Source organism: Pseudoalteromonas mucoides, assembly GCF_049257175.1.
Taxonomy (GTDB): domain Bacteria; phylum Pseudomonadota; class Gammaproteobacteria; order Enterobacterales; family Alteromonadaceae; genus Pseudoalteromonas.
The window spans coordinates 57,672-110,373 of record NZ_JBMMUC010000019.1 but is presented as its reverse complement, the minus strand read 5'-3'; the positions used below and the strand labels follow the sequence as shown (position 1 = coordinate 110,373).

Below are 52,702 nucleotides of genomic sequence, written 5' to 3'. Positions count from 1 at the left end.
TTGCCTATTGGTGCGAATACATTTTAGGGCGAGGTAGCTCCTCAATAAAGCCCGTATATAAGCGCGCATCTATACTTGTTTTAAAGATAGTTTTTGTTGATTTACTTAGGGAGTCCATATAAGTACCTAGCCCCTATAACCTCGTATCTATGTTAATTCCCTAATCGCTCTACTGATCCCATCTAAACTCAGTGGGTACATTCGGTTATCCATTAGCTGTTTTATAAAATCAATGGATTGATAGTAACGCCAGTGTTCAACCGGTTGTGGGTTGAGCCACGCGACTTTATCAAAGTGATTAGTGATTCGTGCAAGCCATGTGCTGCCGGGCTCTTCGTTGTAGTGCTCTACAGAGCCGCCGGGGTAGGCGATTTCATAGGGGCCCATGGTGGCGTCGCCAACAAATATCACTTTATAGTCGCTGGTGAACTTGTTGATTAACGTCATGGTGTCAATGACGTTTGCATGACGGCGTTGGTTATCTTGCCAAACATGTTCGTATAAACAGTTATGAAAGTAGTAAAACTCCAAGTGTTTAAACTCGCTATGAGCAGCGCTAAAAAGCTCTTCGCAGGTGTGAATGTAATCATCCATTGAACCGCCAATATCAAATAGCATCAACACTTTTACCGCGTTGTGGCGCTCTGGAGCCATTTTTACATCCAGCATACCGCCTTGTTTGGCTGTAGCACGGATGGTCTCGTTTAAATCTAAGGTGTCGCTTGCGCCCGTACGGGCAAATTTACGTAGCTTTTTAAGGGCAAGTTTTATGGTGCGTGAGCCGATTTCACGATCTGAATCTAAATTACGGTATTCACGCTTATCCCACACTTTTACCGCACGGCGATTACGATTACCGTCTTGGCCGATGCGCACGCCCTCTGGGTTATAGCCATACGCGCCAAAGGGTGATGTACCACCGGTGCCGACCCATTTACTCCCCCCAGCGTGGCGCTTTTGTTGCTCTTCTAAGCGCTCTTTTAGGGTTTTCATTAGTTCATCAAGGCCGCCCATGGCTTTGAGTTGGGCTTTTTCTTCATCGCTTAAATGCTTTTCAAACTCTTTGCGCAGCCAATCATTGGGTAAGTCATGTTGCTGCTTTAAGCTTTCGAGTAAGTCGAGGTCGGCAATGCCGCTAAAGTAATCAGCAAAGGCTTTATCAAAACGGTCGAAGTGAGTTTCGTCTTTAACCATAATGGTACGGGCTAAATAGTAAAAGCCGTCAACATCGGCAAATACCGCGCCTTTTTTTAGTGCGTTGATTAAATCAAGCAGCTCGCGCATGCTCACAGGTAAGCGGTATTCGCGCAGTTTGAAGAAAAACGCAATCAACATCTTAACGGCGGCTCATAAAGGCTAATTTTTCGATTAGGCTGATGTCTTGCTCATTTTTTAATAGCGCACCAAACATCGGCATCAAACCGCCCTTTTGGCTTTTGTCATGCAAGGTCTTCGCATCGATATCTTCGGCCATTAATAGTTTAAGCCAATCAAGTAGTTCACTGGTAGATGGCTTTTTCTTAATGCCGTTAACTTCACGTAGGCCAAAAAATACTTCAAGCGCTTGGCGTACTAAATCTTGTTTTACATCGGGGTGATGTACATCAACAATTTGCTGCATTTCGTCACTTGATGGAAAGTCAATGTAATGGAAAAAGCAGCGACGTAAAAATGCGTCCGGTAGCTCTTTTTCGTTATTTGAGGTGATGATCACAATAGGGCGCTGCTTTGCAATTACGCGTTCGCCAGTTTCATATACATGAAACTCCATTTTATCGAGCTCTAGCAGTAGATCGTTAGGGAACTCAATGTCGGCTTTGTCTATTTCATCAATCAATAATACCGGGCGTTTATTATTCTCTTCGCCATAGGTAAAGGCTTGCCAAAGCTTACCTTTAACAATGTAATTGCCGATGTCGTGCACTCGCTCATCACCGAGTTGGCTATCACGTAGACGTGACACCGCATCGTACTCGTATAAGCCTTGCTGTGCTTTGGTGGTCGATTTGATATGCCATTGTATAAGTGTGGTGTCTAAACTTTTCGCCAGCTCTTCGGCCAGCATGGTTTTACCTGTGCCAGGCTCGCCTTTTATTAACAGTGGCTTTTCTAGCAAAATAGCCGCATTAACCGCTTGTTTTAACGAGTTACTTGCGATGTAGTTATCAGTAGAATTAAATTGCACGTAAATACCTATCTGGTCTGAGCAGTGTTATTTTTAACATGATGCCATAACTATTCGGCATCGCCAAGATAAGCAAAGCGGGGAATTATTTGACCGTCTTTTTTCACAGTTTCTAAAAACATACTCAATGGGCGTGCCCAAATGCCATACTCGCCATAGAGGGCTTGGTAAATCACCAGTTGCTCTTCGGTTTCACTATGGGTGGCAACATGGAGCACTTTATATTGCGGGCCTTTATAGTGTTGGTATAAACCTGATTTGAGGGAAAGTGGTTTTATTGCTGTAGTCATGTTTTGATCTCTTGTATAATTTGCGCTTGCACTTTTAATGCTAACTAATTTGCCACTATTATGAACTATATACCGTTAGATGATTACAAAAAAGCGTGGGTTTTTCGCCACCAAGATGCGCCCGTATCAGAGCAAGACCTTGCTTTAATAAAACCCATGAGTCATGAACGTGCAGCTGTACTTTGGAGCACGATGGTGAGCCGAGAGCATGATCACCCAGACTTTTTTGACAAAACCGATTGGTGTGGCAAAGATGAAAACTTTACTCAAACAGTTCACTGGGAAGCTGCATGGGAAGAAGGAGCAGAGCAGCCGCCTGAAGAGATTTTAGCGCACTTAGATTGGCAAGCTAACACTACCGTGTATTTTTGTATGGCGCGAGATAACATTATTGAAACCAGTTTTGCGGTTTTTAAGCGTAACTGGCAAAACTTTATGTTTTTAGCCGATGGCAGCTTATTACTTGGTAAAAAACGTGATGCGGTTGTGCAGTTTTTAGAAAGCGGTGATGCAAAGCTGGGTAATAAGCCTGCTTAGACGCTTAAAAAGCAGTCAATACTATGCTATAAAATAGACATCTAGGAGTATTGAGTAGAAGCGTTGACTGCGAGTAACCCAGAACAACAAGTTGATATTTGGCAATCTGATGCACAACGTGTGTTATATGCTCAATTATGCAATGCGTTTTATGCTCGGGAAATAACACGGTTAGTCGCTGAGCCAAGTGAAACACGCTTACGCGCTCTACTAAAAAGCTTACCTTATTATATCGAACGTGCAGCTACCCGAGTGGTGAATGGCCAAGTGCCTTTTGTGCTTGATCCGCAAAATGGTAGTTGGCTAAACAAACAAAAAGCGAAGCAACCAAATCAAGACGATCTCGCTGACTTTTATTCTCGGTATAAAAAGTTAGGCTTAATTGTGCCGTTATTGCTAGAAAACGCCAATCAAACTAGGGTAGCAATAGACAGCATCGACCAAGTAAGCGACAATAAACTTCATTGTAATGAGCATGGTTGGTTTGATTGCCAAGGTAAGTCGCTTGAAGGGCACACCGCGCAGCTACTAAAACCAACAAAAGCAACAATGGCTGCGGCTTGTTGTGGCCACCAGTGGCGCTTTAATAAGCGATGTGCGCCGCGTGTGTTGTCGTTAAGAGAAATGCTGCTAGCCAGCAGTATTAACTGGCGTAATTTGAAGCGTCCTCATATTCAGTAAAACTTAATATCAGTTGCCTTCTAATATGTATTTTAATTTAAACTGATAAAGCAACAACCAAGGAGTGTTTAATGCGGCTGTTTCAATTCACGCTACTTTGTTTAGCGTTGTTTGTACAATACCGATTGTGGTTTGGTCACAATGGTGTGCAAGATTATAGTCGGTTAAAATCAGCGGTTACTTCCCACCAAGATACCAATGCCAATTTAATAAAGCGTAATAAAGTACTTAAAGCTGATATTGAAGACTTAAAGTTAGGTCAAGAAGGCGTTGAAGAGCGCGCTCGTAACGAATTAGGAATGATCAAACCAGGTGAGACATTTATCCGTGTATTACCTGGGCAACAACATAATGAAAAATAAACCTACAATAATAGCAATTGTCCCCGCTGCCGGTGTCGGCAGTCGAATGAAGCACAATGGTCCAAAGCAGTATATTTCACTGGCAGGTAAAACTATTTTAGAGCACACGCTAGCTAAATTGTCAGCACTCTTGCAGCTTGAAAAAATTATCGTGGTGGTTAGCGATGATGACCCTTATTATGCACAAATACCAAACATTGATAGTCGAGTTGAGCGTGCCAGTGGGGGCAAAGAACGTGCTGACTCTGTTTTAAACGGTTTGTTGGCACTTGCCGATAATCCACCTGATTGGGTACTGGTTCATGATGCGGCGAGACCATTAGTGAATATTGCAGATGTCGATAGCTTAATACAGCAGTGTCTTAGTGCTGATGAGGGGGGAATTTTAGCCGCCAAAGTAAAAGACACGATAAAGCGTGGCGATACCCACAGTGAGCAAACCGTACCACGGGATGATTTATGGCAGGCATTGACGCCACAGTTTTTTAAATACCATGATTTAACCGATGCGTTACAACAAGCTTTGGCACAAAATGTGACAATTACCGATGAAGCATCAGCAATTGAATGGGCACAAAAGCCTGTGAAGTTGGTGCCTGGACGCAGCGATAATATAAAAATAACCACGCCCGAAGATTTAGATTTAGCCCACTTTTTACTCCAAAAACAACACAGCGAGAACGCATCATGATTAGAATTGGCCATGGCTTTGATGTTCATAAATTTGGCGGCGAAGGCCCGCTAACTATCTGTGGTGAAAAAATAGCTTACCCACAAGGGTTTTTAGCTCATTCAGACGGTGATGTGGCGATTCATGCATTATGCGATGCTATTTTAGGTTCGCTTGCGATGGGTGATATCGGTAAACATTTCCCAGATACCGCCAGCGAATATGAAAATATCGACAGTCGTATTTTATTACGCCATGTAGTTGATTTAGCTAAGCAGCAAGGTTACGTACTCGGTAATGCAGATGTCACTATTGTAGCTCAAGCGCCAAAAATGTTGCCTCATATACAAGCTATGCGTGAAAACTTAGCCGCCGATTTAAAAGCCGAGCTTAGCCAAGTGAATGTTAAAGCCACCACCACAGAAAAGCTGGGTTTTGAAGGACGTAAAGAAGGCATTTCAAGCCATGCGGTTGTGATCATGAGTAAGCTCTCAGTATGAGTGAATTAAATTATTTGTATGGTAAGCCATTATCTCAAGCGGATTTTAAAACCACGGCTGAAGATTTCATGGTTGATGAAGACCTTGGTATTGAATTTACTGGTAATGGTGAACATGTATGTTTGCAAGTCGTAAAAAAAGGCGAAAACACCCAATACGTTGCTAAGTTATTGGCGCAAAAAGCGGGGATTTCGCCTCGTGATGTCAGTTACGCTGGTATGAAAGATCGCCACGGCGTGTGTAGCCAATGGTTTAGCGTGCCAGTACCAATAAAAAAAGAGATTGATTTTACCGAGCTTAATAGCGACTCGGTGTTTATTGTTTCTCAGCAGCGACATAACCGTAAACTACGTACGGGGTGCCATAGGGGTAATAAATTTACAATTACTCTGCGAAATGTCACACAGCCGTTAGATATTCTTTGTAGAATTAATGCCGTTCGTGCTGGCGTTCCTAACTATTTTGGTGAACAACGTTTTGGCCATGGCGGGCATAACCTCGATATGGCAAAGCGCATGTTTGCTGGCGAGCGTATTCGTGATAAAAAATTACGTGGCTTGGTTATTTCAGCGGCTCGCTCCTATGTGTTTAATCAAATCGTTAATTTACGTGTTGCCGAGCATGGCCTAGCTAAAACCATGCATCGTGAAGTGTTTATGCTCAGTGGCAGTAACGCCTTTTTTGAAGACGCCATCAGCGATGAAAATATTGCTCGGCTTGCCTCTGGCGATATTATGATGTCGGCACCTATGGTAGGTAAAAGCGAGAAAGGCTTAACAGAGCAAGAGAAAAAATGGCTAGAACCGTATCACGAGTGGTGTGAAGGGCTTGGTGAGCTGGGCCTTAAAAACGAACGTAGAATGTTGCGCTTAATACCACAAGATTTAGCGGTAGAAACAATTGATGAAACCACGATAAAATTAAGCTTTGGTTTGCCTAAAGGCACCTTTGCAACCGCGCTGTTACGTGAGCTGGTGGATTACACCGATGCGAGCCCAAAATTACACAAAGAGAAGGACGCGTAAATGAAAATTTTATTGAGTAATGATGATGGTGTAAACGCGAAGGGAATTGCAGTGCTTTATCAAGCACTCACCCAGATTGCAGATGTCACCCTCGTTGCTCCTGATCGTAATTGTAGTGGCGCAAGTAATTCTTTAACGCTGATGAACCCTCTGCGTGCGACCAAGCTTGAAAATGGTTTTATATCAGTAAACGGCACACCAACAGATTGCGTGCATTTAGGTGTTAATGAGTTGCTAGATGAAAAGCCAGACTTAGTTGTTGCGGGTATAAACCATGGCGCTAATTTAGGTGATGATACACTTTATTCTGGTACGGTTGCTGCTGCTACCGAAGGTCGTCATTTAGGCTTGCCTGCTGTGGCTGTATCCCTATGCTCAAAAGAAGGTAATTACTTTGAAACCGCGGCTGCGGTGGCTGTTAGTATTATCAAAGAGCTCACTTCGCATCCATTACCAAAAGATCAAATTATAAATATTAATGTACCAGATATTCCATTGAGTGAACTAAAAGGTGTTCAGGTAACCCGCTTAGGTGCTCGCCACAAAGCTGAAACTATGACCAAGCAACAAGACCCATGGGGCCGCGATATTTTTTGGTATGGTACGTTAGGTGCAGAAAGCGATGCCGGTAATGGCACAGATTTTTATGCCATCAATAATGGGTATGCATCAGTCACACCTTTAAGTGTTGATATGACCGCTAAAGAAAGCATACAAGCGGTTGGCGATTGGCTTAAAACAATGGAGATCAATGGTGCTGTCTAATTATACTCGCAGTGCTCAGGCTCTGGCTGATTTATTAGCGCGAGAAGGGGTTGAGGATAAGCAGGTTCTTAGTGCGATTGCGACTATTCCTAGGCATATCTTTATCGACGACGTACTAAAGCACAAGGCATATCAAAATACGGCGTTACCCATAGGGCAGGGGCAAACTATTTCACAGCCCTATATTGTTGCGCGTATGACTGAGCTACTGCGTTTAGCTGGAGTTCGTGATAAAGTTCTTGAAATTGGTACGGGGTCGGGTTATCAAACTGCAGTATTGGCTAAAAACTTTACAAAAGTATGTTCAGTTGAACGTATAAAGGCGCTGCAATGGCAAGCTAAACGGCGTTTACATAAGCTTGATTTATACAATGTAACAATGAAACACGGAGATGGCTGGCAAGGCTGGCAATCACAGGCTCCGTTTGAAGGGATTATTGTAACCGCAGCTGCATCACACGTTCCACAAGCATTACTCGAGCAACTTGCCGACGGAGGAGTAATGATCGCCCCAATTGGCAATGACCAACAGCAACTAATTATGGTTGTTAGAGAAGATAATAAATTTACCCAACATGTAATTGCACCAGTGAGATTTGTTCCACTCGTCCCTGGTGATATTGAATAGGAAGTCACTTTGAAATTGTTTACTAAGTTATACGATATGGCATTAGTGTGGGCAAAACATCGCCATGCAGAGCGTTATTTAGCCGGAATGAGCTTTGCGGAGTCCGTTATTTTCCCCGTACCACCCGATGTAATGTTAGCACCTATGGCACTTGCGCAACCTAGCAAAGCTTGGCGTTTTGCCAGCTTTACTACGATTGCATCTGTGATTGGTGGTGTTTTGGGTTATTTGTTGGGGTTTTGGTTATTTGAACCTGTGGTTGAACCGCTTATTAACCAAATGGGTTGGCAAGACAAGTTTGATATCGCCCTTGAGTGGTTTAAAAACTACGGTGTTTGGGTGGTGTTTTTGGCTGGTTTCTCACCCATTCCCTATAAAGTGTTCACCATAGGTGCGGGGCTTTTACATATGGCCTTTTTACCATTTTTACTGGCATCTGCAGTAGGACGTGGTGCCCGGTTCTTTTTAGTGGCGGCGCTAATGAAGTGGGGTGGTGTGAAAATGGAGCAAAAATTACGTCAATACGTTGAAGCACTTGGCTGGGGCTTAGTCATTTTAATCGTCGTTGCTTACTTTTTATTACGTTAACCGCTAAAAGTTACAACTTTTGAAATTAAGGGTAAAGCACTATGAATAAACAATATGTGTTCTATGTTACTTTATTTATGAGTGTTTTGCTCAGCGCTTGCTCTTCCCGCCAAGCCCCTGCACCTGTTAGTAGTTTGGATACAAGTGTTAAACCATACATCAGCAGAATAAATATAAATGGGGACAAGTACACCGTTAAAAAAGGAGATACGCTTTACTCTATAGCATTTAGTGCCCGCCAAGATTTTCGAACATTAGCAAAAAATAATGCTATACCAGCCCCTTACATTATTCATCCTGGTCAAGTGATCTCTTTTATTCGTGTTACAGAAAAAAATAAAAAGCAGGAAAAATATACGAATTCGAGCAAAAAGTCTACAAAATTGAAACTAAAAAATAACAAAAAATTAAAAAAAGAGCTTGATCAGCCAAAACAACGAGAGTATGTTCAAAAACAAGCCAGTAAAAAAGTTAGTAATACTAGTCAGTTAAACCCAAGAAAGGTACGTTGGTTTTGGCCTGCTAAAGGTAAAGTAACACAACGTTTTTCGACTAGAGAAAATGGCTATAAAGGGCTACAAATTACTAACAAAAAAGGGTCGTCTGTTTTAGCAGCAGCACAAGGGACCGTGGTATATGCGGGTAACGCACTTCGAGGATATGGTAATTTAATCATTTTGAAACATAATGATGATTATCTTAGTGCTTATGCACACAATTCGAAGCTGTTAGTTAAAGAGAAACAGAATGTGAAAGCAGGGCAAAAAATAGCAGAGATTGGCAGTTCAGATTCTGATGTTACGGCATTGCGTTTTGAGATCCGTTATAGAGGAAAAGCTGTTAATCCCCAAAAATACTTGCCTTAGCTATCGGGTATTGACACCAGTGATTGAATAATCACTTATTTGCTTGAGGGTACGCTAATGGGTAACACAGCAAAAGTAGAAAAAACGAAGTCCGCGGCTGATGAAAAATTTGATGATGTGGTAGTTGAAGAAGCTACAGCATTATTAGAGGAAGTCGATAAAGAAGATGATATATTCGCTAAAGAGGAGGTAACCAAAAATTTAGACGCCACTCAATTGTATTTAGGTGAAATTGGATTCTCTCCTTTATTGAGTGCTGAAGAAGAAGTGTTTTTTGCCCGCAAAGCGTTAAAAGGCTGTGAAGCATCCCGCAAACGCATGATTGAAAGTAACCTACGTTTAGTTGTAAAAATTGCCCGTCGCTATAATAATCGTGGTCTTGCATTACTTGATTTAATTGAAGAAGGTAATTTAGGACTTATTCGCGCGGTTGAAAAATTTGACCCAGAACGTGGTTTTAGATTCTCAACCTATGCTACTTGGTGGATCCGTCAAACCATTGAGCGTGCGATTATGAATCAAACGCGTACCATTCGCTTACCTATCCATGTAGTCAAAGAATTAAATGTATACCTGCGTACAGCGAGAGAGCTGACGCAAAAGCTTGACCATGAGCCAACCGCTGAAGAAATTGCAGAGTGTTTAGATAGACCCGTTGAAGATGTCACAAAAATGCTGCGTCTAAACGAAAAAATTACCTCAGTAGATACGCCAATCGGTGGCGAAAACGACAAAGCATTACTTGATATTATTGCAGATGAAAAAGGCTTTAGCCCTGAAGGCGAAGTACAAAACAATGATATTAATAAACATATTGTAGACTGGCTCGGTGAGCTTAACCCTAAGCAGCGTGAAGTATTAGCCCGTCGCTTTGGTCTACTCGGCTATGAGCCATCGACACTTGAAGATGTAGGTCGTGAAATTGGTTTGACTCGTGAACGAGTTCGCCAAATTCAAGTTGAAGCATTACGCCGACTAAAAGACATTTTGCAACACGAAGGGTTAAGTACTGACAGTTTATTTGATCAGTTTTCGTAAGTTTCTAATTATCTAAACATTAAGACATAAATTAAAAAGCCGAAGCGATTATCGCTTCGGCTTTTTAATATCTGCAATTACTACAACAGTGCTTTTAATTTATACAGTAAATCTTGCGCTTGGCGTGGGCTTAAATTATCCAAATCGATTTCAGCCAGCAGAGTCTCTACCTCACTTGGTTCGCTTTCAAATAATGATGCTTGTTGCGTGTTCATATCTGCGGTTACTGGTTGATGATTTTCGAGCATCTTTAGCTTTTGTTTAGCTTGCTTAATCACCGCTTTTGGTACACCAGCTAATGCGGCAACCTGTAAACCAAAGCTTTTACTCGCTGCGCCATCAAGTACGGTGTGCATAAACGCGATAGTGTCATTGTGTTCAATCGCATCTAAATGCACATTTACCAGCCCAGCTTGTTGCTCGGCCAGTTCGGTTAGTTCAAAGTAATGAGTGGCAAACAGTGTTTTTGCAGCAATTTTTGATGCTAAGTGATCAGCTGTTGCATACGCTAGTGAAAGACCATCGTAAGTACTGGTACCGCGGCCTATTTCATCCATCAACACCAGTGACTGTGCAGTTGCATTATTTAAAATTGTTGCGGTTTCAGTCATTTCAACCATAAAGGTTGAACGGCCAGAGGCGAGATCATCACTTGCACCTATGCGGGTGAATATACGGTCAATATTACCAATTTTCGCGCTATCTGCAGGCACAAAACTGCCAATATGAGCCATCAATACTATTAAGGCCGTTTGACGCATATAGGTTGATTTACCCCCCATATTTGGCCCCGTAATAATCAACATTTTACGTTGGTTATTTAATTCAACGGGGTTGGCAATAAATGGGTCTTTCATTACTTGCTCAACAACAGGGTGACGGCCTTGCTTAATGCTAATATCGTCGTTATCGCAAAGCTGCGGCTTTGCATAATTAAGAGCTATTGCACGCTCAGCTAAATTATTGAGTACGTCTAAATCAGCTAAGGCGCCTGCCATCGTTTGTAGCTGCTCTATGTGCGGGGCGATAAACTCGAACAATTGCTCATAGAGTTGCTTCTCCAGTGCGAGTGCCTTTGATTGGCTGCCGAGGACTTTGTCTTCATGCTCTTTTAGCTCTGGAATAATGTAGCGTTCGTTGTTTTTAAGCGTTTGACGACGAATATAATCTGCTGGCACTAAATGTGAGTTGGCACGGCTTACTTCTATAAAAAAGCCATGCACTTTGTTGTAGCCAATTTTAAGTGTACTAATACCTGTGCGTTCGCGCTCACGTAATTCTAATTGATCAAGCACATCTGTAGCACCTTGGCTAAGTGCGCGCCATTCATCTAGTTCGCTATTATAGCCAGGAGCAATAACTCCCCCGTCACGAATCAGTACAGGGGGATTATCAATAACGGCACGTTCTAATAAATCTTGCAGTTCAGGCAAGGCTGGGGAGTCGGCAATAATTTGTGCAATGCGAGGGTCACTGGCGTCATTTAATAACGCATGCAGCGGGCTTAACGCTTGTAATGCACCGCGTAGGCGAGTTAGATCACGAGGTCTTGCTGTCCATAATGCTAAGCGCGCTATAACACGCTCTATATCGCCTATTTGCTTTAGCGACTCGTGTAATTCACCACATAACTGCGCATCAATAATTGCACTAATGGCATTGAGGCGCGCGTTGAGCTCTGGTTTTGAACGAATCGGCGTATGAATTCGGCGTTTTAATAATCGTGAACCCATCGCTGTTGCAGTTTTATCAAGTACTTGTGCAAGGGTATTCTCATAGCCACCAGATAGGTTTACGGTTAACTCTAAATTTTTACGGGTTGCTGCATCAAGAATGACAGCATGCTCATTATGCTCAAGCGTGATTGCACGAATATGAGGCAGGGCAATCCGTTGCGTGTCTTTAACGTATTGCATTAGGCAACCGGCAGCAACTAGCGCAGCTTTGGCTCTATCAACCCCAAAGCCGACTAAATCTTTAGTACCAAATTGATCGCATAAAAGGTGTTGCGCTGTGTCAAGGTCAAACTCCCACTCAGGGCGACGGCGAATGCCTTTAATATGCTCTATTAAATGTACGTTAGTAAAATCTTCACTGTAGAGTAATTCGGCTGGCGCTAAACGTTGCAGTGTTGAACTAAAAGCTTCATCGGTATTTACTTCAACAACATTAAAACGCCCAGAATTTATATCTAAATAGGCAATACCATAAAGGCCTTTTTTACTCTGCCATACACTGGTAAGTAAATTATCTTGGCGCTCTTGTAACAAGGCTTCATCTGAAATAGTCCCAGGTGTGACAATACGAACAACTTTGCGCTCTACAGGCCCTTTGCTGGTTGCAGGGTCGCCCACTTGTTCACAAATAGCGACAGATTCACCCATTTGCACTAATCGAGCTAAATAGTTTTCAACTGCATGATACGGTACCCCGGCCATAGGGATAGGATCGCCACCGGCTTTTCCACGATGAGTTTGTGAGATATCTAAAAGCTGCGCGGCACGTTTTGCATCATCAAAAAAGAGTTCGTAGAAATCACCCATTCGATAAAACAATAAAATATCACGATGCTCAGATTTTATTTTTAGATACTGCTGCATCATCGGAGTTTGTTGACTTATTGTCTGTGGTGCATAAAGATCAAACGACATGTATTTACCCAAAGGCTGAATATGGAGTTACATCAAGAGATTAAAACACTTGCTGCGCAATTAGGTGGTATTTTAACGGATAAACGCTTATGGATCACTACCGCTGAGTCATGTACTGGAGGTGGTGTGAGTTATGCGCTTACTGATACACCTGGAAGTTCTGCCTATATTGACCGTGCGTTCGTTACTTATAGCAATCAAGCAAAACAAGATTTACTTAAAGTAGCGGCTGCAACGTTGGCTGAATATGGTGCTGTGAGTGAGCAAACAGTGCTAGAGATGGCAGCGGGCGCATGCAAAGTCACAAATGCAGATATTAGTATTGCAGTTTCTGGCGTTGCAGGGCCTGGTGGAGGTACAAAAGAAAAACCAGTCGGGCTTGTCTGGTTTTGCATTCAAATAGGTAATAAACAGTACCCAAGTCAGCAATTGTTTTTTGGCCACAGAGCCAGTGTTCGGGCCCAAGCTATTGTTTATGCTTTAAAAGAAGTAATAGAGAAGATAAATTTATAAAATAAGCTTGATACTGTGATTTCATACAGTATACTTGTCTGCATTAGCCGGATTTGGAGAACAAAATGAACGATAACAAACAAAAAGCATTAGATGCAGCTTTATCTCAAATTGAGCGTCAATTTGGTAAAGGCTCAATCATGAAATTGGGTGACAATAAAGCACTAGACATTGAGGCTGTTTCTACAGGTTCACTAGGTATCGATATTGCTTTAGGCATAGGTGGCTTACCTATGGGTCGTATTGTTGAAGTGTATGGTCCTGAATCATCAGGTAAAACAACTTTAACGCTACAAGTTATCGCTCAAGCACAAAAAGAAGGCAAAACCTGTGCATTCGTAGATGCTGAGCACGCACTTGATCCAGTTTACGCGCAAAAGTTAGGCGTAAATATTGATGATTTACTAGTGTCTCAACCAGATACGGGTGAGCAAGCGCTAGAGATTTGTGACATGTTAGTACGCTCAAGTGCTGTTGATGTTGTTATTGTCGATTCAGTGGCTGCTCTCACACCAAAAGCTGAAATTGAAGGCGACATGGGTGATTCACACATGGGCTTACAAGCTCGCTTAATGTCACAAGCATTACGTAAGCTAACGGGTAACATTAAACGCTCAAACACATTATGTATTTTCATTAACCAAATACGTATGAAAATTGGTGTTATGTTTGGTAACCCTGAAACGACAACCGGTGGTAATGCACTTAAGTTTTACGCATCAGTTCGTTTAGATATTCGTCGTATTGGCTCTGTGAAAGAAGGCGATGAAGTTGTTGGTAATGAAACTCGCGTAAAAGTTGTTAAAAACAAAGTTGCACCACCATTTAAACAAGCTGAATTCATCATTATGTATGGTGAAGGTATTTCTAAGCATGGCGAACTTATTGATTTGGGTGTTAAGCACAAAATTGTTGAAAAAGCCGGTGCATGGTACAGCTACAATGGCAGTAAAGTTGGCCAAGGTAAATCTAACTCAATTAAGTTCTTAAAAGAGAACCCTGAGATTTCAGATGAAATTGAAGGCAAATTGCGTGATATGCTTTTGCTTAAAGCTGAAATTAAACCGGAAGACGGTGAAGACGCGGGCTTAATAGCAGAAGACGAGTTATAAAAATTAAAGAGTAAGCGCGATTTGACCCGCACTTAACGATTAAAAAAGCCGCTAAATAATTAAATTTAGCGGCTTTTTTGTATTTATGCTTTGTTAGCAAGTTAGCAAGTTAGCAAGTTAGCAAGTTAGCAAGTTAGCAAGTTAGCAAGTTAGCAAGTTAGCAAGTTAGCAAGTTAGCAAGTTAGCAAGTTAGGGCTAAAATGCATACTTAACAGAGAACTGCAAGCGATCCATATCGCCATCATTGCCACTTTCGAGTTCACGTTCAGCGTGTTTAAATTCAGCACCAAAGGTTAGTTTTTTAACGGGTGAATAGAGAATATTAGCGCTGTAGCTTTGGCTAGATTCAGTTGGGTCACCTGTAATTGTAAGTAAATCAGTGTTATTGTCAGCTGAGAAGAACGAGTAGAGGAATGTTGAGCGCCATTGGTTATTCCAATTATGCTGATAAGCAACAAAACCTGAGGTTGAGTCAATGGCATCGAGTTCATCGCTATTTAATACGGCACCATGGGCAACATTTAAACCTACGTAACGACCTAAGCCTTTGCCTTGGGTAAGCATAAATTTAAGGTTGTTTTTACCGAGGTTCACTTTACCTGATGCACTAAGACCAAATGAGGTCTCATCAGCATCTATACCATTTTGTTTATATGTTAATTGACGTGCTAGACCTGTAACGACAAATTGGCCCCAATCAGCGTTCATTGTGTAACGAGCTGTAAAATCAGGCAATGACGCGTCATCGGTTGCAACGCGAGCACCACCTTGTGTTGTAACTGTGCTTTCAGGGTTTTCTAGCGAGAAAGACCATGCACCGGTTGTGTATTTAACTTGAGCTTGGCGCACAAACACCGTGCCTTCAGCTGGACCTACAAAATCAAGTGTTTCAGGCAGTGCACCAACATTTTGGAAGTTTGACCATGTTTGACCAAATAACCATCCATCATAAGAAATAAAAGCGTGGCGAATACGTGGCGCGTATGAGTTAGAAACGCGTTCATTACCACCAGCAGCAGACGCTAAAAAATCTATTTCGATTTTACTATTTATAGTTTTGCCATTGTCTAAGAGTGTTGATGTGCCAAAATTAAAACGAGACTGGCGTGCGTGCATATCAAATACAGCATCAGAGTCGTCGTCGGTGCCAACTGTTAATGTACTTGGTACATAAAAGTCACGCCCTACATTTGTTCCAGCAGGAGCACCAGCTGAATAATCACTCCACATTGCATCGATTTTTACGTAACCGCCATAATTAATGTCTGTGTCACCAATTGTGGCAGCTTGTGTTGTCGTGCTCAGTGCGCATAAAACAGCGGTTGCGGTGAGGGATCTTATTAGTGTTGTTTGTGTTGTCATGGTTGGTTTCCTATTCGGTGCAGTTGTTATACATTCTAATAATGTCACTTTTGATGATGTACGCTTTTTACTCAATTACCTATTGGTCTATTAGACTAATGTTTGACAACAGTAGACTTGAAAAAACAAGGTTGTTAATCTTATGTTATTAAAAGTTTTAAAATAGTAAGCGCTAATTTAGCCTTAACCGATAGTTTATAAAATAGTATTACAACTAAGGTCTAATACTTTCATCAGCCATGCTGAGTGATCCTTGAGGTAGGCCTTTGGCAAGTAATTACAAATGGAGACGACTATGTCACAAAGTATCTATCCAGTTCCTGCACATATCAAGAATGCAGCCTTAGTTGATAACGATAATTATAATACACTGTACAAGCAATCGATTGATGATCCAGAAAGTTTTTGGTCAGAGCATGGTAAACGCCTTGATTGGTCTACTCCTTACACTAAGGTAAAAAACACCTCATTTGATAAAGGGCATATTAATATTAAGTGGTATGAAGATGGCGAACTGAACGCCTCTTATAACTGTATTGACCGTCACCTTGCAACCAAAGCAGATAAAACTGCATTGATTTGGGAAGGTGATAATCCAGAACAAAGTGAACATATTAGCTATCAAAAATTACATGATGAAGTAGCTAAATTTGCAAATGGCCTTAAAAATTTAGGTGTGCAAAAAGGTGATCGTATTGCGATTTATATGCCTATGTCACCACAAGCTGTTTATGCTATGCAAGCATGTGCTCGCTTAGGGGCAATTCACTCTGTGGTATTTGGTGGTTTTTCACCATCAGCAATTGCTGATCGCATTAAGGATTCTGGCGCTAAAATTGTTATTACGTCAGATGAAGGCCGACGCGCTGGTAACACAGTACCGTTAAAAGCGAATGTTGATGAAGCGGTTGCGCAAGAATCGGTAACTACAATTGAGCATGTTGTTGTTCATCAGCTTACAGGTGGTGAAGTTGATTGGAATGAGCAGGATGTTTGGTGGCATGATTTAGTTGCTGATGTGCCAGCACAGTGCACGCCAGAGCCAATGAATGCAGAAGACCCGCTATTTATTCTGTATACATCTGGCTCAACGGGTCAACCTAAAGGTGTTGTACACACAACTGGTGGCTACCTAGTATATGCATCAATGACGCATGAATATGTATTTGACCTTAAAGAAGATGATGTATTTTGGTGTAGTGCTGATGTGGGTTGGATCACAGGTCACAGTTACATTGCTTATGGGCCGTTAGTGAACGGTTGTACACAAGTATTGTTTGAAGGCGTGCCAACATATCCTACAGCAGGACGTATGGGTGAAGTAGTTGATAAGCATGGTGTAACCATTCTTTATACCGCACCTACGGCGATTCGCGCACTTATGGCTAAAGGTGATGAGCCAACGTCTACATCTAACCGTGATAGCCTTCGTATTTTAGGCTCGGTGGGTGAACCAATTAATCCAGAAGCATGGTCGTGGTATTACGAAAATATAGGTAAGAGTAACTGTCCGATTGTGGATACTTGGTGGCAAACAGAAACTGGCGGTATAATGATCACGCCACTTCCAGGTGCTACTGATATGAAGCCAGGCTCAGCGACTCGTCCATTTTTTGGTATTGCTCCAGCACTATTTGATGCTGAAGGTAATACATTAGAGGGCGCTGTAGATGGTAACTTAGTCATTTTAGATAGCTGGCCTTCACAAGCGCGTACTGTTTATGGTGATCATGAACGTTTTGAACAAACTTATTTCTCAGCATACCCTGGTGTTTATTTTACAGGTGATGGTTGTCGTCGTGATGAAGACGGTTATTACTGGATCACCGGACGTGTTGATGACGTACTAAATGTATCAGGACATCGTTTAGGTACTGCGGAAATTGAAAGTGCGTTAGTTGCTCATGAAGCTGTAGCAGAAGCCGCTGTTGTTGGCTTCCCTCATGACATAAAAGGTCAAGGTATTTATGTTTATATTACTCCGAATGAAGGAGTAACTGTAAGTGATGAATTAACCAAAGAAGTGCGTAACTGGGTTCGTAAAGAGCTAAGCCCAATAGCTTCACCTGATATGATTCAATGGTCACCAGGTTTACCAAAAACTCGTTCAGGTAAGATTATGCGTCGTATTTTACGTAAAATCGCAGCAAATGAGCACCAACAACTAGGTGACACCTCAACGCTTGCAGATCCTAGCGTGGTTGATGAGTTAATCGAGAACCGATTAAATCGTTAAATATGCGTTAAAAACTTGATTAGAAGTTGATTCTAAACGTAGTATATCGGCTGTCAGCTATTCGATAGGTGACAGCCGAATTTATTAGGAGTGAACCATGAGTCAGTTTTTAATAGCGGATGACCACCCGTTATTTCGTGAAGCACTAAAAGGGGCGTTAAGTAGCAAATTTGCTGATTTAGAAGTTTTTGAATCAGAAGATTTTGATACCACACTTCAAGTGCTCAGCGAACAAGAAGATCTAGACATCTTACTACTAGACCTACACATGCCAGGCAATGGCGATTTATACGGCCTTATTCGTATCCGTGAAGACTACCCAAGTTTACCTATTGCGGTGGTTTCAGGTAGTGAAGATATCAATATTGTTTCCAAAGTAATGAGTTATGGTGCGATGGGATTTATTCCTAAGTCATCGTCGTCAGAAGACATTGCTGGGGCAATAAATCAAATACTTGATGGCGATGTATGGCTCCCTGTAGAGCTTAAAGACAAAGTCGAGACCATAAAAGGCGAAGATAAAGAAATCGCCGCACAAGTGGCATCTTTGACGCCACAACAATATAAAGTATTACAATACTTACATGAAGGCTTACTCAATAAGCAAATTGCTTACGAGTTACATATTTCTGAGGCAACAGTAAAAGCACACATTACAGCAATATTTAGAAAACTAGGCGTATATAATCGTACTCAAGCTGTACTCATTGCAGCAAAATTACAACTAGAACCGATTGAGTCAGCGTCTTAACCTTCAAAAATAAAGAGGCAAATAGCCTCTTCATTTCTAGATCAAACCTATTACCTAGCTAAACACGACAGTTTTATTACCGTTGATAAATAACTTATGTTCAGACGCTAATTGCAGTGCTTTGCAAAACACTGTTTTTTCAACATCTTTCCCCATCTTAGCCATCATTTCTGCGGTATTGGCATGATTAACATGAGTGACGTCTTGCATGATAATAGGCCCTTCATCGAGCTCATTATTAACAAAATGCGCTGTTGCACCAATAATTTTTACACCTCGTTCAAATGCTTGGTGGTACGGTTTTGCACCAATAAAAGCGGGTAAAAATGAGTGATGAATATTAATGATTTTACCATCAAAGCGGCCAACAAACTCAGGACTTAAAATACGCATGTATTTAGCAAGGCCAATAACATCGGGGTTGTAGCTGGCAATTAAGTCACCCACCTGCTTATCATGTTCTACACGGCTTAGTCCTTCATGGCTAACAACATGAAACGGAACATTAAAGCCTTTTGCTAAAGGCGCTAAATCTGGGTAATTAGCAATTACAGCAAGCACTTCAATGTTAAGGGCTTGCTCAAACTGTTTGAGTAAAACGCCTCCTAAGCAATGGGCTTCTTTGGTGGCAAGCAGCACAACTTTGGTTTTCTCGTTGTTGTGCAAAGTAACCTTTGCGCCAGTAGGCAGCAGGCCTTCAAGCTGGGTTAAAAATTCGCTATTTGGTTGGTCGCTAAGCTCAGTACGCATAAAAAAACGTTTTGCGTCTTTATCTACAAATTCGTTATTGCGGGTAATATTTAAATTATGTTCGTGACAAAGCCCAGTGATCTTAGCTATTAAGCCTACATCATCCGCACATTGCGTAGTTAGAATCGTGTTCATTTTTCCTCATTCAAATCCCGTGAACCCAAGCCTCCATTATTTGTTAATTGACCACTATTGCAAGCGCTTTATCAAGTAATTGATTATTACTCATGAGTCACGAGGGGTAAATGCAATCCCAGTAGGGGTAGTCGGCGAGGGTTGTCACTAATTTTGCTTTTAATGGGTTTGCAACGATATAACGGGCTTGGTTTATTAAATGTTTTATCACGAATCAAGTGGTCGTAGTAGCCTTTTTACCAGAGTTTATGGATGCCATATTGGCGGCAGGAGGTGGCTGATTGGCCATTAAATATTCGAATTATGCTTGCAAGCGTGGCAAGTTCAAGTAATTGGAATTGCCAGTGAAGATGGTCTGGCATGAGCACAAAGGCGATTGATTTTATAATTTGTTGCTGCTCGATTTGTTGCATATGTTTGATGATTTTCCGGTTTGTAGCAAAATCGGTAAAAACGGCTACCGCTGATGGGTAACGAAGGTGATGCTGTAAAAATGATTGGTTAAAGACACCCTGCCTTTTCTCAATTTATACGTATTATTCATTCATAATCCTTGTGGGTTAAATTTTAAGCGTAGCAGCGGGTTTACCCCGCGCCGAACTTAAATCGTGTAAATGTACCCCGCGTCGATTCTATCGCGTAAATAAATGCCACGTCATTTATCTTAAAGCGAGAGATAAACTCTTTAAAAGGGCACGGGATAAACTCTTAAAAGGACGCGACCTAAAGTCGCTGCTACGTTTCGAGGTATAATCGACGCGGGGTAAACCTTTAAAAGGACGCGACGTTTAGACAGATAAAAATATTTTAGATATATGAGAAAAATAAAAACATTTTTCGTTTCTGTCATTATTGTAATTTTATTCGTAAAATTTATTTAACAATAAATAATAACTATCAGGAATTACATGAGTTTACAGTTTGAATCCCCTAAAACGAAAGCACCAATTATATTCGCGTTAAGTCTTTTTTTATCGGCATGTGGAGGGGGAGGCGGCAGCGATGATCCACAAACTACGAAGTCCGATGTTGACAAGCAACCTGATAAGGTTGAAGAGTCGCGCTTAGTGTGGGAAAAGTCATTACCAACTACAAGTTTTGCTTATTACTCGTCACCGGCACTCAGTGCTGATGAGCAAACCGTTTATATAGGCACGGCCAAAAATGTGCGTAATGATCCCGCAGGCAGTGATTTGATGGTAGCTTATAACCGCGATGGCAGTGAAAAGTGGCGTTACACCTTACCTAATGGCGAAGAGGTTCGCTCAAGCCCTGTTGTACACAATGATAATATTTATTTTACAGTCGATAAGCGCACTGGTGAGTTTGATAAAGCATATCGAGATTTAGTCGCTCTTAATAGTAGCGGCGAGCAAATATGGCGCCAACGTGTATCAGATTATGCTTTGCAAACAAGCTCTGGTTTAACTAAGGTTGCGGCTTTTAAAGAGCAGGTAATATATACAGGGTTAGATATATTTGCTTTTGATGCTCATAATGGTGAGCGCTTATTTGAGCGTTTATGTAATTGCGAAGAACGACAAGACCGATTTGTAAATGGGGCGGTAAATTACAATGGTGAATTGGTATTTTATGATGAAGGCCGCGTACTTAAGCTTGATTTAAATAGCTATGAATTAGAGGGTGAGTTCAAAGATGTAGACACCTTTGCAGGCGACTTGGTTTACTCAACTCCAGCTATTGATTCTAACAATAATATTTATTTTGGTTCTGAAGCCGGGATTTTATACAGCTTTGATGATAATTTGGATCTGCGTTGGAAGTTTGAATTACCAAATCCGCAGGTATTTGAAACGCCACATATTCGTTCATCAGTTGCGATAGATGAATCACGCGGGAATATTTACTTTGGCACAAGTAATAATGACGATAGTGAAATTTATGCGCTTGAACTCAGTTCAAAAGCAATAAAATGGCAAACCCAAATTACTGGTAACGTGAAGGTATCACCAGCAATCGGTGACAATGGTAATATTTATTTCGCGACAGAAAATGATTTAATGCATGTGTATTCACCTAATGGTGAGCTTGTATGGCAATATGATCTAAAAGCCAGTGCTACCTGGTCATCCCCTGCAATTGATAGTCAAGGCATCTTGTATATTGGTACTCTTTCAGAGGGAGATCGTAATGATGCAAATGCCACCGGTAAACTAGTGGCTATTCAAACTGATAGCACGGGTTTAATGTCTAATACTTGGTCTAAAATACACCGAGATAATCAAAATAGTGGTGTGGTTAAGTAATTATTCCACATATAAATAGGTATAGGATCTTTGATTGGGCTTGAGCAAGCAGGTCAAATCAAAGCATTATTAAATTTATAATTACCTCTTTGCTTAGAATTTACATTAATCCCGATGCTAGCTTTTCATTTGCGAGGTTTAGTCTTTCTATGGTTCGAGTATAACGAATGCTGTCTTCACCTAGGCTTTGGCGAAAGCCTTCGGCGGCATGCTCAAGGTGAACCTTGGCAGGTTGCCACTCTTGTAACTCTATTAGCGTTCGTGCTAAAGCTGTTTGAACTAATGCACTACGGTATGAAATTTCAGGATACAGTGTAAGAGTTTGCTGTAGCGTCTCATTTAAAATCTCTTTCGCTTTTATTTGATTGCCCATTTCAGAATATGCTAACCCTAAATTTCTTGCTGAGGTCAGTGTGCTTGTATGCACTTTGCCGTACATTAACGTATTTGATTCAAGTGATTCGTTATAAGCATTAATAGCTTCTTCAAAACGCTTCTGATAACCATAGGCATTGCCTAAGTAGCTATAGCCATAAGCATAATCTATGTGTTTTTTACCATAGCGCCCTTCTACCATGGCAATGGCCTGTTTATGCAGTGGTATAGCTTTGTCGTATTCACCTAAGCGTGAAAAGTTATTGCCCATTTCATTAAGAGTTAGTGCTAAGGTCGGGTGATCTTTTGGGTATACTTTGACTTGAACTTTATATATATCTTCAAGTAAAACTTTTGCCGCATCAAAATTTTCATTGGCAGAATAGGCACTTTGTAATGTAAATAAAGCATTTAAGTATTCAGCTGAGTTTTTTACGAAGTGTTGTTCGCTAAATTGTACAGCTAGTTGTGCTTCTGCTAATTGTTCTACTAGCTTTCCTTGCTCTTGAAATATGGCAGTACGTTTGTTTTTTAGTGCAATGACTGCGGTATAAAGTTGATGCTCAATAGCTAATTGCTCGGCTGTTTGTAATTTAGCAAGTGCCTGCTCATATTGGTCGCTATAAAAAAGAATATCAGCCAGACTACTAAAGTATTGAACACGCCTTTTAGGGGAGAGAGGCTTTTTTTGTATTGAATATAAAACCTGCTGGGCTGACTCTATTTCTGATTTTTGAATATAAATTTGTGCTTTGATTAGCGCTTTTTCAATATCAAGACTGTTATTGTTACTTAACGCGAGTAGCTCAAGCGCGCTCGCATACTCACCAACGCCGCTTAGCGCTTTAGCTAAATATAATGCGACTTTAGGTTGTGATTGCAGTAAATCATTTTCATTACTAAGGCGCTGTTTTGCGCCGAGTAGTAAGTCTTGTGCACTTATCTCATGTCCATCGTATGCAGCTGGATCTGCAGATTCGAATACATTAATCAAAAAATCTGCTACATATTCAGTGGTTTCCCTTTCTTGGTTTAAATGTATGTTTTTTTGCCATAATGCATTCGTAAATAAAGCACATGCAATAATGAGACTTATACCAAGTGATGTTATTAGAGGATTACGTTGAATAAACTTTTTGCATCGATATAGATAATGAGTGTTAAAGCTTATCGGCTCCGCACTTAAATATCGTTTAATATCGGTGTTAAGTTCAAGTGCAGTTGCGTAACGAGTTGCCTGCGCAGATGATGCGTGTTTAATGATTCCTAGTAGCTCACTAGAGCTTTCTTTAATAGTACTAGCGAGTACTTTTCCTAAACTAAATACATCACTCTGGGTTGTAAGTGCTTGGCCTGCAAGCTGCTCAGGGCTGGCGTACTCTTGGCTTAAAGCCTTGATATACTCATTAACAATTAAGTCAGCTTGGTCATTACTTATCGTACGAGCAACGCCAAAATCAACGAGTTTAGGTTCACCTTGTTTGTTAACAAGGATGTTTGATGGTTTTAAATCTGCATGTATCACCCGGTTTTGGTGAGCGTAGCTAACCGCATCACAGACTTTACAAAATAAAGAGAGTCGTTGTTTTGTATTTAAGTTCTCTTCATCGCAGTAACTTAAAAGTGTTGTTCCTTCAATGTACTCCATCACCATGTACATGCCAAATTCACATTCGCCAGCGTCTAACACACCAGCTATATTTGGGTGGTTCAATAATGCCAAATATTGTGCTTCACGCGTTAGGTTTTGCGGGCCATGTAATGCAGTAATGGTTGGGTATATAACTTTTATAGCAACGGTTTGCTCAAATTTACCATCATTTCGCTTTGCTAAGTAAACAACACCCATCCCCCCAGAGCCTAATAATGCCTCTAATGTGAAGTGACTAATGTGTTTACCTATTAAATCCTCTATTTTTATATTTTCACTTAAGAGCTCAGTTGAATGGCTTATTGATTGATGAAACTGTGTTTTTTGTAAGTTTTTATTGTGGGCTAGAATTAGTTGCTTAGTTTCATGGAATATATCATCACTGATACTTTCTAAGCTTTCTAACCCCTCTATAAGGTTTGTAGGGTGCTCTTTTAATAAGTAATCAAGTAGGTTCAGGGGATCGGTAAATTTCATTTTTTATTCTTATTTATAGTTATTGTTCTATACGCATTCTTAAAAATGCTTTGGCTGCGTCTAATTCTCGGTAAGTTGTAGCGAGCGATATTTTGAATTGTTCAGCAAGTGCTTTGCTATCTATGCCTAAAAAGTAGTGCATCGAAAATATTTGAGCTTTTTGTGGGTGATTTTTCTCTAAGTGATTTAATGCGCTATCTAGGGCTAAAAAATCTTCTTGATGTTTTAAGTGGCTCTCACCTTGAGCTGCTTCATCACCGATTGGTGTTCGCTTTTTTGATTGAAATTTACGAATTTCGTCACGTAAAACATTGCGAATAAATACGCTAAGGTAAGCATTAAATTGCGTTTCGTGTTCTAGCGTTTTTTGAGGTGGAATAAGTTCAATTAATGATTGATGCAATAAAGAGCCTGTATGGGGTAAATGCTGTATTACATAAGTAGAATCAATTTCATCACGGTAGCTTTGTAGGTGTACATGACAAACTTGTTTTAAATGATAGTAAAGACGTGCTTTTAACTCGTTAGTACTTTTTGCACAGCCGCTTTGCCATCCATCTATTAACTCTTCTAATGGTGTCTGCATTTCTACATCCTCAAAAATTTAAGGTATTAAAGTACAATTGTACGCCAGCGATTACAACTGTTAACTTTGTGTTTTTGCTCTGGTTTTTAATAAGTAATGTTAATTATTGGGCTGTTAGAAATAGTTAGCTGAGATTTTATGTAAGTGTATGTGCGATTTATTTGCACATTTGTACACTTTATTACGAATACGTAAGGAACTGTAAGTATGGGTAATGCTTTGTAAAAGTTGAAATTTTCAGTCGATTTTATGGTCTCATAAGCACAATTAATATTGAGGAATGATTCCATGCACAGCTCTTTACTTAAAACTGTTTTAGTAACTACCTTGGCAGCAACATTAGCTGCTTGTTCTGGGGATGACTCATCAAGTAGCAGTAGTGGCTATATCCAACTTTATAACGGTTCTTACAATAGTCCGTACACTCGCTTATTTGTTGATGAGACCGAGCGTTCAGGTACTTATTTTGGTGATGTTACAACGCGCCATAATTATAGCTCTACAAGCTATGATGTTTCTTTTGAATATGTAGATGCTAATAATAGCTATATTACAATTCGTGAAGAGTCAGTCTCAATCAAAGACGATCAAACACAGTTATGGGTTATGAGTGGAGATTTCTCAGAGCCTAATTTTACTGAATTAGCTGTACCAACCAGCAGTGACGAAGATGAGTTTAACTTGGGCTGGTTTAATATTTCAGGCGAGGGTATTAATTATGATGTTTATATCGCGACTGAAGATGGCTTATTCGATACCGCGGAACTCATTGCGTCGCCCACTTATTTGAATGAGCTATCGCTACAAGCTTTCGAAGAAGGTTATTACACTATTTATATTACTCAAAGTGGTAGCACAGATGTTATTTTTGAATCAGCTACAGTATATTTTAATGATGAATCAAGCTATGTAGCGATGATCCGTCCGAGTTATGCTACTGAAGATGAAGGGATCACATTAGATATGGTTACTTCGAGTAACTCAGTGACATCACTTAAGCATCAATCTGCTCAAGGTCAATTACGATTTATTAATACGATAGATGATTATCCACAAGCCAGTTTTACTGCAACTCGTGGCGATGAAAGCCATGTAACTGAATTAACCGTAAATGATACTTTCTCAGATTATATTGAGCTCAACCCAAATAGCTTTAGTATTGCGATGATGGATGAAGCAGGTACGTCAATTGTTGATAATTACTTACTAACGTTAGAGCGAGAGCAAAGTAACGTAGGGATTTTTTACAACGATAAAGACTATGGCCCACGTATGTTAACAGTTGTAGAATCACTGACGCCAAGCAGTTATAACCATAATGTAACCGTCGTTAATCTACTTGATACTTATGCAGGGCAAGATATTACTGATGTCGATATCGCATTTACTTTAGATGGGGAAACTGTTGATGACGCCAGTAATTATATTGAGAGCCTTGATAAATATGACCAAGAAGACGAAGTTGTCGATAATGAAGTTTATACCACTTATGTACTTTACGAAGACAATGGTCAGCAAATAGTATTAATGCAGCAAGGGGATATGGATTTTACTCAAGAAGGTAATTATATCTTAATTCTAGAACATGATGAAACAAGTAGCACAGGTTTTAAAATGACCTTAGAGCGCACTGTAACTGATTCTGTAGAGTAATCTCAGTAGAGTAGTAAATCTATTAAATCTCAGCTTCGTTATATGAAGCTGAGATTTTTTTTGGCTATATTTTCACTACAGTTTACGTTATAAGGGAGGAATAAAAGTAGTCAGGGATTTAATATATGGATGACGTGTTCGGCTTAATTGTCATTTTATCGTTAGTGGTTGTGATCGGATCTATCGCCGGTTTAATCGCTTTAACGAAGGTAAGTGCGCTACAACAAGAAGTTACGCTTTTAAAAAAACAACTGCACTCAGTGATCACTAAAAGCTCGATTCCGTCAGTAAATACTGCGGTAAGGTTTGAATCTGAGCAACCACATTCGCACCCAACTGAACCTAAATTAGCGTCTGATGTCACTAATCAGCAACCTGTTACCTTAAATCAAACTACAACTACATCCACGCATAGGCATACAGTTAATAGTCCCCCAGCAACTAATAAGCGCTCTCACTCTGCATTCAATACATTCTTGGCTGAACTGAAAAATCAATTGCAACAAAATTGGATGACTTGGATAGGTGGTGTCGCTCTGGCCTTTGGCGGCATATTTTTAGCAAAGTACAGTTTAGATGCTGGTTTATTATCACCTAGTTTACGTCTTACCTTAGGCGGGGTATTTGGTGTAGCGCTAATTACAGCTGCTGAGTTTTTACACCGTAAAGGCATTATTTTTGAAGGCTTTACTAATTATGTGCCCGCGGCCTTAGCTGGTGGCGGATTTATTAGTTGCTTTGCATTAACGCTGCTCGCCTATTCAAGTTATGAAATGTTAAGCGCAACCACTGCTTTTGTGATGCTAGCTGTTATTGCACTAGCAGCGAGCTCTATGGCACTGCGCTTAGGGCCGTTATTAGCGGTATTAGGTATCGTTGGCGCGTATAGCGTGCCTATGTGGGTTAATACGGGAAGTGGCAATTTGGCAGCGCTGCTAACCTATATTGGGTTTGTTACTTTATCAGCTGTACTTGTGGCAAAAAGGGTAAACCGTAATTGGCTATGGTATTTACTTTGGGCAGGGCATATTGGCTGGTATTGGGTGGCTTTAAGTGTTGTTAAGTCAACTGAATATTGGCTTATGGGTGGTTTTTCCCTGTTATCTATCATAGGTTTAATCGCGATGATGCGCTTAGGTTTAACGCTGCGTCTGCTGGAATACCGCCCACATAGTTTACAGCGACTACTAAAATTACAGCCTGATAATCCATTATTGTTAGCGATTGTGGTGCCATTATTGATAGCGATAGCAATCTCTATGGCGAGTATGCAATGGCAAATTGTGATGGTGTGTTTAATTGTCATGCTGCTATTCTTGGTGCTGCAAAATAGCCGTTGGGATCTATGGCAAGGTTTAGCGCTACTAATTGCTGTTTTACTGGTTGTAACTCAGCATAATTATACTATTGATAGTAACGATCATTTATTTATATTTAAAAATATCTATGGGCTTGGTTTATTGCTCGGTATAGGTTTTTGTTTATACGGGCTGTATTTTGGTGCGCGTTATTATAAACGGTTAAGCTTTCACTTAGTGGCTGCCTTTAGTTTGTTTGTATTAATAGCGACACTTTACTCCCTAACTCCAGAGCAAGACTTAGTGGTAGCGTATTCATTATGGACAGTACTATTACTGCTTGGCAGTGGCGTATTAATCAAACGTGCACAAAATGCCCACACTCAATGGCAGCAGTTTAGTTATTGGGTTGGTGCTAATGCTAATGTCACCTTGTGTTTAACTATGTTATTAGCTGATAGCGGCCTCACGCTTGCGTTGGCTATTCAGGTATTGGTTATAAGTATTCTTGTTAAACGCCACAAAGTGCCTATGCCGCACTGGCCTATTAAAGCGCTCGTGGCAGCAGTACTTGCACGTTTAACGTTTGCACCGTGGATTGAGAGTTATGCAGATTTAACGCTTTTTTCAATGCATTGGAGCATAGTGGTTTACCCCATCGCTGTTGGATTATTTTGGTTTGCCGCAAAACAATGGCATAAAACAGATATGAAAATTTGGCTCGAAGGAGCTGCACTGCATTGTTTGGCATTATTTATCACGACTGAAACGAGTTATCAATTAGTTGGGCATTATCCACAACTTGGCTCTTTAAGTTTTTATGAGCAAGTATTACTTAGCTGTAACTGGCTAGCGTTAGGTTGTGTTTATTTACATCGCGCACAAAGTGCAGGGCAGTTGGCTAAGTTATACACAATAGCGGGTTTAATATTATCGGCTTTAGCTGGGCTGTTGTTAGTAAGCACTGCTCTTAATGAAAATCCATTATTAACATCCTTATATGTAGGCGAAACTCCGGTGTTTAACTGGATGCTGATGATGTGGTTGGTGCCAAGTGCCTTAACGCTGTGGTTAGCCACATTAGTAAAACCGGTCAATGCTCAACTGAGTAAAATAATGTTGGCAGTAGCGGGCGTTTTAGCTGCATTAGCAATAAATGCACTCATTCGCCAGTATTGGCAAGGTGCATATATCTACCTAGATAATATAACCAGTGATGCTGAACTCTATAGTTATTCGATTGTTTGGCTCTTGCTCGGCGCGCTGGTGGTCATTTCAGGGCATTTAAAGCAACAACTGCTGTTACAAAAAGTCGGGTTAGGTATCCTTGGGGCAGTGATAGTAAAAGTGTTCTTAATTGATATGGCAAGCCTGACGGGTTTACTCAAAGCGGTATCATTTATTGGGCTGGGGCTTTCGCTCGTCGGTTTGAGCTGGTTGTTTCAAAAGCTCAGAAGTAAAGCGCGAGTTAGCTGATTTTAATAAAACAGTACACCTAGCAAAATTGCTAGGTGTACTTATGTTTTTAGTGCGAATCAGTTTAATTTTTTGCCTAGCGCCTAGCGCCTAGCACGTCACGTACTGTGATTAAGCAGTGCTTTTAACTTGCCAGGCTTTATCGGTTTGGATAAATAATGAATATTAGCGGCTTTAGTTGCTTGTTTTAGTTCATCATCACGTACTGCGGTAATTAAAATAGCGGGCACAGGACTTTGCCAAATTTCACGCAACGTTTTAATAAGTGTTATACCATCGCAGTCATGGCCCAGCTGATAGTCCATTAAAATAACATCCGGCGCTTTATTTGCTTTTGCATATTCTAAAACAGTCTCAACTTGGTCAAACAGTTGATAATCCGCTTGCCATTTCTGTAATAAGCTGGCCATAGCATTTAAATTTTCAGGGTCATCATCCACAGCGATAACACTCATTGCTGCACGGTTTTCAAACAAGCTGTTGGTAGTAGTCTTTTGTTGTACAAATTGAGTATCACCGTAAGGAACTTCAATGCTAAAACGACTACCTTTGTGGACGGTTGAATGTACTTCTAACCGTAGGCTAAGTAAATCAACCATACGTTTAACCACACCTAAACCTAGCCCCACACCTTTGTTATCGCCAGCTTCAATGCGGTAAAAATCGTTAAATATCTTTGCTTGTTCTACTTCGCTTATACCTGGGCCGGTATCCCATACTTCAATGCGAAGGTGGTGTTTTCGTTTACGACATGCGACTAACACACGCCCTTCTTCTGTGTACTTAACTGCGTTAGACACTAAATTTTGGATAATCCTGCGTAAGTACGTGATATCACTATGAACTATTTGTTGCCCTGAGCGCACATGCAACTGTAAGCCTTTTTCACTGGATAAAATGGCATATTCGTTTCGCAGCGGCGCTAAAATATCATCAATACTGAAATGGCGCGGAGAGGGGGTCATAGCGCCTTGTTCAAGCTTTGCAATTTCAAGTAATGCTGACATTAAGTGAACAGTTGAATCGAGACTTGCACCGAGCTTTTCAAAGTTGTTGATATTGGCATCTGCCAACGAGGTCTCATCAATGGCTGCTAAGTACAAACGGGCCGCATTCAGTGGTTGTAAAATATCATGGCTTGCCAAGGCTAAAAATCGTGTTTTACTGTCATTTGCTTGTTCTGCTTCACGTTTGGCTAAAGTAAGTGCTTGCTCTGTTTGTACACGGCTTTCTATTTGAGCTTCGAGATCTTTATTAATAGTACGTATTTCTTGAGTACGTGCTTCAATGCGGTTTTCAAGATCCATGTTCACTTCTTCCAACGCATTTTGTGTGGCGATGTGCGTGGTGATGTCTGAAAAGCTGGTAACAAAGCCTCCATCAGGCAGTGGATTACCAATCATTTCATATACTTGTCCATTTCTGCGGTGCCGAATAAAGTGATGAGATGTGCCGTTTTTTAAATGTTGTACACGCTTTTCAACTTGGCGTTCTATTTCGCCTGGCCCACATTCTCCGCGCTCTGCGTTGTAACGAATAATCTCTTCGATAGGTTGACCTACTTCTAAAAAGTCTGCTGGGTAGTTAAACATTTCAGCGTAGCGTTTATTCCAGGCTACTAGTTTGAGGTCTTTATCGACGACCGAAATACCATGGCTCAAGTTCTCAAGTGACGTGAATAAAAGGTTTTGGTTAAATTGCAGTGCTTGGGTGGTTTCATCAAAAAAGTTAACCACTTCTTCAAAGGCCATGCGTTTACCTGAAGCCACAGTATGTATTAGTGCTTGAGCAGAAGAGGCACCTAAAACCCCCGTTAATGCGCGCTCGCAATAAGCAATAAACTCAGGATCTGGGTGGTTGTTATTATCATCTAATTGATGAGTTAGCGAGAAATGCGCTAGTACTTGTTGGCTACGTTGAACGCCTAAAAATGTTTGTAGCAAGATTTTAAAATCATACACTGTGGCTTTTACGTTTTTATTTAAACGCCTTGCCAGTACTGCTTGCTCTTTAGGGTTAACAAAAGCAGCCGCTTGAATTTTATCTATCAGCCGTTCATCGGCTCCGAGTGAAAAACTGATATAGCAGCCAATATTGGCAAATAGAGCGATGAGTGTACCTCGGGTTATTAAGGTTTGCTGTAGCTCGGTATCAAGGGTGTTACCGGCGTCTAAAATAGGCAGCATTAAAAATAAAACCCAGCAAATAAAACCCGCTAATAAACCAGCATATACTCCATAAGCATGGCCTTTACGCCAGTATAACCCACCAATAATAGCGGGTAATAATTGGGTTACCAATGAGAATGCAACTAACCCCATACTTGCGAGAGCTTTGCCGTGGCCAAACCATTGCTGATAAAAATACGAGAGAATTAAAATACCAGCGATGGTAAAACGCCTTACTAATAAAATGCGCGAACGATAACTGCTAGTGATCAAGTTGCGTTTAAACTTGCGACGTAGCATTAATGGTAATACAACATCGTTAGAAATCATGGTGCTGAGTGTGAGTGTAGCGACCACAATCATGGCCGTCGCTGCCGAGATTCCACCAATAAATACAAAGGTGGTGAGTAAAACGTTGTCGTGCATTAAAGGGAGTGCTAGTACAAAACTATCAGGTGAAAAGCTACTGCCAATATTTGGATGAATAGCGGCTGTGGCGATAGGCAAGATCATCGCAGCTGTGAGTAATAAATACAGTGGGAACGCCCAACGTGCGGTAAATAAATGGCGTTTGTCTTGGTTATCAACCACGGTGACATGAAACTGTCGTGGTAAACAAATAATTGCTGCTGCTGCCATTAATGATTGGCCAATAAAGTTAAAACTAAAAAAGTTAAAGCTACTCCAATGCTGCCATAAAGATTCAGTGTTTATTACCTCTCGCTCTGTGGGTAAATTAAATAGGGTATAAACAGCTAAGGCCGCTACAGCGACCAGTGCAAGTAGTTTTATTAAAGATTCAAATGCTACCGCTAGCATTAAACCCGAACGGTATTCTGTTACGTCGACCTTGCGTGTGCCAAAGAAAATTGCAAACATCGTCATAATCAATGTAGCTGACAGCGCAACCATAGACCCTGATATTTTATTATCGCTTTGTAACAGTAAAAAACTGCTGCTAAGAGCTTTCAACTGTAGGGCGATGTAAGGAATGGTGGCAAGTAAAGCGATAACAGTAACCATAATTGCCGTTGTTTGCCGTTTGCCATACCGAGCTGAAATAAAATCAGCAATGGTGGTGATATTTTGTTTTTTACTTACCAGTACAAGCTTACGTAAAAAGCCTTGGCCGAAAAAAAATAACAGCGCAGGACCAAGTAAAATAGGTAAGTAACTCCAACTACTTGTTGCTGCTGTACCCACTGAACCATAATAAGTCCAAGAAGTGCAATAAATACCTAAAGAAAATGAATAAACAAATGGGTGATGGCTAATGCGCTTTGCTAATGGAGTGGTTTTATCTCCCCAGTTTGCAAGCCAGAACAGCACGCCAATATAGGCTAATGCGACAAAAATTAGAGCTGCAGTCATGTAATAATTCAGTTTTTATTATGATGGTTAATACCATACCAGAAATTGAAAATAATTTGAGCTGTCAATTATTATACTTATTTATCCACAATACTAAACGGTTGATATTAAACGTGTTTTTGAGGTGGTGCAAAAATGTTCGACTAATGTCGCAGATCAACAATATAGCCTTGCTGAATAGTGATAATCACTTGGCGAAAATGTTTAACGTGATGATATTTAACGAACTTTACTTTTGATTAACAAGTCTTAATCGGCAGCTTACGTAAACGTTAACCTCTTGTTACGACCATGGTCTCAATTCAATCTTGCTCAGGCATTGCTAACTTTATATACGAACATAAAACACACACATCATTTTTCGGTGTTAATGAGGAATATAAAATGGCTTTTAAAGATGAAGAACAAGCAAAAGCTTATTGGGCGGAAAACATTTCACTGCTGTTTAAATTATTAGCAGTCTGGTTTGTCGTATCCTTCGGTTTTGGTATTTTACTGGTAGATGTACTTAATGAAGTACGCTTTTTTGGGTTTAAACTTGGCTTCTGGTTTTCCCAGCAAGGCGCGATTTACACCTTTGTGGCTTTGATTTTTGTTTACGTTTTCAAAATGAATACGTTAGATAAAAAATACGGCGTAGACGAATAGGAGCTTAAGTAATGGATGTTCAAACACTCACGTTTTTAATTGTTGGTTTAAGCTTCGCGCTGTATATCGGCATTGCAATATGGGCCCGTGCAGGGTCAACAAAAGAATTTTATGTAGCGGGAGGTGGTGTTCCGCCTTTAGCCAATGGTATGGCAACGGCCGCAGATTGGATGAGTGCGGCGTCATTTATCTCCATGGCGGGTATCATCTCTTTTGCAGGTTATGATGGCGGTGTTTACTTAATGGGGTGGACAGGTGGCTATGTATTACTCGCCATGTGTTTAGCGCCTTACTTACGTAAATTTGGTAAGTTCACAGTGCCTGACTTTATCGGCGATCGTTACTATTCACGTACCGCTCGTTTAGTGGCAATTTTATGTGCTATTTTTATCTGCTTTACTTATATTGCTGGGCAAATGCGCGGTGTAGGAGTGGTGTTTTCACGCTTTTTAGAAGTTGAGATCGAGACCGGTGTGTACATTGGTATGGTGATTGTATTCTTCTATGCAGTGCTTGGCGGTATGAAAGGGATTACTTACACTCAAGTAGCACAGTATTGCGTATTAGTATTCGCATACTTAGTGCCTGCAATATTTATCTCAATGATGATGACAGGGCACTTCTTCCCGCAAACAGGCTTTGGTGCCACACTAAGTGATGGCTCTGGCATGTATGTACTGGATAAGCTTGATGGCTTAAGCGCTGAACTGGGTTTTGCTCAATACACCGAAGGCTCTAAGAGCATAATTGACGTATTTGCAATCACAGGTGCATTGATGGTGGGTACTGCAGGTTTACCACACGTTATTGTACGTTTCTTTACTGTACCTCGTGTTAAAGATACGCGCATTTCTGCAGCGTGGACGTTAGTATTTATCGCGATTGTTTACACCACTGCGCCAGCAGTTGCATCGTTTGCACGTGTTAACATGATTGATACGATTAACGGTAAAGATGGCAGTGGTACTGAGTATGCACAAGCGCCGACTTGGGTTAAAAACTGGGAAAGAACAGGTCTTATTACCTTTAATGATAAAAACGGTGATGGCAAAATGTTCTACACAGCCGGTAAGGTTGACGATCCTAACAGTGCAAATGAGGTAAACGTTGACCGTGATATCATGGTATTAGCAAATCCTGAAATTGCTAACTTACCTGCATGGGTTATCGCATTAGTGGCTGCCGGTGGTATTGCTGCAGCGCTATCAACAACGGCTGGTTTATTATTGGTTATTTCAACGTCGGTCTCGCATGATTTACTTAAGCGAACTCTCAAGCCAGATATTAGCGATAAACAAGAGTTACTCGCAGCGAGGTTGGCAGCTATGATTGCTATTGTTATTTCCGCTTACTTTGGTATAAACCCGCCTGGATTTGTGGCGTCGGTGGTGGCATTTGCATTTGGCTTAGCTGCTGCAAGTTTCTTCCCGGCGATTATTATGGGGATTTTCTCTAAGACGATGAATAAAGAAGGTGCGATAGCAGGTATGGTGACAGGTATTACCTTTACTGCGGCATATATTATCTTCTTCAAATTTGTTAGCCCTGAACTTAACAGCCCTGAACATTGGTTCTTAGGCATTTCACCAGAAGGTATTGGCTTAGTTGGTATGGTTATTAACTTTGCTGTTGCAGCTATAGTATTAAAGCTAACTGCTGAAACCCCAGTTGAAATCCAAGAAATGGTTGAAGGTATTCGTAATCCTAAAGGCTCTAGTGAAGCGCATGCTCACTAACAATGACTTGATTGTTATTTAAGCCAAAGCCCGACTTTTGTCGGGCTTTTTATTTTTTATGAATATGCGTAATGTAGTCACTCTGGTCTTATTATTTGCGAGTACAGTTATGAATAACGAGCAGCAGGAAGTCGCCCAGTTTGTCAAAATACAAACGCCGTTTAGTCAAATCGATAGTAGTGCAACCGATTATTTTGTAACCCATGTCGATAGCATTTATTTGACCCGAGAAAATCAATCGCGATGGCTACAGTCCGACTCGCCGAGGTTGTTTTTAATTCGCTCTGGATTATATGACCTAGTTGATGCCAAAGGCGATGTGATCACGCGTTTAGCGCAAGGTGATTATTTGGGTTTTCCCTCTTTGTTAACAGGAGAGGCAATACAAAACCGTTTAGAAACGCAAAAAGCGGGCATAGTGTATATGCTCAATCAAGAGAGTTTTGATTTCTTGCGTCGAGAATATAAGCCGTTTGAACAATATTTTGTTCGTGCCCATGCTAATAGACTACTTTCCTCCCATTATAAAAGTCAAAACGAAAGTTGGTCTGAGAGAAAAATATCAGAGCTGATGTCACGTAAAGCGGTTACATTACCTCCTGACGCGAGCATTCGCCAAACAGCTAAAAAAATGAAAATGCACGGTGTTTCGTCAATAATGATCACAGAATATGAACAGTTGGTCGGGGTCGTGACTGATCGTGATTTACGCAATCGCGTGCTTGCAGATGAGGTTGAGCCAAAAGAAGCTGTGAGCACAATAATGAGTAAAAAGCCCAAGTATATATTTGAGAATAATCGGGTTTTTTCAGCACTCCATTTAATGCTCAAACATAATATTCATCATTTACCAGTATTAGATGAGCACCATAAAGCACTGGGCATGATCACCAGTACTGATTTGTTACGTCAGCAAAAAAGTGACCCAGTACAATTAATTGGCCGCATTTATAAAGCACATAGTATTAGCGACTTAAAACGATATGCTGGGGAAATACCCGAGTTGCTTCGAGGTTTTTCGCATAATATTGATGATATTTCTTTGATTGGCAAATTACTCAGTGGGCTAACCGATGCATTAACGTCACGGCTTATTCACTTATTTCAAGAAGACAATGGGGCAGCGCCGACCAGTTTTAGTTTTATTTGTTTTGGCTCACAAGCACGAGAAGAGCAAACTCTGCACTCAGATCAAGATAATGGCTTGTTATTACCAGATGACTTAACACCGCAGCATCAAGATTACTTTCGCCGTATGGGAGAGTTTGTGTGTGAGCAACTTGTAGAATGCGGAATTAGGCGCTGCCCCGGTAATATCATGGCCAGCAGTGAATTGTGTAGAATGGGTATTTCAGATTGGTGCGAACGTTTCTTTAAGTGGATTAAAAGCCCCACTCCTGAGGCAATGCTTAATTGTAAAATATTTTTTGATTTACGGTTTATTGAAGGCTCAAACTCACTTTATACCAGTTTTTGTGAGCAGTTAACCCGTATATCTCGCAATGACTTGTTTTATGCTGCGATGGCTAATGATATAAAAAGTAACGCAGTGCCCATTGGTTTGTTTAATCAATTTAAGCTAGAGAAAGATGCCAAGCAGCACAAGTTTATTGATCTAAAGAAACGCGGCGTGGTGATCATTAACGACATAGTGCGGTTATATGCGTTAAAAGCAGGAGTAAGGCGAGCAAATACCCAAGAGCGTCTTGATGCACTATTAAAATACCCACTGTTAAATAATCAGGATGTATATAATTTAAAAGATTGCTGGCGTTTCTTAACCCAATTGCGTTTACGCACCCAAATTAACGAAGAGGGCTTGCCGAGTAACTGTATTAATCCTGATGAGTTAAATTCCTTGGAGCGCCATCAGCTCAAAGAAGCGTTTTATTTAATCAAACAAGCACAACAAGCGGCCGCATTTAAATTTGCTAGGGGGAGTTTGTAATGCACAAAACGTTAAGGACTCAAAGTGGTTAAGCGTTGGTTGGGTCGTTATTTATCAAAAAAGAAATTGTTAGCTACAAGTGCTGCGAGCCAGCGTTATATTGTTATCGATCTTGAGCTCACGGGACTTGATGTTAAGCAACATGAGATAGTCTCTGTTGCGTGGGTTTTAATTGAACAGCAGTGTATTAAGCTCAGCCAAGCTGCACATTATATTAATAAAGACGTACAACAATTAGAGCAAAGCCCTGTTTTTCATGGTATCGCGCAACAAGATATTATTACAGGGCAAAGCTTAGACGTTATTCTAACTAAGTTAAGAGATTACTTTGATGATGCAATTTTAGTGTTTCACAATGCCAGTTTAGATTGGGGATTTTTAAAACACGCTTTTAAAGCAAAGGGAATATCGGCGAAACCTAAGTTGATTCTTGATGCATTTTTAATAGAAAAAAAGCGATTACACCATCAAGGACAAGAAATCGCTTTAGATGATTTAACGTTAGCTGCTTGTAGAGCGCGTTATCAGTTACCTGACTATCATAACCATCACGCTTTAACCGATGCTACCGCAACAGCTGAATTATTACTTGCGCAGTGCTATCAAATAGGCCAAGGTAAAAATTTAAAGTTAGTTGATTTAATTTAAGCTTCATTTACTTTTCGTCATGTTAAAAGCCGTGTGATACTTTTAAATAGATGGCGACTGAATAAGAGACTGATATATAAACGAAAATTAACTTTAAGTATTGTTTTGTAAATACACAGTCAGGCTTTGTCAGTGCAGTTATTTGCTTCTTTTTCTGCTAATCTATCGTCTTGATATCGAGTTTATTTATAGGTTTTTTAATGAAGAATAATTTACTGCCATCTTTGGTTGGTGTGATAGTCAGTTTAATTGCTGTGTGGTGGTTGCATGGGTTTTTATTAGTGGATCGTTGTTTAGATAGTGGCGGCGCAATTGATCATAAAACTAACTTATGTATGGGCGAAAAAAACCAAATAATAGAGCTAGCAACGTCATCAGGTACATTAGCCATTTATTGTATTGCGATTATGATAGTTTCATTAGTATCCGGAAGTTTAATACGCAAGCTACTTAAGCGTTAAACAATTTATCTTTTCTAACTGTAGAGCCTAAGCCTTAGGAAGTTTGGGGTGATATAAAACTTGTGCTACACATTTATTTAACGTTACCTCTTATATTCAACTCCAAGGTCGATTACAATACGCGCATCAAAAAGGCAGGTTGCCTTTATCTGCAAGCAAATAGAGTGGATTTTCTAACGAATGGCAATCAAACTTGCAATCAATGGTTTTGGTCGAATTGGTCGGAATATTGTTCGTGCCCTGTATGAGTCAGGCTTAAACGATGAGATCAAAATTGTTGCAATAAATGAACTGGCGGATCCTCAAGGGATCGCGCATCTCCTTAAATACGATACTTCGCATGGACGCTTTAAGTTTCCCGTAACACTTGGCGAAGATAGCATTACCGTTGCTAATGATTCTATCGCCTTATTCTGCGAAGAAAATCCCGCCGAATTGCCTTGGCAAATATTGGATGTGGATGTTGTTTTAGAGTGTACCGGTGTGTTTCACTCTCGCGAACATGCTCAGTTACATCTAAATGCTGGTGCGAAGAAAGTGCTATTTTCTCAACCTGCAGATGCTGATGTTGATGCCACAATCGTGTATGGTATTAATGATGATGAATTAACCGCAGCGCAAACAATTGTTTCAAATGGTTCATGCACGACTAACTGCATAGTGCCAGTTATAAAAGTACTTGATGATGCCTTTGCGATTGAGTCAGGGGCGATTACCACAATTCATGCGTCAATGAACGATCAACAAGTGATTGATGCGTATCATCATGACTTACGTCGCACCCGTGCTGCGAGTCAATCTATTATCCCCGTAGATACCAAACTAGCCCGTGGTATTGAGCGTATTTTGCCTAAATTCCATGGCCGTTTTGAAGCGATTGCTGTACGCGTACCAACTATCAATGTAACTGCGATGGATTTAAGCGTAACAGTGAATACCGATGTGGATTTACTTGCGGTTAATAAAGCATTAAAGGCTGCAGCGAAAGATCGCCTCGAAGGGATTTTAAGTTACACCGAAGAACCATTAGTGTCTGTCGATTTTAACCATGATGCACACTCTTGTATTATTGATGGCACACAGACACGTGTTAGTCATAAACGACTGATAAAGTTATTAGTCTGGTGTGACAATGAATGGGGATTTGCCAACCGAATGCTCGACACAGCAAAGTGCATGATGGTTGCAAGTAACTAAATTAAATAGCTAAATTAAATAGCTAAATATTATAATTAAAAGTTTTTACTCAAGTCAGTATCGTTAACTAAGGAGAAGTCCATGTCGGTCATAAATATGGCAGATTTAGATTTAAACGGCAAACGCGTGTTAATTCGTGAAGATTTAAATGTACCCGTAAAAGCAGGTAAAGTGACCTCTGATGCACGTATTCGTGCAGCATTACCTAGTATTAAATTAGCCCTTGAAAAAGGCGCAAAAGTAATGGTGATGTCACACCTTGGCCGCCCTACGGAAGGGGAATACAACGAAGAGTTTTCACTAGCTCCTGTTGTTGATTATCTAAATGAAGCACTAGAGCAGACAGTGCGTCTTGAAAAAGACTATTTAGATGGTGTTGAAATTGCTGATAATGAAGTGGTTGTTTTTGAAAACGTACGCTTTAATGTTGGCGAAAAGAAAAACGATGAAGCCTTAGCTAAAAAACTAGCTGCATTATGTGACGTATATGTAATGGATGCTTTTGGTACGGCTCACCGCGCACAAGCGTCTACTCATGGTGTTGGCGTATATGCTGATGTTGCTTGTGCTGGCCCATTACTGGCTGCTGAACTTGATGCATTAGGTAAAGCACTTGATAACCCTGCACGTCCTTTAGTGGCTATTGTAGGTGGCTCAAAAGTATCTACTAAATTAACTGTACTTGATTCACTATCTACCATTGTTGATCAATTAGTGACAGGTGGCGGTATCGCGAATACCTTTATTGCAGCTGCTGGCTACCCTGTAGGTAAATCACTTTATGAAGCTGATTTAATTGATGAAGCTAATAAGCTAAGTGCTGCTGCTAAAAGCAACAATGGTGAAATTCCTGTCCCAACTGATGTGGTTGTAGGAAATGAGTTTTCAGAGTCAGCGGTTGCAACGTTGAAAGATGTGAGCGAAGTAACCAGCGATGATATGATTTTTGATATTGGCCCTGATACTGCAAATCAATTAGCAAAAATCATTGCTAATGCCGGCACGGTTGTTTGGAATGGCCCGGTTGGTGTATTTGAATTTGATCAATTTGGTAATGGTACACGTGCCATTGCACAAGCAATTGCAGACTCAAATGCGTTTTCAATTGCAGGAGGCGGTGACACGCTAGCAGCCATTGATAAATATGGTATTGCCGATAAAGTTTCGTATATTTCAACAGGCGGTGGTGCTTTCCTTGAATTTTTAGAAGGGAAAAAATTGCCAGCTGTTGCTATGCTAGAAGAGCGCGCTAAGTAAAGTTAGTTGCTCGCTGGTGTGAGTAGTATTACTTGCACCAGCAAAGACCATTAATTAAATACCTCTCACCCTTATTTAATTGTTGGTTTTGGTTAACCGGTAGCTTTGGCGAGTGTCGATTCTATCGTGATGCAGTGATTGCATCGAATTAAACTATTCCGTTCGAACTAGGTAGTTTGTGCGTGCGTGCAGCTATCGACAATTTGGAGAATACCCAATGGCTTTAATCAGTATGCGACAACTTCTTGATCATGCAGCTGAAAATGGTTACGGCGTACCAGCATTTAACGTTAATAACCAAGAGCAAATCCGCGCTATTATGATGGCGGCTGATAAAACAAACAGCCCTGTAATTGTGCAAGGCTCAGCAGGTGCTCGTGCCTACGCTGGTGCCCCATTTATTCGTCATATGATTTTAGCAGCCATTGAAGAATGGCCACATATTCCTGTGGTAATGCACCAAGATCACGGCACATCACCAGGCGTTTGCCAACGTTCAATTCAATTAGGTTTTTCATCAGTAATGATGGATGGCTCATTAATGACCGATGGTAAAACACCTTCAAGTTACGATTATAACGTTGATGTTACACGTAAAACCGTTGAACTTGCACACTCATGTGGTGTATCAGTAGAAGGCGAGTTAGGTGTATTAGGTTCACTTGAAACGGGTGAAGCTGGCGAAGAAGATGGCGTTGGTGCTGAAGGTAAATTAACTACAGATCAAATGCTAACAGATCCTGAAGAAGCTGCTGACTTTGTTAGTAAAACACATGTTGATGCACTAGCAATTGCGTGTGGTACTTCACATGGCGCTTATAAATTTACTCGCCCACCAACAGACGATATTTTAGCAATTGATCGTATTAAAGCGATTCATGCGCGTATTCCTAATACGCACTTAGTTATGCATGGTTCTTCGTCAGTACCACAAGAGTGGCTTGAAATCATCAACCAATACGGTGGTGAAATCCCTGAAACTTATGGCGTGCCAGTTGAGCAGATCGTTGAAGGTATCAAGTTTGGTGTGCGTAAAGTCAATATTGATACTGATTTACGTTTAGCATCAACAGGGGCTATTCGTCGTCATTTAGCACAAAACCCTGCAAACTTTGACCCACGTAAATACCTAGCTGAAGCAACTAAAGCGATGACAGAGATATGTGTTGCGCGTTATGAGTCATTTGGCACAGCAGGCCAAGCAAGTAAGATTAAGCCAATCTCACTTGATGAAATGCACCTTAAATATTTAACTGGCGAATTAGATCCGCAAATTAAATAATTTAAGTCTGAATCAAAAAGCCAGAGTCTCTGTGAGTTTCTGGCTTTTTTTATGCCAGTCAAAAACTATTAAAACAAATACATGTAGCTAATTTTTAATTACAGACTATGCTTTAAAAGAGTTAAATATCAATTACAAGGACTATCATGGATAACAAATTACTACTTATTATTTTGTCGTTGTTTTTACCTCCAGTTGCGGTTTTTTTAAAGGCTGGAGTAGGTAAAGATTTAATCATTAATATTGTTCTGTGTTTTATCTTTTTTATACCCGCGGTAATTCATGCCCTTTGGCTGTGTACACGTTAAGGCATCGCTGGAAATAAATTCAGTAGCTTCGATTAAGTTTCAGTTACTGTTAACTTTACAGGTGTTAGCGTGTATAGCTATATGCTAAGCTCGCACCTGTAAATTAACCTCTGGAAATTAATAACAACATCAATGGCTGATAAAAAAGAACCTCGCTCATCGAAAACCTCAACAAAGCGCCCTGTAAAAAAGGCGGCTAGTAATACGGCTAAAACTGCAAAAAAAGCCTCCAAGAAAAAAACGGTAAAAAACACTAGTACGCGAAGCTTTGGCCGTAAACTATTTTCTATTTTTTGGAAATTGAGTCTTGCAGGTGTTGTCGCTATGGCTCTTTATTTAATCTACCTTGACGCCAAAATAACTCGTCAGTTTGAAGGTAATAAGTGGCAGTTACCAGCACAAGTATATGCTCGTGCAATGAGCTTTTATCCAGGGCAGTTTTTATCAAGCCAAGAAGTGCTTTGGGAGCTTGATAGGTTAAATTACTCGTCAGTTAATAAGCTAAGTCGTACTGGTCAGTATATAAAAAGTGGCGATAGCATTAAAATTTTTCGCCGTGAGTTTGAGTTTTTTGATGGCTTAGAGAGTGCACAAGTCATTGAGCTGCGCTTTGCAGGGAAAAAACTAGCAACGATCAAAGATAAATTTGGCAGACGACTAAACAGCGCACGTTTAGAGCCAGTGCAGATAGCCCGAATTGGGAATGATTCAAAACAGGATCGTGAGTTTGTGCCTCTTGATAAATTTCCAGCAATGCTTAAAGACACCTTGTTAGTGGTAGAAGATCAAAAGTTTTATGAGCACCATGGGGTGTCTGTATTATCTATTATGCGCGCTTTATATAGTAATATTAAAGCTGGCCGCACCGTTCAAGGGGGCAGCACGTTAACTCAGCAATTAGCTAAAAACATCTATTTAACCCGTGAACGCACCCTTATTCGTAAATTCAACGAAGCACTCATCGCATTGATTTTGGATTATAGGTACTCTAAAGATCAAATCTTAGAGGCTTATTTAAATGAAGTGTATCTTGGCCAGTCTTATAACCAAGGTGTGCATGGTATGGGCCTAGCGTCTGAGTTTTATTTTTCTAAACCAGTAGATGAGCTTGAGTTTGACCAAATAGCCCTGCTTGTTGCTATGGTTAAAGGGCCATCGTATTACAACCCGCGAAGATACAGTGAACGTACGATGGAGCGTCGAGATCTTGTCCTACGACTCATGGTTGATAATAAACTTATTGATACTCGCGAATACCGAGCTGCATTGCAGCGGCCAATTGATATCGCTCCAATGAAAGATAGCCTTCCTAAATCATACCCAGGTTATTTAGAGTTAGTGGACCGTGAGCTTAAACGATTACTCCCAGATCAAGAAGTACTTGATGCGGGGGTCAGAGTATTTACATATTTTGATTTACAAAAGCAAGCGGCGATGGAAGAAGCCATCACAGAAAGCCTACCGTATCTTGAAAGAAGAGCAACAACAGAACAACTAGAAGCCGCTATGGTGTCTGTTAATGTTGAAAAAGGTGGTGTATCAGCGTTAGTAGCTGGCCGAGATCCACGCTTTCTAGGTTTTAACCGAGTACTGGATACAAAGCGAAATATTGGCTCGTTAGTTAAGCCTGCAGTTTATTTAACAGCACTTGAGTCAGCTAATTATAACTTAGCTACATTATTAGATGACTCTCCTGTTCAAGTAACAAATCAGCAAGGCAAAGTTTGGCAGCCTGAAAATTTTGATCACCAATATCGCGGCATGATGCCACTTTATAAAGCATTCAGTAAAAGTATTAATATTCCAGCGGTTAATTTGGGGTTAGATGTAGGGGTTGATAAAGTGGCAACTACATTATCTAAACTTGGCGCTAAACAGGATATTGAGCAATACCCATCATTGCTATTAGGCGCGGTTGAGATGTCGAGCTTAGAGGTCGCTCAACTTTATACAACGCTTGCCGCTGATGGAGAATACCGAGAGTTAACCTCTATTTCAGCATTGACTGATTCCGTGGGTAAGGTTTTATATCAACACCGGGTTCGCTCAGAACCACGGTTTGATAAAGCGGCTGCTTATATGACTAAATATGCTATGAAACGGGTGACCAAAGACGGTACCGCTAAACGCTTAAATGCACATTTTCCTTCTATTCAATTAGCAGGTAAAACGGGTACCAGTAATGACTTACGTGATAGTTGGTTTGCCGGGTTTGATCAAAGCACTGTGACGGTCGCTTGGATCGGTCGTGATGATAATAAAAGTACCGGGTTGACAGGTAGCGTTGGTGCGCTTGAAAGCTATATTCGTTACTTAAAACCATTAAACCCGGAATCGATTGCTGATACCCGACCTCCAACAATTCGTTGGGCATTTGTAAATGAGCAAACAGGAATGCAAGCCCCACCAGGGTGTGGCAAGGTAATCCAATTACCACTGCGGGCTGCAGAGTTTGAACCTAGGCCAAGTTGTCAGCGCTAAGAAGTAGTTTAAAGCTTAACGTTTTTTGTTAAGCTTTAAACTTACTCATTGCATTTGATAGCCGCTCTGATAGTAGGCTTAACTTTTGAGCGTCGCCAAGGCTTGATTGAGCCGATGCTTTTGTTTCTAATGCAAGAGTACTTATTTGCTCTGCGTCATTGAGTGCTTGGGCTGTTGCCTTTGATTGCTCCTGAACTCTTTGTGCAATAAGCTCACCTTGTTGCTCTATCTCTAACATACTGGTTTGCGCATTTTGTAGTACAGAGTTGGTACTGTTAGCTGAGTTAACACATTCAGCCATTTTAGTTACGCTAGTTTGCATTTTTTGTTGAGTGTCATCGGAAGCTTTTTGTAATGAGCTGATAATTTGATGGATTTCTTGAGTTTGTAATTGAGTGCGTGATGCCAAAGTACGTACTTCATCAGCGACCACGGCAAATCCACGGCCTTGCTCACCAGCTCGGGCGGCTTCAATGGCAGCATTGAGAGCGAGTAAGTTGGTTTGATCGGCTATTTCACTAATTCCCTTACTAACATTGCCGATGTTTTGGCTATCAGTCGCTAATCGGTCTAATGCTTTTTGATTTTCTTTAAATTCAATTTGTAAGTCTTCCATGTACCTAGCAAGTTCCATGGTATTGGTTGAACTTTCTTTAACATGCCCGGCAGCGCCTTGTGCAATATGCATTGCTTGAACCGCCGAGTCCTCGACAGCGTGAGCACTGTTTGACATATCACTAAGGGCGCCGTGTATCGCACTCACGCGACTTTGTTGCTCAATTACATCTTCACTTGTTTTATAACTTGCTTGTTCTAGAGAGTGTGTAGCTTCACTTAAATCAACGGTTGTGGTTTTTACGTCCGCTAATAATTGAGTAAATGCTTTAAGTAGTGCATTGTAACGAGCTGTAATTATGCTCATTTCATCATTACCGAGGGATGTTAAGGTCGCGCTCAAATCACCATCAGCAGCTTGTTCTGCCGCATTAGCGAAGCGAGTGATTCCACCTACAACAGCTAAATAAAAGCCAATCAATAAGTAAGCTGCGCTAAGTAAGCATATGAATGAAGCAATTAACACGATATTTCTTATCAGACGCTGTTGCTGCAGCTTATCAGTTATTAGCTTTTTGAGAGTAGGGATGCTTTGGTTTATAAGTTGTTGTAAGTCATTTTGAACGGTGCTGTAGTAACGGGAAAATTCAATTTTAGATATCGATAAATTGTCTGGCTCCAGCATTTTATTATCGATAGTGTTTTTTAATTGAGTAACACTTTTTTGCAGTTTTGATAGTAAAGGGGATAGCTTTTCATTAACCAAGGGGCTTGCTTCTGTCGCTATAGCAAGTGTTTTTTGCACTTGTGCTTGGTACTGCGGTAATGACTTCGTTAAATTTGATAACGCTATAAAGGTCGTCGGAGTGAAAGCTTGGTTATTTAGTACAGTATTAGCACTATCATTAGCTAAATTTATTTGCTTGATGAGCGCGGGGATTGCAGTAACCAATACGCGATTTAAGTAAGCACTTGATAAGTGTTCATCAACAGCAAGTTGAGATTGAATGGAGATTAACTCTAGCGCATCAGCATATTGCTCGTCCCTTACATTAAAACCATGTTCGCGAGCAATTGCAGCGCTTGTATTAACTTTTCCAGTCATTTGGTTATTAAGTAAAGCCTCATAGGTTTGTAGCCCTTGGCGCTTCATTGTGGAAATATGTATGCTTTCAGTTAGTAAGCTGAGCAAGAAAAATAAACTTAATGCCAGCGGAGCGAGTAAAATACCAAACACTAAACCGATTTTAGTTTTATATTTTAAGTGTTCCATCAAGTTGATGGCAGGGGCCGTAAAGTGTCGTAATCCTGGCATAATGCTCTCTTGTTATGGGCAAAAGTTAGTTGATGAGTATATAAGACCGAAGAGCTTACTACTTTCATTCACTAATATTAGCCTAAAAACAAAAAAAGCCCTTACGGGCTTTTTTATAAAGAGCGTTAAACAATGTGTTAAAGCTTGGCGAATACTCGCTCCGCGGCTGCAATGGTATCAGCAATCTCTTGCTCTGAGTGTTCAGAGCAAACAAAGCCTGCTTCAAATGCTGATGGCGCTAAATAAACACCTTCTTCAAGCATTAAATGGAAGAACTTTTTAAAACGCTCTAAATCACATTGAGTAGCTTGTTGATAAGTGGTTACTTTTTCTTGCTCTGTGAAGAAAAAGCCATACATACCACCGGCGTAGTTAGTGGTCAGTGGAATACCCGCTTTTTTCGCTGCCGCTTCGAATCCTTCACAGATCGCTTTGCTTTTTGCTTCAAGCGCATCATGAAGACCGTCAACCTCAAGTAATTCAAGCGCTTTTAAACCAGCAGCCATAGCAATTGGGTTACCGGAAAGCGTGCCCGCTTGATACACAGGGCCGACAGGGGCGATGTAATCCATGATTTCATTCTTACCACCAAACGCGCCTACAGGCATGCCGCCACCGATCACTTTGCCTAAACAGGTTAAGTCTGGTGTGATGTTGTAATGCGCTTGAGCACCACCAAGAGCGACACGAAACCCAGTCATAACTTCATCAAAAATAAGTACTGATTTGTATTGATCACAGACTGCTCGTAAGCCTTCTAAAAAGCCTTCAACAGGAGGAATACAGTTCATGTTGCCAGCGACTGGCTCTACAATGATACACGCGATTTCATCAGCGTATTTTGCAAAAATAGCTTTCACTTCGTCTAAATTATTAAACGAAACCGTTAATGTATGTTTGGCGAAGTCTTCAGGAATACCAGGTGAATTCGGTACGCCCATTGTCAGTGCGCCAGATCCAGCTTTAACCAATAAAGAGTCGGCATGACCATGGTAACAACCTTCGAACTTAAGAATTTTATCACGGCCAGTGTAACCACGTGCTAAGCGGATAGCGCTCATGGTGGCTTCTGTGCCAGAGCTTACCATGCGTACTTTTTCAATTGATGGCACCAGCTGTTTTACTTTCTCCGCCATGAAAATTTCGGTTTCGGTAGGCGCGCCATAGCTTAAGCCATTTTCAACGGCTTCAAGTACAGCCTGTTTGATTGCAGGGTGGTTGTGACCCATGATCATCGGTCCCCATGAACCTACATAATCGATATAGCGATTGCCATCGGCATCAAAAGTAAATGGCCCTTGGGCTTTGGTAATAAACAGTGGCGTACCACCTACACCGTTAAAAGCACGTACTGGTGAATTTACGCCACCAGGGATTGAGGCTTGGGCGCGGGCAAATAAATCTTGGCTAATTGTCATGAATATTCCTATTGAGTTTTCATGGTTACATTAAAATACATTTCTTGTTTAGTCGTTACGTTTACGGCTAAACCAAGGTACTTCAACTTCATAGTTTTCTACTTTGTCAGCAACATCTAACGTTAATGCAAATAATGCCATGCGGATCAATACTCCGTTTTGTACTTGGCGGAAAATTGCTAGGTTGTCATTACTGTTTAAATCGTTATCTAGCTCATTGGCTTCTAAGCGGCTATCACGAGGTAATGGGTGCATAAGCACAGAGTTAGGTTTGCAGTGAGCGTTATAAATTGACTGACTGATGCGGAAACCTCCGCGGTATTTGTTGGCTTCTTCTTGTGATGGGAAGCGCTCTTCTTGAATGCGAGTTTGGTAAACAATATCGGCAGCTAAATTGCCTTCCATTTTATCGACAATTTCGATTTTATGACCGGCATTATCGACAGCGTCTAAAATATAGCTCGGCATTTGCAAGCCATCAGGTGCGACCATAGAAAATTTTACGTCTTTATAATGACACAGCAATTTAGATAATGAATGAACGGTACGGCCATATTTTAAGTCACCCACTAAAGCTATATGCATGCCATCAATACCCTGTTGAAAGCGATTAAGCTCACGTTCGATGGTTAGTAGGTCAAGGAGAGCTTGAGTTGGGTGTTCATTTGGACCATCACCGCCGTTAATAACCGGAACTGAGCAACCGGTTGCAAACTCAGCCACAGAGCCTGCATCAGGATGACGCATAGCTACGGCGTCAGCATAAGCTGAAATCACACGAGCAGTATCGTAAAGTGATTCACCTTTTGCCAAAGCAGAGCTTTGCATTCCCGTGGTTTCACGTACTAGGCCGCCTAATAAATTAAAGGCAGTACCGAAGCTTACGCGGGTACGGGTACTTGGTTCAAAGAATAGGTTTGCTAAGATTGCGCCTTCTAACACATTGGTACGCTTTTGCTTTTTAGCGTATGGTTCCATTTTTTTGGCTACTGAAAAAATACGTTCAATACAGTCTCGGTTGAGCTGATTAACAGAAAGAATATTTTCACCTTCGAAACTTAACATTGGGGTTATCCTATTACATTGAAAAGAGGCGCGATCAACCATTAATGATGGACACGCAATCGCGCGATATTATATCAAATTTTACAAGCTTGGTTTAGTGATGGCTAAAAATACGATAGCAAGCAGCACTAAAACAGGGAGTTCATTGAAAATACGATAAAAACGATCACTGCGCTTATTACGGTCGTGTTTAAAGTCAGCTAATAACTTAAAGCAATATGCATGATAAAGGTACAAAATAATGACCAAAACTAACTTGTAATGTAACCACATACTGTATTTAAACCACTCACGGCCGTATTCAACAATCATCAATACACCAAAAACGGCTGTTAATACGGCAAAGGGAGTAACAAATAGTAATAAACGGCGCTCCATTATCTTCAGCATCGAGCTACATGATTTTTCTTCGTTCATTGCGTGATAGACAAAAAGCCGAGGTAAGTAAAAAATGCCAGCAAACCAGGCTATCATAAAAAATACATGCAAGGCTTTGTAAACGAGTAAGGCGCTCATAATGTTCTCTTTAGTTTGTTACAGTAAGCTATTACGTATGGTGAGGATATGGCGGATCTGATCCCAACGCATAATTCCCATAATCTGTTGGTTGTCGAGTAAATTATATATATACACGGCGCCTGTGCGCTTATCTTTTAATATATCAAATGCATCAGCGAGTGTGGCTTGGCTGCTTACACCTTGTAAATTGATATAATTTATCGAGATATTTTGATCTGACATTAAACTCAAGTCATATTCAGCTAAGCGATAACCATTTTCTTCATCATAAACAATTAACGGGGTTTGACTGTTAACTGCATCAAGACTTGATTTAATTTGTTCTTTGTCATCAGAGTAGAGTAACTTAAAGTTCTCATCCATTTCATCCATCACCCCTACTTTTTGCAAGGCTTCAGTGGCAGGGGATACATGGTAGTTAAGTCCTTGAAAGTCGAGCTGTTGTAAAAATATTGAACGATTACCAAAAAACTGAAGTGCGGTTACATAAGCAGTTGAGATCACTAACATTGCGGGCACTATTATTTCAGGACTAGAGGTCAGCTCCATAACGGTTGTAAGGGCTGCAAGGGGGGCGTGTAGTGTTGCAGCAAGTAGTCCTGCCATGCCCAAAACACTGTAAGTACCCGATATATCCACCCCAGGGCTAATAAACTGGGCGAAAAATGCCATCAGTGTGCCCATCAATACGCCAAGTCCAATAACCGGGCCAATGATTCCTCCTGGAATACCTAAACCAATTGCAAACAGCGTTGCAAACAACTTAGCAATTAAAATCGTGGTGAGCAGTTGTACGTCATCTGGGGATTCAACGGCTATGGCGATTGCGCTCATCCCTGAACCCATGGAGTGAGGCACCATATAAGCAATTAGACCCGCGATTAATCCTGCTAAAAGCAAGCGAGGAAACATACTCAGTGGCTTGAATGTGCGGATAATTAGCATTAAATTTTGGTTAAATGCAAAGGCAACAGCACCCAGAGCCATGCCAAACAAAATTAAGAATGGATAATGCCACCCACTCAATGCGGTAACGGTAATAAGCTCAAGCTCTGATGCATCGCCAAACACAAATTGGGTGGCCAAGGCACCAGTAACGGCCGCTAGCATGATTGGCACAAAAATATGCACTTTGTATTCACGAAGCACAACTTCCATAACAAAAATCACGGCAGCCAAAGGGGTGTTAAAAGATGCTGCAATACCTGCGGCAACACCACAACCACTTAAAGTACGCATGGCGTTATGTGGGAGGTGGAGTTTATCTGCTAGCAAACTTGCACCGGTTGCCCCCATATGTACAGATGGCCCTTCACGGCCCACTGAAAAACCGCTTATTAAGGCGAGTGCTCCACCAACAAATTGATTTACCGTATTATAAAGCGGCATTTGTCCGTAGTAATGTTTGATTCGATGAATTACAAAGGGAATACCAAGACGATAATGCTTAAAACCTGTGAATGCGGCAAACAAGGCTATTAAAAAGGCGGCACCAACCGGCATTAATAAACGTTCTAGGGGGGGCAGAGTGCTAAAGTCATCAGGGGTTTCGAGAAATAGCCCCTGAAAAAATAAAATGGTTAAACGAAATAGAATGATTAAAAACGCTGCAATTAATCCTGCGCATACGCCGAGTAAGCACAGTTGCACCGATGTTTTTGGCTTTGCCAAGCGACGCCTAAGCGTTTCAAGCCACATGCATTCTTCCTCGCCATTTATTTAACGAGAGTTTATCAAAATAGTCAGGTGAAGTCCTTGAGATTTTTACTGGTTTTTCACTTAATGCAAATTGATTTTGGGTATAGCTTAAGGTAGTTTGCAAAATCACCGAAATGGATATTCAAATTTGGAAAGACTCTATGCACACCGTAATGAGTATTATAACTACATTCGCGCTAATGGCTTGGCCTCTAATAGTAATGATGTCGCCAATGATGCTAGCAGCTCCTGGTGCACAAGATAGTAAAACGGCTGTGTTAAGTGCTATGTTATTTTTGCTCTACCCCGTCGCTATCTTTATTTTACTGGGTTTGTTTGAAGTTAACTATTTAGGCTTTAATAGTTTTTTGTTAGCAAAAATTAGCGCGGTCGTTGTGTGTGTGATTTTTGTGGTTTTTGGCTATTCCAGTTTGTTTATTAATATGGTCAAAGGGGTGCCTAATAGTGGCTATGCAGTTGTGAATGACACTGTGTATTTTAGTGGTAACGAGCTCACAGAAGCAGACCCTAATAGTTTTACTACTTATGACCGACAAAATTATGAAAATGAACACTCAGCATCACTGTATGCCAGCGACAAACATAGCTTTTATTACTTTGGTAAGCGGGTAGAAAATGTTGATTCTCGCAATATAACAGGGCGATTAATTGGTCATACGTTATATTGGTTTAATGACACGCAAGTGATTTTAAGAAATCAAATAATTGAAGCGGCAAATCCGCACACCTTTGCAAGTATTGATGAAAACTGGAGTTACTCAGAAACTGATGATGAATATATCATTTATTATGGTGATGAAAGATTGAAACCTGCTGATTTTGACTCTTTCAAAGTGCTTTTTAGGGCATACGCTAAAGACAAAAGTCACCTTTATTATGGTGCGGATATTATTGCCCCCGAAGCTGACTTAAAAACGTTCGAAATACTCAACATACACTATGAATTTGCACGTGATATAAATAATATTTACTATTTATCTGGCAGTGAAACCCACGCTGTTGAAGGGCTAGACCCTAACACTTTCAAAGAATTGAAACGCAGTTACATTAAAGATAAAAGCGCGGTCTATTACCATAGCTATAGTGATGGTGTACAACGTATCAGTGAAGCTGATGTCACAAGTTTTGTAGTCACAGATTATGATGAAACAACACATTCAGACGCGGGTGATAAAAAC

Annotated in this window: 44 protein-coding genes (1 of these 44 running past the window's edge); 29 read left to right on the top strand and 15 right to left on the bottom strand. The window is 40.7% G+C overall.

The window, feature by feature from the left end; all coding sequences use genetic code 11:
* Nucleotides 1-147: 147 nt before the first annotated feature.
* Genes AAEU30_RS18640 through AAEU30_RS18630 form a run of 3 tightly spaced genes read right to left on the bottom strand, consistent with a single transcriptional unit; the run spans nucleotide 148 to nucleotide 2,475 of the window.
* Nucleotides 148-1,335, bottom strand: coding sequence for a vWA domain-containing protein (locus AAEU30_RS18640; protein ID WP_421961829.1), 1,188 nt, complete (start codon nucleotides 1,333-1,335; stop codon nucleotides 148-150).
* Between the two features lies 1 nt (nucleotide 1,336).
* Nucleotides 1,337-2,185: an AAA family ATPase gene (locus AAEU30_RS18635; protein ID WP_421961828.1), complete on the bottom strand. Its 849-nt coding sequence runs from the start codon at nucleotides 2,183-2,185 to the stop codon at nucleotides 1,337-1,339.
* A 50-nt stretch (nucleotides 2,186-2,235) separates the two neighbouring features.
* Nucleotides 2,236-2,475: a DUF1653 domain-containing protein gene (locus tag AAEU30_RS18630; protein ID WP_421961827.1), complete on the bottom strand. Its 240-nt coding sequence runs from the start codon at nucleotides 2,473-2,475 to the stop codon at nucleotides 2,236-2,238.
* A 60-nt stretch (nucleotides 2,476-2,535) separates the two neighbouring features.
* On the opposite strand from AAEU30_RS18630, the gene AAEU30_RS18625 reads away from it, so the two are divergent.
* The 11 genes from AAEU30_RS18625 to rpoS all read left to right on the top strand — a co-directional run bounded on the left by AAEU30_RS18625 (nucleotide 2,536) and on the right by rpoS (nucleotide 10,135).
* Nucleotides 2,536-3,012 carry a DUF2947 domain-containing protein gene (locus tag AAEU30_RS18625; protein WP_421961826.1) on the top strand — a complete coding sequence of 159 codons (477 nt, stop codon included), beginning with the start codon at nucleotides 2,536-2,538 and terminating at the stop codon, nucleotides 3,010-3,012.
* A gap of 63 nt (nucleotides 3,013-3,075) precedes the next feature.
* Nucleotides 3,076-3,693 carry a hypothetical protein gene (locus AAEU30_RS18620; protein WP_421961825.1) on the top strand — a complete coding sequence of 206 codons (618 nt, stop codon included), beginning with the start codon at nucleotides 3,076-3,078 and terminating at the stop codon, nucleotides 3,691-3,693.
* Between the two features lie 71 nt (nucleotides 3,694-3,764).
* Entirely contained in the window at nucleotides 3,765-4,055 is a 291-nt protein-coding gene (ftsB, locus tag AAEU30_RS18615) for a cell division protein FtsB (protein ID WP_421961824.1), read from the top strand.
* Nucleotides 4,045-4,746: a 2-C-methyl-D-erythritol 4-phosphate cytidylyltransferase gene (ispD, locus tag AAEU30_RS18610; RefSeq protein ID WP_421961823.1), complete on the top strand. Its 702-nt coding sequence runs from the start codon at nucleotides 4,045-4,047 to the stop codon at nucleotides 4,744-4,746. The genes ftsB and ispD overlap by 11 nt, the downstream gene beginning before the upstream one ends.
* On the top strand, nucleotides 4,743-5,225 hold the full coding sequence (gene ispF, locus AAEU30_RS18605) for a 2-C-methyl-D-erythritol 2,4-cyclodiphosphate synthase (RefSeq protein WP_087531027.1): 483 nt from the start codon (nucleotides 4,743-4,745) through the stop codon (nucleotides 5,223-5,225). Before ispD ends, ispF begins: the two co-directional genes overlap by 4 nt.
* Nucleotides 5,222-6,250 (top strand): tRNA pseudouridine(13) synthase TruD, encoded by a 1,029-nt coding sequence (gene truD, locus AAEU30_RS18600; RefSeq protein WP_421961822.1) that lies wholly within the window; start codon nucleotides 5,222-5,224, stop codon nucleotides 6,248-6,250. Before ispF ends, truD begins: the two co-directional genes overlap by 4 nt.
* A complete protein-coding gene (gene surE / locus AAEU30_RS18595; RefSeq protein WP_421961821.1) occupies nucleotides 6,251-7,015 on the top strand; it encodes a 5'/3'-nucleotidase SurE in 765 nt (254 codons plus the stop codon).
* Nucleotides 7,005-7,643: a protein-L-isoaspartate(D-aspartate) O-methyltransferase gene (locus AAEU30_RS18590; RefSeq protein ID WP_421961831.1), complete on the top strand. Its 639-nt coding sequence runs from the start codon at nucleotides 7,005-7,007 to the stop codon at nucleotides 7,641-7,643. Before surE ends, AAEU30_RS18590 begins: the two co-directional genes overlap by 11 nt.
* A 9-nt stretch (nucleotides 7,644-7,652) precedes the next feature.
* Nucleotides 7,653-8,231: a YqaA family protein gene (locus AAEU30_RS18585; protein ID WP_421961820.1), complete on the top strand. Its 579-nt coding sequence runs from the start codon at nucleotides 7,653-7,655 to the stop codon at nucleotides 8,229-8,231.
* A gap of 41 nt (nucleotides 8,232-8,272) precedes the next feature.
* Nucleotides 8,273-9,097: a peptidoglycan DD-metalloendopeptidase family protein gene (locus AAEU30_RS18580; protein ID WP_421961819.1), complete on the top strand. Its 825-nt coding sequence runs from the start codon at nucleotides 8,273-8,275 to the stop codon at nucleotides 9,095-9,097.
* A 57-nt stretch (nucleotides 9,098-9,154) separates the two neighbouring features.
* On the top strand, nucleotides 9,155-10,135 hold the full coding sequence (gene rpoS / locus AAEU30_RS18575) for an RNA polymerase sigma factor RpoS (RefSeq protein ID WP_421961818.1): 981 nt from the start codon (nucleotides 9,155-9,157) through the stop codon (nucleotides 10,133-10,135).
* An 80-nt stretch (nucleotides 10,136-10,215) separates the two neighbouring features.
* Here the strand turns inward: rpoS and mutS are convergent, their stop codons facing one another.
* On the bottom strand, nucleotides 10,216-12,786 hold the full coding sequence (gene mutS, locus AAEU30_RS18570; protein WP_421961817.1) for a DNA mismatch repair protein MutS: 2,571 nt from the start codon (nucleotides 12,784-12,786) through the stop codon (nucleotides 10,216-10,218).
* A 21-nt stretch (nucleotides 12,787-12,807) separates the two neighbouring features.
* Here mutS and AAEU30_RS18565 point away from each other — a divergent pair, with 21 nt between their 5' ends.
* Together AAEU30_RS18565 and recA are read left to right on the top strand one after the other, a co-directional pair.
* Entirely contained in the window at nucleotides 12,808-13,299 is a 492-nt protein-coding gene (locus AAEU30_RS18565; protein ID WP_421961816.1) for a CinA family protein, read from the top strand.
* A 65-nt stretch (nucleotides 13,300-13,364) separates the two neighbouring features.
* The gene (recA, locus tag AAEU30_RS18560) at nucleotides 13,365-14,411 is read left to right on the top strand and encodes a recombinase RecA (RefSeq protein WP_421961815.1); all 1,047 of its coding nucleotides are present in this window, start codon (nucleotides 13,365-13,367) and stop codon (nucleotides 14,409-14,411) included.
* A 195-nt stretch (nucleotides 14,412-14,606) separates the two neighbouring features.
* On the opposite strand, the gene AAEU30_RS18555 is transcribed toward recA, so the two are convergent.
* Entirely contained in the window at nucleotides 14,607-15,773 is a 1,167-nt protein-coding gene (locus AAEU30_RS18555; protein ID WP_421961814.1) for a DcaP family trimeric outer membrane transporter, read from the bottom strand.
* 295 nt (nucleotides 15,774-16,068) lie between these two features.
* On the opposite strand from AAEU30_RS18555, the gene acs reads away from it, so the two are divergent.
* Both acs and AAEU30_RS18545 read left to right on the top strand, forming a co-directional pair.
* Entirely contained in the window at nucleotides 16,069-18,009 is a 1,941-nt protein-coding gene (gene acs / locus AAEU30_RS18550) for an acetate--CoA ligase (protein WP_421961813.1), read from the top strand.
* 97 nt (nucleotides 18,010-18,106) lie between these two features.
* Nucleotides 18,107-18,760 carry a response regulator transcription factor gene (locus tag AAEU30_RS18545; protein WP_421961812.1) on the top strand — a complete coding sequence of 218 codons (654 nt, stop codon included), beginning with the start codon at nucleotides 18,107-18,109 and terminating at the stop codon, nucleotides 18,758-18,760.
* Between the two features lie 54 nt (nucleotides 18,761-18,814).
* Here the strand turns inward: AAEU30_RS18545 and purU are convergent, their stop codons facing one another.
* The gene (gene purU, locus AAEU30_RS18540) at nucleotides 18,815-19,645 is read right to left on the bottom strand and encodes a formyltetrahydrofolate deformylase (protein ID WP_421961811.1); all 831 of its coding nucleotides are present in this window, start codon (nucleotides 19,643-19,645) and stop codon (nucleotides 18,815-18,817) included.
* Nucleotides 19,646-19,881: 236 nt separating this feature from the next.
* Nucleotides 19,882-20,058, bottom strand: a complete 177-nt coding sequence (locus tag AAEU30_RS18535; protein WP_421961810.1) for a hypothetical protein — start codon at nucleotides 20,056-20,058, stop codon at nucleotides 19,882-19,884.
* Between the two features lie 495 nt (nucleotides 20,059-20,553).
* On the opposite strand from AAEU30_RS18535, the gene AAEU30_RS18530 reads away from it, so the two are divergent.
* The gene (locus AAEU30_RS18530; RefSeq protein ID WP_421961809.1) at nucleotides 20,554-21,912 is read left to right on the top strand and encodes an outer membrane protein assembly factor BamB family protein; all 1,359 of its coding nucleotides are present in this window, start codon (nucleotides 20,554-20,556) and stop codon (nucleotides 21,910-21,912) included.
* Between the two features lie 100 nt (nucleotides 21,913-22,012).
* Here the strand turns inward: AAEU30_RS18530 and AAEU30_RS18525 are convergent, their stop codons facing one another.
* Complete coding sequence (locus AAEU30_RS18525) at nucleotides 22,013-24,415, bottom strand: protein kinase domain-containing protein (RefSeq protein WP_421961808.1); 2,403 nt, start codon at nucleotides 24,413-24,415, stop codon at nucleotides 22,013-22,015.
* 19 nt (nucleotides 24,416-24,434) lie between these two features.
* Nucleotides 24,435-25,001 carry an RNA polymerase sigma factor gene (locus AAEU30_RS18520; protein WP_421961807.1) on the bottom strand — a complete coding sequence of 189 codons (567 nt, stop codon included), beginning with the start codon at nucleotides 24,999-25,001 and terminating at the stop codon, nucleotides 24,435-24,437.
* A gap of 288 nt (nucleotides 25,002-25,289) precedes the next feature.
* On the opposite strand from AAEU30_RS18520, the gene AAEU30_RS18515 reads away from it, so the two are divergent.
* Nucleotides 25,290-26,654 carry a hypothetical protein gene (locus AAEU30_RS18515; protein ID WP_421961806.1) on the top strand — a complete coding sequence of 455 codons (1,365 nt, stop codon included), beginning with the start codon at nucleotides 25,290-25,292 and terminating at the stop codon, nucleotides 26,652-26,654.
* A gap of 125 nt (nucleotides 26,655-26,779) precedes the next feature.
* Entirely contained in the window at nucleotides 26,780-29,428 is a 2,649-nt protein-coding gene (locus AAEU30_RS18510; protein WP_421961805.1) for a DUF2339 domain-containing protein, read from the top strand.
* 98 nt (nucleotides 29,429-29,526) lie between these two features.
* On the opposite strand, the gene AAEU30_RS18505 is transcribed toward AAEU30_RS18510, so the two are convergent.
* Nucleotides 29,527-32,967, bottom strand: a complete 3,441-nt coding sequence (locus AAEU30_RS18505) for a PAS domain-containing hybrid sensor histidine kinase/response regulator (RefSeq protein WP_421961804.1) — start codon at nucleotides 32,965-32,967, stop codon at nucleotides 29,527-29,529.
* Between the two features lie 384 nt (nucleotides 32,968-33,351).
* On the opposite strand from AAEU30_RS18505, the gene AAEU30_RS18500 reads away from it, so the two are divergent.
* From AAEU30_RS18500 to mrcB, 10 genes are all read left to right on the top strand, one after another.
* Nucleotides 33,352-33,615: a DUF4212 domain-containing protein gene (locus AAEU30_RS18500; protein ID WP_004586074.1), complete on the top strand. Its 264-nt coding sequence runs from the start codon at nucleotides 33,352-33,354 to the stop codon at nucleotides 33,613-33,615.
* Nucleotides 33,616-33,626: 11 nt separating this feature from the next.
* A complete protein-coding gene (locus tag AAEU30_RS18495; protein WP_421961803.1) occupies nucleotides 33,627-35,351 on the top strand; it encodes a sodium:solute symporter family protein in 1,725 nt (574 codons plus the stop codon).
* Nucleotides 35,352-35,460: 109 nt separating this feature from the next.
* A complete protein-coding gene (locus tag AAEU30_RS18490) occupies nucleotides 35,461-37,299 on the top strand; it encodes a DUF294 nucleotidyltransferase-like domain-containing protein (RefSeq protein ID WP_421961802.1) in 1,839 nt (612 codons plus the stop codon).
* A gap of 24 nt (nucleotides 37,300-37,323) precedes the next feature.
* Complete coding sequence (locus AAEU30_RS18485) at nucleotides 37,324-37,947, top strand: 3'-5' exonuclease (protein ID WP_421961801.1); 624 nt, start codon at nucleotides 37,324-37,326, stop codon at nucleotides 37,945-37,947.
* A 200-nt stretch (nucleotides 37,948-38,147) separates the two neighbouring features.
* Nucleotides 38,148-38,408 carry a hypothetical protein gene (locus AAEU30_RS18480; RefSeq protein WP_421961800.1) on the top strand — a complete coding sequence of 87 codons (261 nt, stop codon included), beginning with the start codon at nucleotides 38,148-38,150 and terminating at the stop codon, nucleotides 38,406-38,408.
* A gap of 180 nt (nucleotides 38,409-38,588) precedes the next feature.
* Nucleotides 38,589-39,605: an erythrose-4-phosphate dehydrogenase gene (epd, locus tag AAEU30_RS18475; protein WP_421961799.1), complete on the top strand. Its 1,017-nt coding sequence runs from the start codon at nucleotides 38,589-38,591 to the stop codon at nucleotides 39,603-39,605.
* Between the two features lie 81 nt (nucleotides 39,606-39,686).
* Nucleotides 39,687-40,862 carry a phosphoglycerate kinase gene (locus tag AAEU30_RS18470; RefSeq protein WP_421961798.1) on the top strand — a complete coding sequence of 392 codons (1,176 nt, stop codon included), beginning with the start codon at nucleotides 39,687-39,689 and terminating at the stop codon, nucleotides 40,860-40,862.
* Between the two features lie 217 nt (nucleotides 40,863-41,079).
* Nucleotides 41,080-42,144 (top strand): class II fructose-bisphosphate aldolase, encoded by a 1,065-nt coding sequence (gene fba, locus AAEU30_RS18465; RefSeq protein WP_087531004.1) that lies wholly within the window; start codon nucleotides 41,080-41,082, stop codon nucleotides 42,142-42,144.
* A 146-nt stretch (nucleotides 42,145-42,290) separates the two neighbouring features.
* A complete protein-coding gene (locus AAEU30_RS18460; RefSeq protein ID WP_087531003.1) occupies nucleotides 42,291-42,452 on the top strand; it encodes a YqaE/Pmp3 family membrane protein in 162 nt (53 codons plus the stop codon).
* A gap of 132 nt (nucleotides 42,453-42,584) precedes the next feature.
* The gene (gene mrcB / locus AAEU30_RS18455; protein ID WP_421961797.1) at nucleotides 42,585-44,933 is read left to right on the top strand and encodes a penicillin-binding protein 1B; all 2,349 of its coding nucleotides are present in this window, start codon (nucleotides 42,585-42,587) and stop codon (nucleotides 44,931-44,933) included.
* A gap of 28 nt (nucleotides 44,934-44,961) precedes the next feature.
* On the opposite strand, the gene AAEU30_RS18450 is transcribed toward mrcB, so the two are convergent.
* From AAEU30_RS18450 to AAEU30_RS18430, 5 genes are all read right to left on the bottom strand, one after another.
* Nucleotides 44,962-46,803, bottom strand: coding sequence for a methyl-accepting chemotaxis protein (locus AAEU30_RS18450; protein ID WP_421961796.1), 1,842 nt, complete (start codon nucleotides 46,801-46,803; stop codon nucleotides 44,962-44,964).
* Between the two features lie 137 nt (nucleotides 46,804-46,940).
* A complete protein-coding gene (gene hemL / locus AAEU30_RS18445; RefSeq protein WP_421961795.1) occupies nucleotides 46,941-48,221 on the bottom strand; it encodes a glutamate-1-semialdehyde 2,1-aminomutase in 1,281 nt (426 codons plus the stop codon).
* A gap of 48 nt (nucleotides 48,222-48,269) precedes the next feature.
* A complete protein-coding gene (locus AAEU30_RS18440; RefSeq protein ID WP_087530999.1) occupies nucleotides 48,270-49,286 on the bottom strand; it encodes an aspartate carbamoyltransferase in 1,017 nt (338 codons plus the stop codon).
* Between the two features lie 81 nt (nucleotides 49,287-49,367).
* On the bottom strand, nucleotides 49,368-49,802 hold the full coding sequence (locus AAEU30_RS18435; protein ID WP_087530998.1) for a CopD family protein: 435 nt from the start codon (nucleotides 49,800-49,802) through the stop codon (nucleotides 49,368-49,370).
* A gap of 18 nt (nucleotides 49,803-49,820) precedes the next feature.
* The gene (locus tag AAEU30_RS18430; protein WP_421961794.1) at nucleotides 49,821-51,503 is read right to left on the bottom strand and encodes a chloride channel protein; all 1,683 of its coding nucleotides are present in this window, start codon (nucleotides 51,501-51,503) and stop codon (nucleotides 49,821-49,823) included.
* Between the two features lie 134 nt (nucleotides 51,504-51,637).
* On the opposite strand from AAEU30_RS18430, the gene AAEU30_RS18425 reads away from it, so the two are divergent.
* Nucleotides 51,638-52,702 carry the 5' portion of a DKNYY domain-containing protein gene (locus AAEU30_RS18425; protein WP_421961793.1) on the top strand. It continues 48 nt past the right edge of the window, so only the first 1,065 of its 1,113 coding nucleotides appear in the window; the start codon lies at nucleotides 51,638-51,640; its stop codon lies off the right edge, out of view.

What these genes read in the sequence shown, in the direction of transcription:
- AAEU30_RS18640 (WP_421961829.1), bottom strand. Translation starts at nt 1,335, where the DNA reads ATGTTGATTGCGTTTTTCTTCAAACTGCGCGAATACCGCTTACCTGTG.
- AAEU30_RS18630 (WP_421961827.1), bottom strand. Translation starts at nt 2,475, where the DNA reads ATGACTACAGCAATAAAACCACTTTCCCTCAAATCAGGTTTATACCAA.
- AAEU30_RS18625 (WP_421961826.1), top strand. Translation starts at nt 2,536, where the DNA reads ATGAACTATATACCGTTAGATGATTACAAAAAAGCGTGGGTTTTTCGC.
- ftsB (WP_421961824.1), top strand. Translation starts at nt 3,765, where the DNA reads ATGCGGCTGTTTCAATTCACGCTACTTTGTTTAGCGTTGTTTGTACAA.
- ispD (WP_421961823.1), top strand. Translation starts at nt 4,045, where the DNA reads ATGAAAAATAAACCTACAATAATAGCAATTGTCCCCGCTGCCGGTGTC.
- ispF (WP_087531027.1), top strand. Translation starts at nt 4,743, where the DNA reads ATGATTAGAATTGGCCATGGCTTTGATGTTCATAAATTTGGCGGCGAA.
- truD (WP_421961822.1), top strand. Translation starts at nt 5,222, where the DNA reads ATGAGTGAATTAAATTATTTGTATGGTAAGCCATTATCTCAAGCGGAT.
- surE (WP_421961821.1), top strand. Translation starts at nt 6,251, where the DNA reads ATGAAAATTTTATTGAGTAATGATGATGGTGTAAACGCGAAGGGAATT.
- AAEU30_RS18580 (WP_421961819.1), top strand. Translation starts at nt 8,273, where the DNA reads ATGAATAAACAATATGTGTTCTATGTTACTTTATTTATGAGTGTTTTG.
- rpoS (WP_421961818.1), top strand. Translation starts at nt 9,155, where the DNA reads ATGGGTAACACAGCAAAAGTAGAAAAAACGAAGTCCGCGGCTGATGAA.
- mutS (WP_421961817.1), bottom strand. Translation starts at nt 12,786, where the DNA reads ATGTCGTTTGATCTTTATGCACCACAGACAATAAGTCAACAAACTCCG.
- AAEU30_RS18565 (WP_421961816.1), top strand. Translation starts at nt 12,808, where the DNA reads ATGGAGTTACATCAAGAGATTAAAACACTTGCTGCGCAATTAGGTGGT.
- recA (WP_421961815.1), top strand. Translation starts at nt 13,365, where the DNA reads ATGAACGATAACAAACAAAAAGCATTAGATGCAGCTTTATCTCAAATT.
- AAEU30_RS18555 (WP_421961814.1), bottom strand. Translation starts at nt 15,773, where the DNA reads ATGACAACACAAACAACACTAATAAGATCCCTCACCGCAACCGCTGTT.
- acs (WP_421961813.1), top strand. Translation starts at nt 16,069, where the DNA reads ATGTCACAAAGTATCTATCCAGTTCCTGCACATATCAAGAATGCAGCC.
- AAEU30_RS18545 (WP_421961812.1), top strand. Translation starts at nt 18,107, where the DNA reads ATGAGTCAGTTTTTAATAGCGGATGACCACCCGTTATTTCGTGAAGCA.
- purU (WP_421961811.1), bottom strand. Translation starts at nt 19,645, where the DNA reads ATGAACACGATTCTAACTACGCAATGTGCGGATGATGTAGGCTTAATA.
- AAEU30_RS18535 (WP_421961810.1), bottom strand. Translation starts at nt 20,058, where the DNA reads ATGCAACAAATCGAGCAGCAACAAATTATAAAATCAATCGCCTTTGTG.
- AAEU30_RS18530 (WP_421961809.1), top strand. Translation starts at nt 20,554, where the DNA reads ATGAGTTTACAGTTTGAATCCCCTAAAACGAAAGCACCAATTATATTC.
- AAEU30_RS18525 (WP_421961808.1), bottom strand. Translation starts at nt 24,415, where the DNA reads ATGAAATTTACCGATCCCCTGAACCTACTTGATTACTTATTAAAAGAG.
- AAEU30_RS18520 (WP_421961807.1), bottom strand. Translation starts at nt 25,001, where the DNA reads ATGCAGACACCATTAGAAGAGTTAATAGATGGATGGCAAAGCGGCTGT.
- AAEU30_RS18515 (WP_421961806.1), top strand. Translation starts at nt 25,290, where the DNA reads ATGCACAGCTCTTTACTTAAAACTGTTTTAGTAACTACCTTGGCAGCA.
- AAEU30_RS18510 (WP_421961805.1), top strand. Translation starts at nt 26,780, where the DNA reads ATGGATGACGTGTTCGGCTTAATTGTCATTTTATCGTTAGTGGTTGTG.
- AAEU30_RS18505 (WP_421961804.1), bottom strand. Translation starts at nt 32,967, where the DNA reads ATGACTGCAGCTCTAATTTTTGTCGCATTAGCCTATATTGGCGTGCTG.
- AAEU30_RS18500 (WP_004586074.1), top strand. Translation starts at nt 33,352, where the DNA reads ATGGCTTTTAAAGATGAAGAACAAGCAAAAGCTTATTGGGCGGAAAAC.
- AAEU30_RS18495 (WP_421961803.1), top strand. Translation starts at nt 33,627, where the DNA reads ATGGATGTTCAAACACTCACGTTTTTAATTGTTGGTTTAAGCTTCGCG.
- AAEU30_RS18490 (WP_421961802.1), top strand. Translation starts at nt 35,461, where the DNA reads ATGAATAACGAGCAGCAGGAAGTCGCCCAGTTTGTCAAAATACAAACG.
- AAEU30_RS18480 (WP_421961800.1), top strand. Translation starts at nt 38,148, where the DNA reads ATGAAGAATAATTTACTGCCATCTTTGGTTGGTGTGATAGTCAGTTTA.
- epd (WP_421961799.1), top strand. Translation starts at nt 38,589, where the DNA reads ATGGCAATCAAACTTGCAATCAATGGTTTTGGTCGAATTGGTCGGAAT.
- AAEU30_RS18470 (WP_421961798.1), top strand. Translation starts at nt 39,687, where the DNA reads ATGTCGGTCATAAATATGGCAGATTTAGATTTAAACGGCAAACGCGTG.
- fba (WP_087531004.1), top strand. Translation starts at nt 41,080, where the DNA reads ATGGCTTTAATCAGTATGCGACAACTTCTTGATCATGCAGCTGAAAAT.
- AAEU30_RS18460 (WP_087531003.1), top strand. Translation starts at nt 42,291, where the DNA reads ATGGATAACAAATTACTACTTATTATTTTGTCGTTGTTTTTACCTCCA.
- mrcB (WP_421961797.1), top strand. Translation starts at nt 42,585, where the DNA reads ATGGCTGATAAAAAAGAACCTCGCTCATCGAAAACCTCAACAAAGCGC.
- AAEU30_RS18450 (WP_421961796.1), bottom strand. Translation starts at nt 46,803, where the DNA reads ATGCCAGGATTACGACACTTTACGGCCCCTGCCATCAACTTGATGGAA.
- hemL (WP_421961795.1), bottom strand. Translation starts at nt 48,221, where the DNA reads ATGACAATTAGCCAAGATTTATTTGCCCGCGCCCAAGCCTCAATCCCT.
- AAEU30_RS18440 (WP_087530999.1), bottom strand. Translation starts at nt 49,286, where the DNA reads ATGTTAAGTTTCGAAGGTGAAAATATTCTTTCTGTTAATCAGCTCAAC.
- AAEU30_RS18435 (WP_087530998.1), bottom strand. Translation starts at nt 49,802, where the DNA reads ATGAGCGCCTTACTCGTTTACAAAGCCTTGCATGTATTTTTTATGATA.
- AAEU30_RS18430 (WP_421961794.1), bottom strand. Translation starts at nt 51,503, where the DNA reads ATGTGGCTTGAAACGCTTAGGCGTCGCTTGGCAAAGCCAAAAACATCG.